Origin of the sequence: Rhodopseudomonas palustris BisB18 (assembly GCF_000013745.1) — a bacterium.
Lineage (GTDB): Bacteria > Pseudomonadota > Alphaproteobacteria > Rhizobiales > Xanthobacteraceae > Rhodopseudomonas_A > Rhodopseudomonas_A palustris_F.
This window is the reverse complement of sequence record NC_007925.1, coordinates 56,979-113,482: the sequence shown is the minus strand read 5'-3', so window position 1 is coordinate 113,482 and position 56,504 is coordinate 56,979. Positions and strand designations below refer to the sequence as shown.

The 56,504-nt window shown below is 66.3% G+C and carries 55 protein-coding genes, 2 tRNA genes and 1 riboswitch (2 of these 58 cut by a window edge); of the genes, 31 read left to right on the top strand and 26 right to left on the bottom strand.

The annotated features are described in order from the left end of the window. Both fghA and RPC_RS00515 read left to right on the top strand, forming a co-directional pair. A protein-coding gene (gene fghA, locus RPC_RS00520; RefSeq protein WP_011470586.1) for an S-formylglutathione hydrolase crosses the window boundary here: on the top strand, positions 1-320 show its final stretch. 526 nt of this gene lie to the left of the window's left edge; 320 of the gene's 846 nt are visible here — the last part of the coding sequence; its start codon lies beyond the left edge, outside the window; the stop codon is at positions 318-320. Positions 321-446: 126 nt separating this feature from the next. Continuing rightward, the gene (locus tag RPC_RS00515; protein ID WP_011470585.1) at positions 447-1,364 is read left to right on the top strand and encodes a helix-turn-helix transcriptional regulator; all 918 of its coding nucleotides are present in this window, start codon (positions 447-449) and stop codon (positions 1,362-1,364) included. Positions 1,365-1,392: 28 nt separating this feature from the next. On the opposite strand, the gene ugpB is transcribed toward RPC_RS00515, so the two are convergent. Next, positions 1,393-2,697 (bottom strand): sn-glycerol-3-phosphate ABC transporter substrate-binding protein UgpB, encoded by a 1,305-nt coding sequence (gene ugpB, locus RPC_RS00510; RefSeq protein ID WP_011470584.1) that lies wholly within the window; start codon positions 2,695-2,697, stop codon positions 1,393-1,395. 282 nt (positions 2,698-2,979) lie between these two features. On the opposite strand from ugpB, the gene RPC_RS00505 reads away from it, so the two are divergent. The 8 genes from RPC_RS00505 (at position 2,980) to RPC_RS25770 (ending at position 11,573) form a co-directional block, all read left to right on the top strand. Then, positions 2,980-4,974 (top strand): sensor histidine kinase, encoded by a 1,995-nt coding sequence (locus tag RPC_RS00505; RefSeq protein WP_415914833.1) that lies wholly within the window; start codon positions 2,980-2,982, stop codon positions 4,972-4,974. Further along, a complete protein-coding gene (locus RPC_RS00500; protein ID WP_011470582.1) occupies positions 4,944-6,692 on the top strand; it encodes an ATP-binding response regulator in 1,749 nt (582 codons plus the stop codon). The genes RPC_RS00505 and RPC_RS00500 overlap by 31 nt, the downstream gene beginning before the upstream one ends. Further along, the gene (locus RPC_RS00495) at positions 6,689-7,429 is read left to right on the top strand and encodes a response regulator (RefSeq protein ID WP_011470581.1); all 741 of its coding nucleotides are present in this window, start codon (positions 6,689-6,691) and stop codon (positions 7,427-7,429) included. Before RPC_RS00500 ends, RPC_RS00495 begins: the two co-directional genes overlap by 4 nt. 196 nt (positions 7,430-7,625) lie before the next feature. Then, positions 7,626-8,237: a sigma-70 family RNA polymerase sigma factor gene (locus tag RPC_RS00490; RefSeq protein WP_011470580.1), complete on the top strand. Its 612-nt coding sequence runs from the start codon at positions 7,626-7,628 to the stop codon at positions 8,235-8,237. A gap of 148 nt (positions 8,238-8,385) precedes the next feature. Further along, positions 8,386-8,586 (top strand): hypothetical protein, encoded by a 201-nt coding sequence (locus RPC_RS00485; protein WP_041801221.1) that lies wholly within the window; start codon positions 8,386-8,388, stop codon positions 8,584-8,586. Positions 8,587-9,016: 430 nt separating this feature from the next. Then, entirely contained in the window at positions 9,017-10,426 is a 1,410-nt protein-coding gene (locus RPC_RS00480; protein ID WP_011470579.1) for a cytochrome ubiquinol oxidase subunit I, read from the top strand. Next, on the top strand, positions 10,426-11,442 hold the full coding sequence (cydB, locus tag RPC_RS00475) for a cytochrome d ubiquinol oxidase subunit II (protein WP_011470578.1): 1,017 nt from the start codon (positions 10,426-10,428) through the stop codon (positions 11,440-11,442). Before RPC_RS00480 ends, cydB begins: the two co-directional genes overlap by 1 nt. After that, on the top strand, positions 11,439-11,573 hold the full coding sequence (locus tag RPC_RS25770; RefSeq protein WP_011470577.1) for a DUF2474 family protein: 135 nt from the start codon (positions 11,439-11,441) through the stop codon (positions 11,571-11,573). The genes cydB and RPC_RS25770 overlap by 4 nt, the downstream gene beginning before the upstream one ends. A gap of 181 nt (positions 11,574-11,754) precedes the next feature. Here RPC_RS25770 and RPC_RS00470 read toward each other — a convergent pair whose 3' ends face one another. From RPC_RS00470 to RPC_RS00450, 5 genes are all read right to left on the bottom strand, one after another. Next, complete coding sequence (locus RPC_RS00470) at positions 11,755-12,975, bottom strand: MFS transporter (RefSeq protein ID WP_011470576.1); 1,221 nt, start codon at positions 12,973-12,975, stop codon at positions 11,755-11,757. A gap of 102 nt (positions 12,976-13,077) precedes the next feature. Beyond that, the gene (locus tag RPC_RS00465; RefSeq protein WP_011470575.1) at positions 13,078-13,749 is read right to left on the bottom strand and encodes a DUF938 domain-containing protein; all 672 of its coding nucleotides are present in this window, start codon (positions 13,747-13,749) and stop codon (positions 13,078-13,080) included. Positions 13,750-14,040: 291 nt separating this feature from the next. After that, positions 14,041-14,859 carry an ABC transporter substrate-binding protein gene (locus RPC_RS00460; protein WP_011470574.1) on the bottom strand — a complete coding sequence of 273 codons (819 nt, stop codon included), beginning with the start codon at positions 14,857-14,859 and terminating at the stop codon, positions 14,041-14,043. 11 nt (positions 14,860-14,870) lie between these two features. After that, positions 14,871-15,653 carry an ABC transporter ATP-binding protein gene (locus tag RPC_RS00455; RefSeq protein WP_011470573.1) on the bottom strand — a complete coding sequence of 261 codons (783 nt, stop codon included), beginning with the start codon at positions 15,651-15,653 and terminating at the stop codon, positions 14,871-14,873. Next, the gene (locus tag RPC_RS00450; RefSeq protein ID WP_041802265.1) at positions 15,650-16,669 is read right to left on the bottom strand and encodes a FecCD family ABC transporter permease; all 1,020 of its coding nucleotides are present in this window, start codon (positions 16,667-16,669) and stop codon (positions 15,650-15,652) included. Before RPC_RS00450 ends, RPC_RS00455 begins: the two co-directional genes overlap by 4 nt. Before the next feature lie 170 nt (positions 16,670-16,839). Continuing rightward, positions 16,840-17,053, top strand: a riboswitch (cobalamin riboswitch). 111 nt (positions 17,054-17,164) lie between these two features. Here RPC_RS00450 and RPC_RS00445 point away from each other — a divergent pair. From RPC_RS00445 to RPC_RS00435, 3 genes are all read left to right on the top strand, one after another. Beyond that, positions 17,165-19,180 carry a TonB-dependent receptor plug domain-containing protein gene (locus RPC_RS00445; RefSeq protein ID WP_011470571.1) on the top strand — a complete coding sequence of 672 codons (2,016 nt, stop codon included), beginning with the start codon at positions 17,165-17,167 and terminating at the stop codon, positions 19,178-19,180. 277 nt (positions 19,181-19,457) lie between these two features. Then, positions 19,458-19,688, top strand: coding sequence for a hypothetical protein (locus RPC_RS00440; RefSeq protein WP_049766035.1), 231 nt, complete (start codon positions 19,458-19,460; stop codon positions 19,686-19,688). A 1-nt stretch (position 19,689) separates the two neighbouring features. Next, entirely contained in the window at positions 19,690-19,992 is a 303-nt protein-coding gene (locus RPC_RS00435; protein ID WP_041801219.1) for a hypothetical protein, read from the top strand. Between the two features lie 270 nt (positions 19,993-20,262). Here the strand turns inward: RPC_RS00435 and RPC_RS00430 are convergent, their stop codons facing one another. Continuing rightward, complete coding sequence (locus tag RPC_RS00430; RefSeq protein ID WP_011470569.1) at positions 20,263-20,505, bottom strand: hypothetical protein; 243 nt, start codon at positions 20,503-20,505, stop codon at positions 20,263-20,265. Positions 20,506-20,695: 190 nt separating this feature from the next. Here RPC_RS00430 and RPC_RS25850 point away from each other — a divergent pair, with 190 nt between their 5' ends. Then, positions 20,696-20,860: a hypothetical protein gene (locus tag RPC_RS25850; RefSeq protein ID WP_157043104.1), complete on the top strand. Its 165-nt coding sequence runs from the start codon at positions 20,696-20,698 to the stop codon at positions 20,858-20,860. Between the two features lie 19 nt (positions 20,861-20,879). On the opposite strand, the gene RPC_RS00425 is transcribed toward RPC_RS25850, so the two are convergent. Then, a complete protein-coding gene (locus tag RPC_RS00425; protein ID WP_011470568.1) occupies positions 20,880-22,136 on the bottom strand; it encodes an ATP-grasp domain-containing protein in 1,257 nt (418 codons plus the stop codon). A 205-nt stretch (positions 22,137-22,341) separates the two neighbouring features. Here RPC_RS00425 and RPC_RS00420 point away from each other — a divergent pair, with 205 nt between their 5' ends. The 6 genes from RPC_RS00420 to RPC_RS00395 all read left to right on the top strand — a co-directional run bounded on the left by RPC_RS00420 (position 22,342) and on the right by RPC_RS00395 (position 29,147). Further along, the gene (locus RPC_RS00420; RefSeq protein WP_011470567.1) at positions 22,342-22,995 is read left to right on the top strand and encodes an ABC transporter ATP-binding protein; all 654 of its coding nucleotides are present in this window, start codon (positions 22,342-22,344) and stop codon (positions 22,993-22,995) included. Continuing rightward, entirely contained in the window at positions 22,992-25,457 is a 2,466-nt protein-coding gene (locus tag RPC_RS00415; protein ID WP_011470566.1) for an ABC transporter permease, read from the top strand. The genes RPC_RS00420 and RPC_RS00415 overlap by 4 nt, the downstream gene beginning before the upstream one ends. Continuing rightward, positions 25,447-26,532 (top strand): lipocalin-like domain-containing protein, encoded by a 1,086-nt coding sequence (locus tag RPC_RS00410; RefSeq protein WP_041801217.1) that lies wholly within the window; start codon positions 25,447-25,449, stop codon positions 26,530-26,532. Before RPC_RS00415 ends, RPC_RS00410 begins: the two co-directional genes overlap by 11 nt. Positions 26,533-26,613: 81 nt before the next feature. Next, positions 26,614-27,006: an MAPEG family protein gene (locus RPC_RS00405; protein WP_011470564.1), complete on the top strand. Its 393-nt coding sequence runs from the start codon at positions 26,614-26,616 to the stop codon at positions 27,004-27,006. A 1,242-nt stretch (positions 27,007-28,248) separates the two neighbouring features. Continuing rightward, positions 28,249-28,731: a flavodoxin FldA gene (gene fldA, locus RPC_RS00400; RefSeq protein WP_011470563.1), complete on the top strand. Its 483-nt coding sequence runs from the start codon at positions 28,249-28,251 to the stop codon at positions 28,729-28,731. Continuing rightward, positions 28,710-29,147 (top strand): DUF2023 family protein, encoded by a 438-nt coding sequence (locus RPC_RS00395; protein WP_011470562.1) that lies wholly within the window; start codon positions 28,710-28,712, stop codon positions 29,145-29,147. The genes fldA and RPC_RS00395 overlap by 22 nt, the downstream gene beginning before the upstream one ends. An 83-nt stretch (positions 29,148-29,230) precedes the next feature. Here RPC_RS00395 and RPC_RS00390 read toward each other — a convergent pair whose 3' ends face one another. Both RPC_RS00390 and RPC_RS00385 read right to left on the bottom strand, forming a co-directional pair. Further along, complete coding sequence (locus tag RPC_RS00390) at positions 29,231-30,430, bottom strand: ABC transporter substrate-binding protein (protein ID WP_011470561.1); 1,200 nt, start codon at positions 30,428-30,430, stop codon at positions 29,231-29,233. A 79-nt stretch (positions 30,431-30,509) separates the two neighbouring features. Continuing rightward, complete coding sequence (locus RPC_RS00385) at positions 30,510-31,499, bottom strand: cation diffusion facilitator family transporter (protein ID WP_011470560.1); 990 nt, start codon at positions 31,497-31,499, stop codon at positions 30,510-30,512. A 17-nt stretch (positions 31,500-31,516) separates the two neighbouring features. Here RPC_RS00385 and RPC_RS00380 point away from each other — a divergent pair, with 17 nt between their 5' ends. From RPC_RS00380 to RPC_RS00340, 9 genes are all read left to right on the top strand, one after another. Then, positions 31,517-31,816, top strand: coding sequence for a hypothetical protein (locus tag RPC_RS00380; RefSeq protein ID WP_041801213.1), 300 nt, complete (start codon positions 31,517-31,519; stop codon positions 31,814-31,816). Positions 31,817-31,875: 59 nt separating this feature from the next. Then, entirely contained in the window at positions 31,876-32,274 is a 399-nt protein-coding gene (gene sdhC / locus RPC_RS00375; protein WP_011470559.1) for a succinate dehydrogenase, cytochrome b556 subunit, read from the top strand. Next, positions 32,271-32,693 carry a succinate dehydrogenase, hydrophobic membrane anchor protein gene (sdhD, locus tag RPC_RS00370; RefSeq protein WP_011470558.1) on the top strand — a complete coding sequence of 141 codons (423 nt, stop codon included), beginning with the start codon at positions 32,271-32,273 and terminating at the stop codon, positions 32,691-32,693. The genes sdhC and sdhD overlap by 4 nt, the downstream gene beginning before the upstream one ends. 3 nt (positions 32,694-32,696) lie before the next feature. Beyond that, positions 32,697-34,520, top strand: coding sequence for a succinate dehydrogenase flavoprotein subunit (gene sdhA / locus RPC_RS00365; RefSeq protein ID WP_011470557.1), 1,824 nt, complete (start codon positions 32,697-32,699; stop codon positions 34,518-34,520). Positions 34,521-34,525: 5 nt separating this feature from the next. Next, on the top strand, positions 34,526-35,065 hold the full coding sequence (locus tag RPC_RS00360; RefSeq protein WP_011470556.1) for a hypothetical protein: 540 nt from the start codon (positions 34,526-34,528) through the stop codon (positions 35,063-35,065). A gap of 3 nt (positions 35,066-35,068) precedes the next feature. After that, a complete protein-coding gene (locus RPC_RS00355; protein ID WP_011470555.1) occupies positions 35,069-35,851 on the top strand; it encodes a succinate dehydrogenase iron-sulfur subunit in 783 nt (260 codons plus the stop codon). A 263-nt stretch (positions 35,852-36,114) separates the two neighbouring features. Then, positions 36,115-36,603 carry a pyridoxamine 5'-phosphate oxidase family protein gene (locus RPC_RS00350; protein WP_041802263.1) on the top strand — a complete coding sequence of 163 codons (489 nt, stop codon included), beginning with the start codon at positions 36,115-36,117 and terminating at the stop codon, positions 36,601-36,603. Next, positions 36,603-36,860, top strand: a complete 258-nt coding sequence (locus RPC_RS00345) for a hypothetical protein (protein ID WP_011470553.1) — start codon at positions 36,603-36,605, stop codon at positions 36,858-36,860. The genes RPC_RS00350 and RPC_RS00345 overlap by 1 nt, the downstream gene beginning before the upstream one ends. Before the next feature lie 206 nt (positions 36,861-37,066). Next, complete coding sequence (locus tag RPC_RS00340; RefSeq protein WP_011470552.1) at positions 37,067-38,920, top strand: OmpA family protein; 1,854 nt, start codon at positions 37,067-37,069, stop codon at positions 38,918-38,920. 82 nt (positions 38,921-39,002) lie between these two features. On the opposite strand, the gene RPC_RS00335 is transcribed toward RPC_RS00340, so the two are convergent. From RPC_RS00335 to RPC_RS00300, 8 genes are all read right to left on the bottom strand, one after another. Then, positions 39,003-40,856, bottom strand: coding sequence for a bifunctional sulfate adenylyltransferase subunit 1/adenylylsulfate kinase (locus RPC_RS00335; RefSeq protein ID WP_011470551.1), 1,854 nt, complete (start codon positions 40,854-40,856; stop codon positions 39,003-39,005). Continuing rightward, a complete protein-coding gene (cysD, locus tag RPC_RS00330; protein ID WP_011470550.1) occupies positions 40,856-41,842 on the bottom strand; it encodes a sulfate adenylyltransferase subunit CysD in 987 nt (328 codons plus the stop codon). The genes RPC_RS00335 and cysD overlap by 1 nt, the downstream gene beginning before the upstream one ends. Continuing rightward, entirely contained in the window at positions 41,839-42,861 is a 1,023-nt protein-coding gene (locus RPC_RS00325) for a hypothetical protein (RefSeq protein ID WP_011470549.1), read from the bottom strand. The genes cysD and RPC_RS00325 overlap by 4 nt, the downstream gene beginning before the upstream one ends. A gap of 79 nt (positions 42,862-42,940) precedes the next feature. Further along, positions 42,941-44,965 carry a methyl-accepting chemotaxis protein gene (locus RPC_RS00320; protein WP_011470548.1) on the bottom strand — a complete coding sequence of 675 codons (2,025 nt, stop codon included), beginning with the start codon at positions 44,963-44,965 and terminating at the stop codon, positions 42,941-42,943. 191 nt (positions 44,966-45,156) lie between these two features. Next, positions 45,157-45,672, bottom strand: coding sequence for a L,D-transpeptidase (locus tag RPC_RS00315; protein ID WP_011470547.1), 516 nt, complete (start codon positions 45,670-45,672; stop codon positions 45,157-45,159). Between the two features lie 582 nt (positions 45,673-46,254). Continuing rightward, complete coding sequence (gene folD, locus RPC_RS00310; RefSeq protein ID WP_011470546.1) at positions 46,255-47,142, bottom strand: bifunctional methylenetetrahydrofolate dehydrogenase/methenyltetrahydrofolate cyclohydrolase FolD; 888 nt, start codon at positions 47,140-47,142, stop codon at positions 46,255-46,257. Between the two features lie 115 nt (positions 47,143-47,257). Then, positions 47,258-47,581: a DUF167 domain-containing protein gene (locus tag RPC_RS00305; protein WP_011470545.1), complete on the bottom strand. Its 324-nt coding sequence runs from the start codon at positions 47,579-47,581 to the stop codon at positions 47,258-47,260. Positions 47,582-47,623: 42 nt separating this feature from the next. Beyond that, on the bottom strand, positions 47,624-47,914 hold the full coding sequence (locus RPC_RS00300) for a YggT family protein (RefSeq protein ID WP_011470544.1): 291 nt from the start codon (positions 47,912-47,914) through the stop codon (positions 47,624-47,626). Between the two features lie 196 nt (positions 47,915-48,110). Here RPC_RS00300 and RPC_RS00295 point away from each other — a divergent pair. Continuing rightward, positions 48,111-48,186: transfer RNA gene (locus RPC_RS00295), tRNA-Ala, on the top strand. A gap of 200 nt (positions 48,187-48,386) precedes the next feature. Here RPC_RS00295 and RPC_RS00290 read toward each other — a convergent pair. From RPC_RS00290 to RPC_RS00280, 3 genes are all read right to left on the bottom strand, one after another. Beyond that, complete coding sequence (locus RPC_RS00290) at positions 48,387-49,208, bottom strand: glutamine amidotransferase (RefSeq protein ID WP_041801210.1); 822 nt, start codon at positions 49,206-49,208, stop codon at positions 48,387-48,389. A gap of 119 nt (positions 49,209-49,327) precedes the next feature. Continuing rightward, positions 49,328-50,107 (bottom strand): SDR family NAD(P)-dependent oxidoreductase, encoded by a 780-nt coding sequence (locus tag RPC_RS00285; RefSeq protein WP_011470542.1) that lies wholly within the window; start codon positions 50,105-50,107, stop codon positions 49,328-49,330. A 278-nt stretch (positions 50,108-50,385) separates the two neighbouring features. Then, complete coding sequence (locus tag RPC_RS00280; protein WP_011470541.1) at positions 50,386-50,898, bottom strand: TerB family tellurite resistance protein; 513 nt, start codon at positions 50,896-50,898, stop codon at positions 50,386-50,388. Between the two features lie 365 nt (positions 50,899-51,263). On the opposite strand from RPC_RS00280, the gene RPC_RS00275 reads away from it, so the two are divergent. Further along, on the top strand, positions 51,264-51,569 hold the full coding sequence (locus RPC_RS00275; protein WP_011470540.1) for a hypothetical protein: 306 nt from the start codon (positions 51,264-51,266) through the stop codon (positions 51,567-51,569). A gap of 55 nt (positions 51,570-51,624) precedes the next feature. Here the strand turns inward: RPC_RS00275 and RPC_RS00270 are convergent, their stop codons facing one another. The 5 genes from RPC_RS00270 to RPC_RS00250 form a co-directional block, all read right to left on the bottom strand. Further along, positions 51,625-53,070, bottom strand: a complete 1,446-nt coding sequence (locus RPC_RS00270; protein WP_011470539.1) for an adenylate/guanylate cyclase domain-containing protein — start codon at positions 53,068-53,070, stop codon at positions 51,625-51,627. 7 nt (positions 53,071-53,077) lie between these two features. Beyond that, complete coding sequence (locus RPC_RS00265) at positions 53,078-54,466, bottom strand: cytochrome P450 (protein WP_011470538.1); 1,389 nt, start codon at positions 54,464-54,466, stop codon at positions 53,078-53,080. Positions 54,467-54,689: 223 nt separating this feature from the next. Beyond that, complete coding sequence (locus RPC_RS00260; protein WP_011470537.1) at positions 54,690-54,914, bottom strand: hypothetical protein; 225 nt, start codon at positions 54,912-54,914, stop codon at positions 54,690-54,692. A gap of 186 nt (positions 54,915-55,100) precedes the next feature. Beyond that, positions 55,101-55,176: transfer RNA gene (locus RPC_RS00255), tRNA-Thr, on the bottom strand. A 189-nt stretch (positions 55,177-55,365) separates the two neighbouring features. Next, positions 55,366-56,504, bottom strand: the 3' portion of a protein-coding gene (locus RPC_RS00250; RefSeq protein WP_011470536.1) for a heme biosynthesis protein HemY. It continues 547 nt past the right edge of the window; only the last 1,139 of its 1,686 coding nucleotides appear in the window; its start codon lies off the right edge, out of view; the stop codon is at positions 55,366-55,368.

The window sequence follows — 56,504 nt, the reverse complement described above, 5'->3', positions numbered from 1 at the left end:
TCGTCGCTCCCTCGCAGGTGCCGTGGGGCATCAAGGCGCTCGGCGGTTATCTCGGCGAGGACCGCGGCGCTTGGCGTGCGCACGACGCGGTGGCGCTGATCGAGGACGGCGCGCGGTTTCCCGATCTGTTGGTCGACGTCGGCGATGCCGATCCATTCCTCGCGTTGCAGCTGCGTCCGGAGTTGCTGGAACAGGCCTGCGCCAGCGCCGGAATCGCGCTGACGCTGCGCCGACAGCCGGGTTACGACCACAGCTACTATTTCATCTCGACCTTCATGGACGATCACCTGCGTTGGCACGCGGCACGGCTGCGGACGTAGCGCCAGGCCCCGCTATCGGCCGGACGTTGAACTATAGTTCCTATATCGCCGTTAGGCTGGCTTGCTGTCCCCAGAGGCCGGCATTATGTTGCTTGCCGCTGTCGGCCAGCATCGGAACCTGCGGACATGGATCAGCACCCGGAGTCGGAAACGAGTTTTCTCGAACAGCTCGGCCACCGCGTCCGCACCACGCGGGCGCTGCGCGGCATGTCGCGCAAGGTGTTGGCGAAAGTCTCCGGGGTCTCCGAGCGCTACATCGCGCAATTGGAAAGCGGCAAGGGCAACGTCTCGATCGTGCTGTTGCGCCGGGTGGCGCAGGCGATGGGCAGTCATCCCGAGGATCTGATCCCCGCGGCTGATCCGGCGCCGGACTGGCCGTTGCTGCGCGAATTGTTGCGACGGGCGACGCCGGTGCAGCTCGCCCATGCGCGGGATGTGCTGTCGGGGCAGGGCCGGCTCGGTGCCGGGGCGCGGCGGTTGCCGGAGTTCTGCGGCATCGCGCTGATCGGCTTGCGCGGCGCCGGCAAGTCGACGCTGGGGCGGCGATTGGCCGATCACATCGGCTGGCGCTTCGTCGAACTCAACAAGGAAATCGAACGGCAGAACGGCCTGTCGGTGCCGGAGATCATCGCGTTGTACGGCCAGGAGGGCTATCGCCGGATGGAGCACGCCGCGCTGACCGAGCTTCTCGCGCGCAAGGAGTTGACGGTGCTGGCAACCGGCGGCGGCATCGTCTCCGAGCCGTTGAGCTTCGATCTGGTGCTGTCATCGTTCTATGCGGTCTGGCTGAAGGCGGAGCCGGAAGAACACATGGCGCGGGTGCGCCGCCAAGGCGATCTGCGGCCGATGGCGGACGACCACGCCGCGATGGACGAATTGCGCACCATCCTGAAAAGCCGCGAGCCGCTCTATGCGCGCGCCGCCGCCGTGCTCGACACCGCGGGGTTGAGCGTCGACGACGCCGCCGAACGGCTGATCGCGATGGTGTCGCCGGTGTTGTGCCGCGACGCCTGTGCGTTCGGAACGAATCGCGCCGCGGTGTGACGCAACCCGGCTGGGCCCGCCATGTCGGTCAAGGATTGGCGCGTTCGAATTGCCGTAACAGCCGGTTGCCGCGCTCGACCGCGGACCCGAGCGCCGCCTTGGCGGATTTCTTGCCGCTGAACGCCTGCTCCAGTTCATCCTCGATGACATCGCGGATCAGCACGAAGGAGCCGAGCCGCAAACCTCGCGAATTCTCCGTCGGCATCTTCAGCGTGATCTGTTCGATCGAGATCGCGGTGCCGGGATTGCGGTCATAGAAGCCTTGCGCCCGGGTCAGCTCGTAGGCGGCGCGGGTGATCGGCAGGTAGCCGGTGTTTTGATGCCAAGCCGCCTGGATCTCGGGCTGCGACAGATAGCCGAAGAACTTCGCCACCCCGCGATATTCCTCGCTGGGCCGGCCGCGCAGCACCCACAGCGTGGCGCCGCCGATCATGGTGTTCTGCGGCGCGCCGGCGACGTCCGGCCAATACGGCAACATGCCGAAGCCGACCTCGAATTTGGCATTAGCCAGGATGTCGGCGCGGGTCGCCGAGGAGCCGAGGAAGATCGCGCAGTCGCCCCTCTGGAACCGCGGCTCGGCCGTGGTGGCGCGGCCGCTGTAGTCGAACGCCTTGCTGGTTTGCCATTCCGCCAATTGAGCGATGTGGCGCGCCACCGTCGGATTGTCGAAGGTCAACACCGCATCCAAGCCGCCGAGCCCGTTCGACTGCGTCGCCAGCGGCAGGTTGTGGTAGGCGGAGAAATTCTCGATATTGATCCAGGACGGCCACGAGGTGGTGAAGCCGCAGGCGGCGCCCGCCGCCAATAGCCGCTTCGCCGCGGCGCCGACCTCCGGCCAGGTCTTCGGCGGCTGCTCGGGGTCGAGCCCGGCCTTCCGAAACAGCGACTTGTTATAGTACAGGATCGGCGTCGAGGCGTTGAACGGGAACGACAGCATGTTGCCGTCGATGTCGGTGTAATAGCCGGTGACCGCCGGCAGATAGGCCGCGGGCGAGAACGCCTCCTGCTCGTCCCGCATCAGCTCGAACACCGGATAGACCGCGCCCTTCGCCGCCATCATGGTGGCGGTGCCGATCTCGTTGACCTGCACGATCGCCGGCTGGCTGTGCGAGCGGAACGCGAAGATCGCGGCGGTCACGGTCTCGGTGTAGTTGCCCTTGTAGCTCGGCGCGATGCGGAATTCGGTCTGGCTGGCGTTGAAGTCGGCGGCGAGCTGCTCCAGCCGCAGCTTCAGCTGGCCCGACATGGCGTGCCACCACGCCACTTCGATCACCGCATGGGCCGGCGAGCTGCCGGCCAAGCCGAGCAGCCCCAGCGCCAGGGCCGCCCGCAAGACCTTGGATCGGATGCTCAGCGCCGCCTCCCATTGGCCATTTCCGGCAGTCTGCTAGATTGGCAAACCTTATTATCCGCTCGATCGACGTAAACCATATGAAACTGTGCTCGCCCGTGTCCAGCGTACCCTGCGTCCAGCCGCGATCGCGTTGGGCCGCGGCGTGGGATCGCGGACCGCGACGCAAGGTGACATGAATTGGATCCGGTGACGCAGCAAACGGAGCAAGCCTCCGCCCCACAGCCGAAGCCGCTAAGCGGCGTCGTCAGGCTGGTGCGGGCGGTGCCGATCCGTTGGCGGATTCTGTCGATCGCGGCGCTGAATTCGGCGGTGGCGCTGGTGCTGGCCGGGCTGATCTGGAGCGGCTTCCAGGGGCTCGGTTCGGCCTGGGACGACGTCCGCCAGGTGCGGGAATCCGACAAGATCCTGGCGCTGTTGGAAAGCGAGACCGGCCGGCTGCAGAACCTGATCCATCGCTACATCAACCAGCCGAGCCCGGAACTGTTCGCCGAAATTCTGTTGCTGCGGGAGGCGGTGCTCGGCACGCTGACCAGCCGGGCCTCGACCGATCCGATGCTGTCCGGCTCGGTCGACGAACTGGAGCGGGTCACCGAGCGCTTCCTCAACGGTTTCGGCGACCTGCGGGCGCTGCAGACCACCATCACCAAGACCTATCAGGAGCAGGTGATGGCGCCGGCCAAGGACATGGCCGGGCTGTATTCGATCATCGAGGGCGCCACCGGGCGCCGCGAGGCGGCGATCTGGCCGCCGCTCGGACGATCGCGCGAGGCCTTCACCTCGCTGCTGGTCGCCGCCAATTCCTATTATCTGTCGCTGTCCACCGCGTCCGCCGAACAGGCCCGCGCCAACACCGAGACCATCGAACGCACCATTCCGGTGATGATCGAATTCGCCGACAACGACCTGCAGCGGATGGCGCTGGAGCGCTTGAAGATCCGCACCGAGGCGCTGCGCGACGGGCTCGGCCAGCTCTCGGCGCAATTGGTCAGCCGCACCGACCTGTTGCGCAATTCGATCGACGCCAGCCAGGCCGCGACCATCGGGGCGATCGACGGGCTGTCGGTGAAGATGCGGCAGCGCGAGCAGAAGGCGCAGGAGACCTTCGACCGCACCTTGCGCGACATTTCCCGCGAGGTGCTGTGGATCGCGGTGATCTTTCTCGGCATCATCATCGTCGCCGGTGTGGTGATCGCGCTCAGCATCCGGCGGCCGCTGCAGCAGCTGATGAGGGCGATGCAGGCGATCGCTTCCGGCGACTACGATCGCCGCGTCGCCGGCACCTCGGCCCGCGACGAGGTCGGCGCGATGGCGCGGGCGGTGGAAGTGTTCCGCGAAAACGCCATCGACAAGCGCAAGGCCGAGGACGAGCTGCGCGCCTCCAAGGAAAAGGCCGAAGGCGCGCTGCTCGAGCTCAACGCCGCGCAGCGCAACCTGATCGACGCCGAACGGCTGGCGGCGCTCGGCGGGCTGGTCGCCGGCGTCGCCCATGAGGTCAACAATCCGATCGGCATCAGCCTCACGGTGGCGTCGTCCTTCGTCCGCAAGGCCGGGCAGTTCGAGGCCGAGCTGCACTCCGCCACGCCGCTGCGCCGCTCGCAGCTCGACGAATTCGTCCGCACCTCGAAAGACGCCGCCCAGCAGCTGATGGCCAATCTGCAGCGCGCCGCCGAACTGATCCAGTCTTTCAAGCAGGTGGCGGTCGACCGCTCGCACGCCGAGCGGCGGCAGTTCAACCTCAACGAAGCCACCAACCAGATCGTCGCCAGCCTGCGGCCGGTCTTGAAGCGGGCGCCGATCACGCTGTCGCTGGACGTCCCGGAGGGGCTGCTGATCGACGGCTACCCGGGCTCCTACGGCCAGATCCTCACCAACCTGTTCCTCAATGCCGTCAACCACGCCTTCCCCGCCGGCTGCGCCGGCGGCATTTCGATTTCGGCGCGACCGCGCGGCGTCGACGACATCGAGATCATCTTTGCCGACACCGGGATCGGGATGACGCCGGAGGTGCAGCGCCAGGCGTTCGATCCGTTCTTCACCACGCGGCGCAACGAAGGCGGCACCGGGCTCGGGCTGCACATCGTCTACAATCTCGTCACCCAGCAGCTCGGCGGCCGCATGATGCTGGAATCCAGGCCGGGACAAGGCACCATTTTTCGCATTATCATGCCGCGCGCCGCGACCGGCGGCGCCGTTCACGCCGAGACTGACAGCGACGGGACCCCGCCATGGCCGAGCAGGACGATGTCCTCCAACTGATCGACGATTCCGGCTTCGCGCCGGAGCCATCGAGCGCCAAGAAATGGAAAGTCGCGGTGATCGACGACGATCACGCGGTGCATGACGGCACCCGCTTCGCGCTCAGCGACTATTGCCTGAACGGCCAGACCCTGGAGATCCTGTCGGCCTATTCGGCGGCGGAGGGCCGGGTGCTGATGCGCGAGCACCCCGACATCGCCGCGGTGCTGCTCGACGTCATCATGGAAACCGACGCCGCCGGGCTCGATCTCGTCGAATACATCCGCAACGACATCAAGAACGAGACCGTGCGCATCATCCTGCGCACCGGTCAGCCCGGCCAGGCGCCGGAGCGCCGGGTGATCGTCGATTACGACATCAACGACTACAAGGCCAAGACCGAACTGACCGCCGACAAGCTGTTCACCTCGCTGACCGCGGCGCTGCGCAGCTACCAGCAGCTCGAGCGCATGGTGCAGACCAGGCGGGGGCTGGAGATCATCATCGACGCCGCCTCGACGCTGTACGATTTCAAATCCATGCAGCGGCTGGCCGAAGGCGTGCTGACCCAGATCGCCTCATTGCTCAACGTCGATTGCGCCGGCATCCTGGTACTGCGCGACGGCGGTCAGGTCTGCGACGATTTCGCGGTGCTGGCCGGGTCCGGCTGCTACCGCCGCTTCATCGGCAGCTGCGGCCCCGGCGCGTTGGATAACGACGTCCGGCAGATGGTCGAGGCCGCGTTCCGGCGCCGCAAGCACGAATTCGACGACCAGCGCACCGTGCTCTACGTCCGCACCGGCTCAGGCCGCGAGGTGGTGGTGCTGTTGCAGGCCGAGCGCGAATTGTCCGACACCGACCGCTCGCTGGTGGAGATCTTCGGCAGCCGGCTGTCGATCGCGTTCGACAACGTCATCCTCTACCAGCAGCTCAACCAGGCCAACGCCCAGCTCGAGGACCGCGTGGCGCAGCGGACCCGGGCGCTGTCGCAGGCCAACCGCCGGCTGTCGTCGCAATGGATGCGGCTGCAGCGCGCCAACGGCTTCAAGAACGAAATCCTCGGCACCGTGGCGCACGACCTGAAGAACCCGCTCGGCGTGATCCTCGGCCGCACCGAAATGCTGACCGAACTGATCGGCGCCGACGCCGCGAAGGAGAGTGTCTGCGCGCAGGTCGACCATATCCGCGACGCCACCCGCCGGCTGACCGCGATGGTCGATCACCTGATTTCCGACGCGATGGCCGATGCCTTCGACATCACCATCCGGCGCGAACCGGTCGACATCTCGGCGCTGGTCACCGAGGTCGCCGAGGCCAATCGGCCGTTGGCGCTGAACAAGCAACAGGAGATCACGGTCTCAGCGCCGCAGGACCAGGTCACGGTGTGCGATTCCGACCGCATCAGGGAGGCGATCGACAACCTGGTCAGCAACGCCATTAAATACAGCCCGGTCGGCGGCAAGATCGCGCTGATCGTCGATCGCAGCGGCGACAACACCGTGATTCGGGTCACCGACCAGGGCGCCGGGCTGTCGCCGGAGGATCTCGGCCGGCTGTTCGGCCGCTTCCAACGGCTGTCCGCCAAGCCCACCGCCGGCGAAAGTTCGACCGGGCTCGGGCTGTCGATCGTCAAGAAGATCATCGACATGCACGGCGGTAACGTCAGCGCCGAGAGCGCGGGGCCAGGCGAGGGTGCGAGCTTCACCATTACGCTTCCGGCGGCGGCGGCCAGCGCATGAGCCAGAACCCCAACATCATCGTCGTCGACGACGAGGCGCCGGCCCGCGAAATGGTCGGCGATTATCTGAAGATGCACGGCTTCACCGTGACGCTGTGCGACGGCGGCGCCAGCCTGCGGGCGGCGATCGAAATCGCGGTGCCCGACCTCGTGGTGCTCGACCTCAACATGCCCGAAGAGGACGGGCTGTCGATCATCCGCGATCTGAAGGCCCGCACCAACGTTCCGGTGATCATGCTGACCGCCACCGCGAGCCCGATCGATCGCGTGGTCGGGCTCGAACTCGGCGCCGACGACTACGTCGCCAAGCCGTGTGAGTTGCGCGAATTGATGGCGCGGATCCGCTCGGTGCTGCGGCGGAGCGCCCCGGCGAAGCCGGCGCCGGCGCCGGTGGCGGCGGCGGTCATGCCGGCCAAGGAGCATCTGGTGCGGTTCGGCACCAAATGGCTCGACCTCGAGGCGCAGGCGCTGCGCGACGACGACGGTAACGAGCACCCGTTGACGGCGTCGGAATTCGGCCTGCTGAAAGTGTTCGCCGCCAATCCCAAGCGGGTGCTGTCGCGGGAACGGTTGCTGGAATTGGCCAATGCCCGCGATGCCGAAGCCTTCGACCGCGCCGTCGACCTGCGGATCATGCGGATCCGCCGCAAGATCGAGGCGGACCCCACCAAACCGGCGGTGATTCGCACCATCCGCGGCGGCGGCTACCTGTTTTCGCCCTCAGGCGAGCGCGCCTGACCGCTGCGCGATCAGGATGATCCGACTGATATTGTTGGATTTCTTGGCCGCAATGTTTCGTGCCGGCTCGGCGCGCGAAACAATTCTGATCGGCCACGAAACCATTTTGGGTTTTTGGCGCAGACGTCCTGAAACGCGTGCTGACTAGTAATTTTCCCAACGAAGCCGCCGCGGCGGTGATCAACGGGAGCCAGTCATGCAGAACGTCATCGCCCTCAACGAAGCCGGCCGCCAAGGCATCGTCGCCGCGCGGGCGACCACCGACGAGATGTTGCTCGAGGCGATCGCGTCCGGCAATCGCTGCGCAATGCACACGCTGTATGCCCGTCATCATCTGCGGGTCTACCGTTTCATTCTGCGGATGGTGCGCGACGCCTCGGTGGCCGAGGACCTGGTCAGCCAGGTGTTTCTCGACGTTTGGCGCACCGCCGGCCAGTTCGAAGGCCGCGCCCTGGTCTCCACCTGGCTGTTGTCGATCGCCCGCTTCAAGGCGCTGACCGCGCTGCGCCAGCGCCAGCACGAAGAGCTCGATCAGGACGACGTGCTGGAGATCGCCGATGGCGCCGAGACGCCCGAGGCGGCGCTGGATCGCAGCCGCACCAACGCCATCCTGCGCGCCTGCGTCGCCAAGCTGTCGCCGGCGCATCGCGAGATCATCACCCTCGTTTACTATCATGAGAAGTCGGTGGAGCAGGCCGGCCTGATCGTCGGCATTCCGCCCAGCACCGTCAAGACACGGATGTTCTATGCCCGCAAGCAGTTGGCCGAATTGTTGAAAAGCCAAGGGATCGAAAATCTCGCGGCGTGAGCCCGGCGCGGCGCGCGCCGTGCCGGGCTGCCCGAGCAATCGTCGCGAGAACTAACCCCGACCAAACAATTGCAACGATCGGCGACATCCCCGGGAAACGCCTCGCTGCTACACCGATCGCCACCACCGCCAAGCAGAGGAGCCGACCATGTTGAAGCCGAATCTCCGCTTTCTCATCATTCCGCTCGGCGCGATCTGCACGCTGGCCTCGCTGTCCAGCCAGAACGCCCCGCAACGCGCGCCGCGCGACGGCGGCGCCATGACGGTGCGCCAAGTGGTGGATTGCTCCGCCACCAGTCCCGCCGAGGTCTGCGTGATCTCCCATGACGGCGTCACCGCCGCCCGCTGATTGTGTTTTTTGACGCGGCAGATCATTTTCTAACGAGCAAGATTTAAGCACCATCGCCATTTCAATCATCGACCTCCAACGACCCGGACGGATGCCCCCCGTCCGGGTCGGCTTGCGTTGGGAGAGCTGCGATGTTGAACGACCCGTTAACCTGATCCGCTCCCGGTGCTGACCCACCCGGCCCCCCAGGGCTGGGTGTCGAAGGCCGGAGCCCTCGATTTTGGCAGCCGGGCGTCGCTTGTAGCCATTTCGACCGCAATTCACGACTCGCCGTCGTCGTGCGCCCGTCAGATACCGAATGCCGATACCCGCGCAGCGCATGGAACCTCCCAAGTTCCCGGCAATTGTGCATTGCACGCGCGACACCACGACCGATGGATCGCCGCATCGGGCGTGATAGAACGCCAGTTGGGAATGACAGGTGCGCTGAATGTTTGAGAATTTCGACGCCGTGGTGCTGGCCAGGGCGCAGTTTGCCTTCACGATGTCCTTCCACATCATCTTCCCGGCGTTCTCGATCGGGCTCGCCAGCTACCTCGCGGTGCTGGAAGCGCTGTGGCTTGCCACCAAGCGCGAGGTCTACATCAACCTGTTCAACTATTGGCTGAAGATCTTCGCCATCGCCTTCGGCATGGGCGTGGTCTCCGGCATCGTGATGTCGTACCAGTTCGGTACCAACTGGTCGGTTTTCTCCGACAAGACCGGCCCGGTGCTGGGGCCGTTGATGGCCTATGAGGTGTTGACCGCGTTCTTCCTCGAGGCGGGCTTCCTGGGTGTGATGCTGTTCGGGCTGGAGCGGGTCGGCCACAAGCTGCATTTCATCGCCACGCTGATGGTGGCGATCGGCACGCTGATCTCGGCGTTCTGGATTCTGTCGGCAAATTCCTGGATGCAGACCCCGGCCGGCTACGCCATCAACGCCGACGGCCAGTTCGTCGCCACCGACTGGTTGAAGCTGATCTTCAATCCGTCGTTTCCCTATCGCCTCGTGCATATGGTGCTGGCGGCCTACCTCACCACCGCATTGGTGGTCGGCGCGGTCGGCGCGTTTCATCTGATGCGGGATTCCCACAAGTCCGGCCCCCGCGTGATGTTCTCGATGGCGATGTGGATGGCGACCATCGTGGCGCCGCTGCAGATCGTTGCCGGCGACCAGCACGGCATCAATACCCTGGAGCACCAACCGGCCAAGGTGATGGCGATGGAAGGCCATTACCAGAGCCATCCCGACGGCGCGCCGCTGATCCTGTTCGGGCTGCCGGACCAGGATGCGGCGGTGGTGCGCTACGCGCTGCAGATCCCGAAGCTGTCGTCGCTGATCCTGAAGCACGCGCTCGATGCGCCGTTGGCCGGGCTCGACACCGTGCCGCGGCAGGACTGGCCGCCGGTGCCGGTGACGTTCTGGTCGTTCCGGATCATGGTCGGGATCGGCTTCCTGATGCTGGGGCTCGGCTTGTTCAGCCTGTGGAGCCGCTTCCGCGGCACGCTGTTCAGCTCGCCGCTGCTGCACGGCTATGCGCTGGTGATGGGGCCGGCCGGGTTCATCGCGGTGCTGGCGGGCTGGGTCACCACCGAGACCGGGCGGCAGCCGTTCACCGTGTTCGGGGTGCTGCGTACCACCGAGTCGGTGTCGCCACTGGCGGCGCCGGCGGTCGGCTCGTCGCTGATCGCCTTCATCCTGGTGTATTTCGCGGTGTTCATCGCCGGCACCGTCTACATCCTGCGGCTGATGAAACAACCGCCGCATCACGGCGAACAGGGGCCGCGCGGCGACACCCCGGAGCGCGCCGCCGGCATTACGCCGGCGCCGGCGGCGATCGCCAGCCGGAGGTTCAACTGATGGGTCTCGGGGTCGACGTCGATCTGGCCACGGTGTGGGCCTTCATCATCGCCTTCGCGGTGTTCGTCTATGTGGTGATGGACGGCTTCGATCTCGGGCTCGGCATGCTGTTTCCGCTGTTTCCGAAAAAGGCCGACCGCGACGTGATGATGAACTCCGTGGCGCCGGTCTGGGACGGCAACGAGACCTGGCTGGTGCTCGGCGGCGGCGGGCTGTTCGCGGCGTTTCCGTTGGCCTATGCGGTGCTGATGCCGGCGCTCTACACGCCGATGATCATCATGCTGCTCGGGCTGGTGTTTCGCGGCGTGGCGTTCGAATTCCGCTGGCGCACCCAGCGCGAACGCAACCGCTGGGACATCGCCTTTGCGGGCGGCTCGCTGTTGGCGACGATGGCGCAGGGCGTGGCGCTCGGCGCCATCCTGCAGGGCGTCCAGGTCGAAGGCCGCGCCTATGCGGGCGGCTGGTGGGACTGGCTGACGCCGTTTTCGATCCTGACCGGGCTGGCGCTGGTCACCGGCTACAGCCTGCTCGGCGCCACCTGGCTGGTGATGAAGACTGAGGGCGAACTGCGCGACGAGGCCTATCGGCTGAGCTGGTGGCTGTTGATGGCGATGCTGATCGCGATCGGCGCGGTCTCGATCGCCACCCCGTTCCTGAATTTCGAATATGCCCAGCGCTGGTTCGCCTGGCCGAACGTGCTAGTCACCGCGCCGGTGCCGATCGCGGTCGCCGGCGTCACCGTGCTGCTGCTGCGCGCGCTGGCGAAGCGGCAGGACTACCGGCCGTTCTTCCTGTCGCTGACGCTGTTCGCGCTGGCCTATGCCGGGCTCGGCATTTCGATGTGGCCCTATATCGTACCGCGCAGCATCACCATCTGGCAGGCCGCGGCGCCGGAGAACAGCCAGATCTTCATGCTGGTCGGGGTCGCCATATTGGTGCCGATCATCCTGATCTACACCGCCTGGGCCTATTGGGTGTTTCGCGGCAAGGTCAATTCCGAAAGCGGCTATCATTGAGCGCGCCGCCGCCCGAGACACCACGGCCGCTGACCAAGCGGCTGTTATGGTTCGTGGCGCTGTGGGCCGCCGGCGTCGGCGCGGTGGGGCTGGTGTCGTTCATCCTGCGGCTGTGGATCGCGCCGCATTAAAGCCGATGAACCCCGTGCCCCGGACGTCCAACGCCGCGTCAGCGGCGTGGACGAGCCGGGGCCGTTACGGAACGCGGCACCTGCAACGGTCCCGGCTCTGCGGCGCGCTGGCGCGCGCCTTGTCCGGGACACGCGGCAACGAATGCCGCCGGCGGCGAGGCCGACGACCCGCGCAAAATCCTCACGAACCGCGCGGCACCGCTCGCCGTTGGCCCCAGGTCGCGAACGCCAGCACCGCCAGCGCCAGCAGCACCGGCGGAAACACCACCCAGTTGATGGTCGACCAGCCGTACAGCGCCAGCACGCCGCCGGAGGCGAACGAGCCCAGCGCCATCACCCCGAACACCAGGAAATCGTTCAACGCCTGCACCTTGTTGCGCTCCGCCGGCAGGTGGGTTTCCAGCACCAGCGCCGAGGCGCCGACGAAGCCGAAATTCCAGCCGATGCCGAGCGCGATCAGCCCGGCCCAGAAATGCAGCGCGGTGACGCCGGACAGGTCGATGCAGGCGGCGAGCGCTTCCAGCACGAGCCCGAGCGCCGCGGTGCGCGCGGCGCCGAACCGGGCGATCATCGGCCCGGCCAGCAGACTCGCGCCATACATCGCCACCATGTGCCACTGAATCCCGGTGTTGGAATCGCTGATCGACAAGCCGCACATCTGCATCGCCAGCGGCGCCGAAGTCATCACCAGGTTCATCATCGCGTAGGACACCACGCCGCACACCACCGCGATGACGAAGCGCGGCTGCCGGGCGATCTGCCACAGCGGCCGGCCGCCGGCGAGTTCGGCGGGCTTTGGCCGCGGCGCGTCGACCCCGGCCAACACCGCCATCGCGATCAGCGCCACCACGGCCTGGGTGGCGAAGCTGAAGGCGAACAGATAGGGTGGCCAGATATCCATGGTCCATTGCACCAGCTGCGGACCGATCACGCCGGCAAAGATGCCGCCGGTCATCACCCAGCCAATCGCGCGCGACCGAAACGCCACGCTGGCGCCGTCGGCGGCGGCGAAGCGATAGGATTGCGCCACCGCGCCGTAGAGCCCGCCGAGGAAGGTGGCGACGCAAAACAGCGCGAACGAGCCGTGCAGGATGGCGAGGCAGGCCAGCGCTCCGCACAGCGCGCCGCAGCCGCCGCCGAGCAGGAAGGCGACACGGCGGCCGAACGCCCGCGAGATCGCCCCGGTCGGCAGCGTGCCGGCCGCCATGCCGACCACATAGACCGACACCGGCAGTGTGGCGAAGGTGGCGTCGGGCGCCAGCGTGGCGCCGACGATCGCGCCGGTGGCGAAGATCACCGCGGCGTTGGCGCCGGTCAGCGCCTGGGCGATGCCGAGCCGCAACAGGTTCGACCGCGCCCGCGCATCGCCGGCGGCTTCGTCGATCATGATTGCGTCCACCATCGCTGATTCGCCCTGTCGCCCGGTTCTCCCTCCGGCCGCATCGATTGCCGCGCACTATAGGCCCGGTCGTTCTGCAATCAACCGACGCCGGCGTGGGCCGGCTCAGCCACGCGACCACACCAGCAGCAGATTATTCGCCGGCATTTCGATGATGTTGCTCAAGATCAAGCCGTGGGCGCTTCCGAGCGCTTCGAGCTCGGCGAGATCGCGCACGCCCCAGTCGGGGTTGGTGGCGCGCAGGCTGTGGTCGAACGCGGCGTTGCTCGGCGCGGTGTGAGCGCCGTCGCGCTTGAACGGGCCGTATAGGATTAGCCGGCCGTCGGGGCGCAGGTAGCGCGCCGCGCCGGCGAACAGTCCTTCGGCGACGCGCCACGGCGCGATGTGCACCACATTGGCGGAAAACACCGCGAGCAGCGGTCCGGGGCCGCTGCCGTCCTGCAACTGCGGGCACCAGGCGGGATCGGACAGGTCGATCGACAGCGGCTCACGGACATTGGCGAGCCCGGCCTGCGTACGCCAGGCGGCGATGCTGGCGAGATGCGCCGGATTGAAATCGCTCGGCCACCAAATGAGGTTCGGGCTCTGCCGCGCGAAGGCGATGACATGCTGGCCGGTGCCGCTGCCGGCCTCCAGCACCTCGCCGGACTGTTCGCCGAGCAAGGGCGCCAGCGCCTCCCAGATCGGCGCATGGTTGCGGTGAAACGCGGCGGCGTCGAGCCGGCCGTCGCTGTCGCCGCGTGCTTGTTTACCGAATTCGACGGGGATCTCAGGCATCGGACCTTGCTAGCGCAATTCCTTCGGAATGCTGCGTCAAACAACGGTGAAGAGTCATTCCGGGGCGCGAGAGCGCAAGCTCGAGCGAACCCGGAATCTCGCTCTCATGATCAGCCGAGACGCGTCCGCGTCATGGCCGCGCTTGTCGCGGCCATCCACGCCCACAGGGGACGCCTTGGTTGTTCCGTGGATGGCCGGGACAAGCCCGGCCATGACGCTGAGAGGACAACGCGGATCGCAGGCGCCGAGGCCGTAGCAAGCCGCAGCGCAGAGCCGCTTAGTCTCGCTGTCTCAGCGCTCGATGCGGGCCAATTCCGCTACCAACAGATCCAAGGCGTCGGCCAGCATCACCCCGCCGCACACCGTCAGCCGTTCGGGCAGCACGATCCGTTTCGACGGCGGGTAGAACTGCTCCAGCGCCGGATGCAGCAACAGCGCGGTGCCTTCGTCCTCGGCGAAATCGCCGCCGTCGGAAACCAAGAGAATATCCGGCCGGGCGGCGATGATCGCCTCCAGCGAGGCGAAGCCGCCTGAGGCGATGCCGAGATCGGCGGCGGCGTTGATAAGGCCGGTCTCGGCGAACAACAGGCTGATCAGGCTGCCTGCGCCCGACACCCAGCCGCGGCGCCACAGCGGCAGCACCCGGATCGGCCGCTGCGCCGCGGCGCGCGCCCGACCGATCGCGGCGTCGAGCCGTGCGATGGCGGCCGCTGCGCGATCGGGATGGCCGACCAGCTCCGCCATGGCGCGGATCTGTTGCTTGATGGCGCCCAGCGATTGCGGCAGCACGTCGAACTCGACCACGCGCACGCCCTGCTGCCGCAACAGCTCGCGGGTGGCGCGCTTGTCGTATTGCCCGGACACCACCGCGTCGGGCTTCAGCATCAGAATGTCTTCGGCGCCGCCGGACAACAGCCGATAGCGCTGCGCCTCGGCTGCGGCGTAGGACTGCGCCGGATCTCGGGAATACGGGCTCAGTCCGATGATCTGGTTCGGGTCAGCCAGCGTTATCAACAGCTGATCGGTGCAGACATTGGTCGAGGCGATTCGCGGCAAAGGCTGCGCCACGGCCGTCCCGATCGCGCCGAGCAGCGCCAGCGCGGCCAGCATGGCGCGGCGGGTCACGCGGCGTCCCACGGCACGATCACCGCTTCGCTTTGGTGCTGCGCGCGATAGGCGCTGACCCGGAACACCTCGGTCATCACCTGATCGGTGAGCGCCTCCGCCGGGGCGCCCTGCGCCGCCAACCGGCCATCGGCCAGCACCAGCACGCTGTCGGCGAAACGCGCGGCGAGCCCGAGGTCGTGGGTCACCACGATCACCAGCGTGCCGCTGTCGGCGGCGTCGCGCAGATACTGCATGACGTCGAGCTGATAGCGCGGATCGAGCGAGGCGGTCGGCTCGTCGGCGAGCAGCACCGGGGCTTCTACCGCCAGCACCCGCGCCAGCGCCACCCGGCTGCGTTCGCCGCCGGACAATTCGGTGACGCGGCGCTCGGCCAGCGCAATCGTGTCGGTCGCCAGCATCGCGCGGCGCACCGCGGCGTCGTCGGTCGGCGCCAGCCGCGACGGATCGGTGGCGCCGTGCGGATAGCGCCCGAGCGCCACGATGTCGCGCGCCGGCAGCGGCCAGTGCACCACATGGCCCTGCGGCAGATAGGCAAAACGCAAAGCCCGCTCGCGCAGCGACAGCGCCGACAACCGTTCACCGCCGACCGCAATCTCGCCGGTCGACGGCAGCAAGCCTGCCAGCGCGCGGAGCAGCGTGGTCTTGCCGGCGCCGTTCGGCCCGACCAGCGCCACCAGGTGTTTTGGCGCCAACGCCAGCGAGACGTCGCGCAGCACGGCGCGGCCGCCGAGGTCGACGCCGAGCCCGCGGGCTTGCAAGAACGCGGTCTCGTTCATCCGATGCCTCCGCCGAGCGAGCGGCGTTCGCGCACGATCAGATAGAGGAAGAACGGTACACCGATCAGCGAGGTCAGCACCCCGACCTTGATGTCGCTCGAGGACGGAATGATCCGCACCGCGATATCGGCGGCAAGCAGCAAGGCTGCGCCGGTCAGCGCGCTCGGCAGCATCAGCCGCGCCGGATCATGGCCGACCAACGGCCGCATCAGATGCGGCGCCACCAGGCCGATGAAGCCGATGGTGCCGGCGACCGCGACGCCGGCGCCGACGCCGAGCGCCACGCCGACGATCACCAACAGCCGCAACCGGCCGACGTCGACGCCGAGGCTTTGCGCGGTCTCCTCGCCGAGGCTGAGCGCGCGGAAGGCGTGGCGCTGGCTGAGCAGGATCAGCGCGGCGGCGATGATGAACGGCAGCGCCAGCATGACGTGGCGGAAGCTGCGGTCTTCCAGCGAGCCCAGCATCCAGAACGCGATCTCCAGCGCCACATAGGGATTGCTGGCGAGATTCATCACCAGCACGGTGGCGGCACCCGCCAGACTCGAAATCGCCAGCCCGGCGAGAATCAGCAACAGCATGCCGGCGTTGCGGCCGGCCACCGCCAACAGCGCGAATACCGAGATGAAGGAAGCGAGGATCGCCGCCGCCGGCAGCGCGTAGGAGCGCACGTCGGCAAGCCCCAGCGCGATCATCAGCACCGCGCCGAACGCCGCGGCCTGCGGCGCGCCGAACAACGACGGCGAAGCCAACGGATTGCGCAGCAGGCCTTGCAGCGCCGCGCCGGACAGTCCGAGAATGCCGCCGATGGCGAGGCCGAGGATCGCGCGGGGCAGCCGGATCTGCTGCACGATCACCTGCTCGATTTCGCCGCCGCCGCCGAACAGCGCGCCCAACACGGTCAGCGGCGACAGCCGCACCGGCCCGATCCCCAGCGAGGCCAGCATCAGCAAGCCGACGATCAGCAAGAGCGCCAGCGTGACCAAGCCGCGCGGACGCGCCGCCGCGGTCTCCATCGTCGCTGTGTGTTGCGCGCCTTCGGTCACGTCGGGTCCTCGCATTGCGCCGTCGACGATGCTCTTACAGGCCCTGCGATCAGGAACAAGCCGCGCCCGCACATTTCTGCAACGCCGCGGCAGGAACCGCGACGTCGCCGCAATGTCGGATTGACTTGGCAACAAGCCCGCTCCTAGATGATCGCGACGGTTCCCCTCTGGGGGATCAAAAGGGAATGCGGTGCGGGACGGCTCTCGGTTGGAGCAAGCCCAATGCCGCGGCTGCCCCCGCAACTGTAAGCGGTTAGTCTTTCGTCTGATGCCACTGGGAAACTCGGTCCTGGGAAGGCGACGAAAGGTTCCGACCCGCGAGCCAGGAGACCTGCCGTCAATCGTGGTCACACGCGACGATGTCGGCCGGGGGGTGCAGACATTGGCTTCATCGATCCGCGCTGCGGAGGGTGAGGCTTTGGGTCGCTGTGACGTGCCACAGAGTCTGATCCGAGGTTTCCACCCATGTCTTCCCGTTTCCACGCCGCATCGCGGCCGCACCGGCGTTTTCACGCCATGCTGGCGAGTAGCTGTCTGATGCCGATGCTGTCGCTCGCCACGGGAGTTGCCCAGGCGCAACAGCAGTCCACCACGCTGCCGACCATCGTGGTCAGTCCCACCGGCCTCGCGACCCCGGTCGACCAGATCGCCAGCTCGGTGACCGTGATTTCCGCAGCCGACATCGAACGCGACCAGCGGCGCACGGTCGGCGACGCGCTGACCATGGTTCCGGGGTTGAACGTGGTGCGCACCGGCGGCTCGGGCGGTTTGACGTCGGTCTTCATGCGCGGCACCAACTCCAACCACGTCAAGGTGCTGATCGACGGCATCGATGCCGGCGATCCCAGCAAGCCGAGCGGCGCTTATGATTTTGCCAATCTTTTGACGGCGGACATCGAACGCATCGAAGTGCTGCGCGGACCGCAAAGCGGCCTCTACGGCTCCGACGCGATCGGCGGCGTGATTTCGATCACCACCAAGCGCGGGCAGGGGCCGGCCAAGCTGACCGGCATGGTGGAGGGCGGGTCGTTCGGCACGTTCAATCAGACGGCCCGCGCCGCCGGCTCCGACGGCAATTTCGATTACGCCTTCAACGTCGCGCATTATCGCTCGACCGAGGTGGCGGTGACGCCGCTCGATCTGCTCGCGCCGGGCCAGAAGCGAAACAACGACATCTACGACAACCTGAGCTACTCGACCAAGCTCGGCCTCCAGGCCAGCGACGATCTCGCCTTCAACTTCGTCGGCCGCTACACCGATGCGCATAAGGGTTTCACGGGGGACGATTCGTCCCACTGGCCGAACTCGTTTCCCGAAGTGCTGCAGAGCACCACGGCCAGCCGCGATCTGCTGACCCGTAGCGAAGCCGTCTGGTCGCCGCTGGATGGCCGGTTCAAGAGCACGCTCGGCGTCAGCTATTCCAACCTGTGGAATCGCACCAACAATCCCAATCCGGATTATCCGATCAGCTACACGAGCTATGGGGTCGGTCCGGCGACGTTCTACCGCGGCGAGCGGACCAAGGTCGATTGGAACGGCGTGGTCGATGCGGGCTATGGACAAAAGATCGTGCTCGGGGCCGAACGCCAGGACGACAAAATTCACACCGATTCGGTCGGCGGATACGATCTGCTCGGCAATTACCAGCAGAGCATGACGACGGCCAGCACCGGCGACAGCGCCGGCTTCGTCGAATTGCAATCGGCCTTCACCAACAACTTCTTCCTGGTCTCCAACGTCCGCTACGACGACAACGACAGTTTCGGCGGGCACACCACTTGGCGGGTGGCGCCGACGTTCATTCTGCCGCTGACCGAGACCAAGCTGAAGGCGACTTACGGCACCGGCTTCAAGGCGCCGACGCTGATGCAGCTTTACGTCAACACGCCCTATACGATTGCCAATCCGGCGTTGCGGCCGGAGACCAGCAAGGGTTTCGACGTCGGATTCGAGCAGCCGCTGTTCCACAACCGCGTCAGTTTCGGCGCCACCTACTTCAATAACGAGATCGAGAATCTGATTGAGAACTCCGTCGTGTCCGGCCAATGGACCTATGACAACGTCGGCCTCGCCAAGACTTACGGGGTGGAATCCTTCGTCGCGCTGCAGGCGACCGAAACCCTGCGGTTTCGCGCCGATTACACCTACACGCAGACCCGCGACGAAAAAACCGGGCAGCGGCTGCGGCGTCGCCCCGACAATAAGGTGACACTCGCGGCGATCTGGAACCCGATCGAGCGCGCGATGGTCTCGGCCTCGATCGTTCATACCAGTTCGTGGCTCGACTACGACCGGTTCGGCACCGCGCTGCTCGACGCCCCGGCCTTCACCACCGTCAACCTCGCCGCCAATTACACGATCGACCAGCACGTCACGGTGTTCGGTCGCATCGACAATCTGTTCGACAAAACCTACGAGGTGCCGGTGGGCTTCCTGCAGCCCGGCATCGGCGTTTTTGCCGGCGTTCGTTTGACCAATTAGCGTCGGTTGTCGGCGGCCGAGCGGCTTGAACCGCGCGGCGGTCCCACAGCGCGAACATCTCTGGAACCCCGGCCGCCCGACGACGGCCGGGGTTTCGTTGTGGCGAGGCCCGCGACGCTGCGAGTTACCCGCGGGGCGAATCGGCCTCGCAGCGGCCGTTCACGCCGATTTCTGCCGATTCCGGCCCGGTTCCCTGATCGCATCGCGCGCCGCTTCATGTTAGGACACGCGAGCGACGGCTTTGCCGCGCTCCATTCCCCCGGATTTGAGGATATCGATGAACGACGAACCCAAATCTGCCATCGAGTTGAAAGAGATTCGCCAGACCAGGAAGCGCAACCAGGATGCCGAAGGCGTCAAGGCGATGGCCGAGATTGCCGCCGCCGACATCGCCATTCGCAAGCGGACCGCCAATTTACGGGCGATCCGGCTGGCGAAGGAGGCCGCCGACCTTGCCAATCCGCCGGAGGCGAAACCAACCAAAGCGAAGAAGAAGAAATCGACCTGATATGACAAAAGACGATCGCGACCGCGCGGAAGCGCGTTTCAACAAGGCCGCCAAGGTGGCCGACGAGGGCAAGTCGGGCAAGACCGACCGCGATGCCGCGACCAAGGCGGTGATCGACAATATGGCCCGGCTGAAGGCGCTGCGGCTGGCCCGCGAGGCCGCCGAACCGGCGCGCACGGTGGTGGCGAAGAAGACCCGCAGCGCGGCAAAGCCCGGCGCGAAATCCGGCAAGACCTCGTCGGCGAAGACCCCGGCGCTCGGCGAATGGCTGGCCAGTCAGGTCAACGGCGGCCGCCGCACCTGACCGCAGACGGGCAGCGATGAGGTCTTTTGTGCTGGTGGCGTTCCAGATTTCGTCCTGGATTGAAGCAACCAACCCAAATGCCGCCGTCATTCCGGATTGCGAGTTCGAACAACGAGCAAGTCCGGGATCTCGTATCCCAGGGCGGTGAATACTGGATCCCGGGTTCACTCGCAGCTTACGCTGCTCGCGCCCCGGGATGACAGGCTGGACGCTTGAAGCGCGTTGCTCCGGCCCTGCGGCCAGGCATAGCGCGCCAGACTGGCCCGCGGCTCAGACCGGCGCCGGCCACTCGATCATCGAGCGGGTCTTGGTGGCCGCGTCGTAGACTTGGATCTGCAGCATCTGATAGCGGTTCTTCAGCGCCATGCCGGCCTCTTCGGCGGCTTCGACGGTATCGTGATGCGATTTGAAATGGCCGTCGACCACCAGCGAATAGCCCTCGGTCGGCGCCTTGTCGGCACGAATGATTTTCTTGGGCTGCGGCTCGTCGAGTTCAAGTTTCGGCTTCTTCATTGTGACTCCAGTAGATCTTGCGAATCTGTCGCAGGAGGGGCCTTGCTTATCAGCTATCCGGCGGAAAATGCAGGTAAGATCTGCCCAATCCGGGGTGGGATGCACGGCAAGAGAGGTTACATTTGAGGTTCACGGAACGTTGACCAGGCAAAGCCGGTTGTCGCTCCGGGTGAGACAGGACCATTTAATCATGTTTGGACTGATGGCAATCAGGCCGAAGACGGAAAAACCCAAACCGCCGAAGCCTGACACCAAGAAAGTGCCGCCGCGCCCGACCGAGGACGACGATATCTACGGCGCCGGCGACATTTGCGCGCCGGAACCCGACCGCGACGACGAACAGCGCGACCTCTAGACCCTCTTCATCGGCGGCGCTAGCCGATCTCCTCGCCGTCGATCCGGCGCACCGCGCCGGCATCGAGCAGGTGATCGCCCCATCCCTTGGCGGCGAGCGGCCCGGCAAGCGACGGCGCCAGCAGCAGCAACGCCGCGGTCAACGTCAGCGGCACCGCGCTCAGCCAATCCGACCGCACCGGTGTCAGCTCCTCGCGGCTCTCGGCATAGCGACCGCGTCGCCGCAGCAGGTCGCCGCATTCCCGAAATAGATCGCCGCGGCTGCCGCCATCCCGCGCGCAACCGAGCAACGCCTGCATCGCCAGGTGCGTCCGCATCCCGGCCTGGCTTTCGGCGGCCGCGGGCGGATGCTGTCCCAGCGACACCTTGAGCAACAGCTCGAGCAGATCGAGCCCGGCGAGCTTGGCACCCATCGGCTCGACCAGCCGCGGGTTGCAGTCGATATAGCGCGGGGAAGCGTCATCGGACGGCAGGATGTAATCCACCGACAGCGCGCCGTGCCACTCCAACGCCCGCCCGATTCGGGCGAGATCGGCCCAGACGCCGTCGCGACGCACGCTCTGTTTGATCGCGGCGCCGCCGCCGGCGCCCTCGGCGATCCGCCGAGCGGCATGCATCGCCAGCAATTCGCCATGCGCAAACACCGCCTGGGCGTGTTCGATCGCGCCTTCGATGAACTCCTGCAGCAGCACCTCGTCGGCGAAGCCGTCGATCGCGGCGAGCTCGCGCAGCGCGTCCTCGAGCTGATCCGCGTCGCGGACCAGCCAGACGCCGCGGCTGGCGGTGCCGATCGCGGTCTTGATCACGCATGGCGCGCGGGCTTCGGCGCGCACTTGTTCCGCTGAAGTCACCAGGCGTGTCGAGGGTTGCGGCAGCTGCAATTCGTCGAGCAACCGGCTGAAGCCGGCCTTGCTGATCGCGGTGCGATAGGCCTCGAAGCTTGGCAGCGCCAGCGCGGTCAGGCCCTGCAGCCGCGGCGCCACCTTGGCGAACAACAGGCCCTGCTCGTGGATCGGCAGCAGCACGTCGAATTCTTCCTGCGCCAGCAGCCCCTCGATGAAGCGGAGATAACCGGCCGGATCGCGGCCGAGACCGGGACAGCGGTGGTATTTGGCGACGAACCGCGAGAACCGCCCGAGGCAGCGCGGCGACGGATCGCAGATCTCGACGTGATGCCCGGCGAGACCAAGGACGGTGATTGCCTCACGCGCCGAGGTGCTGCCGCCTTCCGACAGCAGTACCCGCAATGGCGGCATCGGAGCACGCGGATCGGCCATGTTGCGATGAGTGCGCGAAACCGCCGCCGCGTTCAAGGCGGCAAAGCGGCGCTGGGCATCGGGAGCGGCGATCTTGCGGAACTGTGCGAGTTGCGATGCCGCGCGCCGAACCCAATATGAAACGGACCATTATTGCAGGAAAGCTCCCGATGACTGCTCGCCCGTCGCGGCCGTGATGCACGGCAAGCCCCCCATCGTCTCGCTGATGCTGAGCGTGCGCGCGCTGGCGAAATCCTATCGCTCCGGGCAAGACCGCGTCAGCGTGCTGCGCGGCGTCGATCTTGATGTCGCGGCCGGCGAGAGCGTGGCGCTGACCGGGGAATCCGGCAGCGGCAAGAGCACGCTGCTGCATCTGATCGCGGGCCTCGACGCCGCCGACGCCGGCGCGGTGCGGTTCGGCGACACGCTGATCTCGCAACTCTCCGACACCGGCCGCGCCGCGTTCCGCCGCGACCGGCTGGGCCTGGTGTTCCAGCAATTCAACCTGATCCCGAGCCTCAGCGTCGCCGACAATCTGGCATTTCAATCGCGCATCGCCGGCCGCCATGACGCGGTGTGGCAGGCCGAACTGGTCGAGCGGCTCGGGCTGGGTAGCCTGCTGAAGCGCTATCCGGAGCAACTCTCCGGCGGCCAGCAGCAGCGCGTCGCGATCGGCCGGGCGTTGGCGGTGAAGCCGCTCTTGCTGCTCGCGGATGAACCGACCGGCAATCTCGACGAGGCCACCGCCGACGAGGTGATGTCGCTTGCGCGCGACCTGGTCAGCCGCACCGGCTGCGGCTTCCTGATGGTGACGCATAGTGCGCGACTCGCCGCCATGCTCGATCGCCAGGTGCATCTGCATGCCGGGCTGATCGCGTGAAACGCGCGCTGTGGGTTCTGGCGGTGCTGCTCAGCCATTGGCGAAGGCATCCGCTGCAGCTCGCCACCCTGCTGGTCGGGCTGATTTCCGCGACCGCGTTGTGGAGCGGTGTGCAGGCGCTGAACCAGCAGGCCCGGGTCAGCTATGATCGCGCCGCCTCCGCGCTCGGCGGCGCCCGCACCGCCACGCTGGTCGGCCGCGACGGCGAGACCCTGGCGCAGCACATCTTCGTCGATCTGCGCCGCGCCGGCTGGCCGGTGTCGCCGCTCGTGGAAGGCCGTATCCAGATCGGCGGCCGATCATTGCGGCTGCTCGGCGTCGAGCCGCTGTCGCTGCCGATCGAGGCCAGCGCCGCGCCGGCGATCGGCACCTCGGGCCTGCAAGGATTCCTATCGCCGCCGGGGCAGGCGCTGATCGCGCCGGACACTTTGGCCGAACTCAAGGCCGCGGCCGGCGACACCCCGCAGACCAATAGCGGCGCGACGCTGCCGCCGTTGACGCCGCAGAATGAACTGGTGCCGGGCCTGCTGGTGGTCGACATCGGCGTGGCGCAGCGTCTCCTCAACATGCCGGACAAGATCTCGCGGCTGCTGCTCGGCCAACGCGATCTCGGCCCGCGCGCGCCGCTGGCGAGCGTCGCCGGCGATACGCTGCGGCTGGTCGAGCCCGATGCCGAGACCGATCTGGAGCGGCTGACCGACAGTTTCCACCTCAACCTCACCGCGTTCGGGCTATTGTCGTTCCTGGTCGGGCTGTTCATCGTCAATTCGGCCATTGGCCTCGCCTTCGAGCAGCGCCGGCCGATGCTGCGCACGCTGCGCGCCTGCGGCGTCTCGGCCTTTCAGCTCAATAGCGTGCTGATCGTCGAATTGGTGGCGCTGGCGCTGCTCGCCGGATTGATCGGTCTGGTGTGCGGTTACTTCATCGCCGCGACGCTGCTGCCCGACGTCGCCGCCAGCCTGCGCGGGCTGTACGGCGCGCAGATTCCCGGCCAATTGAGTTTGCGCCCGCAATGGTGGGCGGCCGGCATTGCGATCAGCGTGATCGGCGCGCTGGGTGCCGCATCCGCCAGCCTGTTGAAAGCGATCCGGCTGCCGGTGTTGGCGGCGGCGCAGCCTTACGCCTGGCAGCAGGCGCAGCAGACCGCGCTCGTCGTGCAGGGCGCGCTGGCGCTCTTGGTATTCGCTGGCGGCCTCGGCTGTTTGCTGCTCGGCGATTCGCTAGTGGCGGGCTTTGCGGTGCTGGCGGCGATCCTGCTCGGCGCGGCCTTGGCGCTGCCGGCGGTGCTGGGATTGGTGCTGCTGATCAGCGAGCGCGCCGCGCGAAAACCGCTGAGTAAATGGTTCTGGGCCGACAGCCGGCTGCAACTCTCCGGGCTGTCGCTGGCGCTGATGGCGCTGCTGCTGGCGCTCGCGGTCAATGTCGGCGTCGGCACCATGGTGCAGAGCTTCAGCAAGACCTTCACCGGCTGGCTCGACGGCAGGCTCGCCGCCGAGGTCTATCTCAACGCCGCGAGCGACGCCCAGGCGGGCGAGATCAAGGCTTGGCTACGGGATCGCCCCGAGGTGCAGGCACTGCTGCCCGGCAGCCGCGCCGAGGCGCAGCTCGGCGGCTGGCCGATCGAACTGATCGGCTTTGCCGACCACGCCACCTATCGCGAGCAATGGCCGCTGCTGGAATCGACCGCCAATGCCTGGGACCTTGTTGCGCGCGGCGAGGCGGCGCTGGTCAGCGAACAGCTCGCGCGGCGGCTCAAGCTCAAGCTCGGCGATCGCGTGCAGGTGCCGACGCCGCAAGGCCCTTGGCCGCTCGACGTGGCGGCGATCTATGCCGACTATGGCAATCCGCGCGGCCAGCTCGGCGTCGCCATCGCGCCTTTGGTGGCGCATTTCCCCGGCATCGCGCAGACGAGATTCGGCCTGCGCGTGACGCCCGCCGCGGTGCCGGCGCTGGTCACGGCATTGCGGGAAAAATTCGCGCTGGATAATCGCAGCCTCGCCGACCAGACCGCGCTGAAGGCGGAATCGCGAAAAATCTTCAACCGCACCTTCGCGGTGACCAACGCGCTGAACGCCTTCACGCTCGGCATCGCAGGCGTGGCGCTGTTGACTAGCCTCCTGACGCTGAGCCAGTCGCGGCTGCCGCAGCTGGCACCGTTATGGGCGATCGGCATTACGCGTCGGAAACTCGCGCTGATCGAACTGATGAAGACGCTGTCGGTGGCGCTGATCACCGCGCTGCTGGCGCTGCCGCTCGGGTTGGTGGTCGCCTGGTGCCTGATCGCGGTGGTGAACGTCAAGGCGTTCGGCTGGCGGCTGCCGTTCCAGGTGTTTCCCGAACAGCTCGTGCAATTGCTCGGTATCGCGATGCTGGCGGCGTTGCTCGCAGCACTGCTGCCGATCCTGAAACTGCTGCGGATGCAGCCGGCAGAACTCGTGAAGGTGTTTGCCGATGAGCGATAGCGTCGGCCTTTCGCGCCGCGGGTTCACAGCCGGCATGGCGCTGCTGGCGCTCGGCGGCAATGCACGCGCGCAAGGCTTTGCCGGGCTCGGCCGCGACGCCGGCGAATTTGCGCCTGTGCTGCCGGGACGCCAACTGAGCTTTCCGCTCGATCATGGCGCGCATGCGGAGTTTCGCATCGAGTGGTGGTACCTCACCGCGAATTTGCAGGACGCAGCAGGCCAAGCCTATGGCGTGCAGTGGACCTTGTTCCGGCAGGCGATGCGGCCGGGCGCGCAGCAGGAGGGCTGGGCCAATCAGCAGATCTGGATGGCGCATGCCGCCCTGACCCGCGCTGATACGCACCGCAGCGCCGAGCGCTTTGCCCGCGGCGGCATCGGCCAGGCCGGCGTCACCGCCACGCCGTTCCGCGCCTGGATCGACAATTGGCAGATGCAAGGCGGGGAGGCGATGGCGCCGGCGACACTGTCGCCGCTCGACCTCACCGCATCGGGCGCGGATTTCAGCTACGCGCTGCGGCTCGCCGCGCCACAGCCCTTGGTGCTGCAGGGCGACAACGGCTACAGCAAGAAATCCGAGCGCGGCCAGGCGTCGTATTACTACAGCCAACCGTATTTTGCAGCGACCGGCAGCATCACGCTCGACGGCAACGCGGTCGAAGTCAACGGCCAAGCGTGGATGGACCGCGAATGGTCGAGCCAGCCGCTGGCCTCCGACCAGACCGGCTGGGACTGGTTCTCGCTGCATCTCGACAGCGGCGACAAGGTGATGCTGTTCCGGCTGCGGCAGAGCGACGGCGCGAATTATTTCGCCGGCAACTGGATCGGCACCGACGGCCAATCGGTGCAGCTTGCGCCCGACGCGATCGCCATTACCCCGACCGGCTTGACGCAGATCGGCAAGCGCCAACTGCCGACCTCGTGGCGGATCGCGATCGCGCCGCGCGGGCTTGCGATCGACACCACGCCGCTGAACGCGCAGAGCTGGATGGGCACCAGCTTTCCCTATTGGGAGGGGCCGATCGCGCTCCGCGGCAGTCACGCCGGCGTCGGTTATCTTGAGATGACGGGCTATTGAGGTCAAACTGTCGGCGGCGTACGCGGCCGCGGAACAATCAGTCGAAACGGCGTCACGAACAAACGTCAGGGAGTACTTGCCATGTTTCACTTCACCGCGATCGTCACCTGTCTGGCCGTGATGTTCTACTTCTACACCTCGGTTCAAGTCAGCCGGGCGCGCGTCACCTATGACGTCAAGGCGCCGGCGACCACCGGGCACCCGGATTTCGAGCGGGTGTTCCGGGTGCAGATGAACACCCTGGAATGGATGCCGATCTTGCTGCCCTCGCTGTGGCTGTTCGCGATCTATCTCAGCGACGGCTTCGCCGCGGCGCTCGGCGTGGTATGGATCGTCGGCCGCATCATCTACATGGTCGGCTACGCCGAGGCGGCCAACAAGCGCGGCGCCGGCTTCGCGGTGCAGACCGTCGCCGCGTTGCTGCTGTGGGCCGGCGCGGTGGTCGGCATCATCTGGCGGGTGTTCGGCTGGTGAGGGCGTCGCGGCGAACTCATCGCCTCGCCGCCGCAGCAAGGATGCGGCCCCGAGTCATGGACTCCTCCGGCCGGCAACCATCCTTCGAGACGCCGGCTTCGCTGCGCTCCGCCGGGTTGCTCAGGATGACGATGCGTGTGTAGCAGCCCTGTGCCGATGCCGGCGAGGTCAGCCGCTCGCAAAAAAAATCCGCGGATAGCAATCCCCGCTTCTGCGCCGTCGCTTAGTATCACCCCGTCCTCGCTCACGAGGGGCGCTTCTCGAGGGCGCTCATGAGGCGGAGCAAGGATGCGGTGTCCTGCGCGCGCGGTTCGCACCCGCAAGCCCGGGACGCCCCGGGTCGCCGTCCGGGCCTACTACGGGGCTCTGCCACTTGCTGGTTGGCTGGACGCGGGACAGGTGAAGGCGGGGGAAAGCCCGCCGGATCGGCGGTGCGGAGTGCATCGCGCCTGTCCCCGGAAGCACGGTCCTGGGGTCGACAAATCCCGCGATGGAGCGCCGCAAGGCGTGCGCGGCTCAGCGCTGCTTGCGAGCAGCGCCGGGCAGCGCCACTCAATCACGGTTGCGCCTTGCGGCGCTCCGTCCCCCTCACCTGGCGAGGGGGAAACTAACAGCTCCCCTCGCGCAAGGCGTTGCGCGAGAACGATGGCGCGTGGGCTGATCGTTATCGGACGTGGCTGTTTGACAATTTGCATGGCGATGGATGGCGCGCGAGGCGCGTCGCCTGAAGCGCTTGACGCAAGCCGCGCGCCGTCATCCTGAAGGCCTGACCGAAAAAGCCATCAATGAATGACGCGCTAACCCCGTCATTGCGAGGAGCAGTTGCGACGAAGCAATCCAGGGCCACGCAGGGGGCCGTTGGATTGCTTCGCTTCTCAGTCGGCGCTGCGCGCCGCCCTCAACTCCCAATGACGACGTTGGGTGGGGCGGGCCCCCTCAAGCAGCCCTTAGAAGGTGCAGTCTCTCAGAATGTCGGACCCGCGAACTAACCAGTTGGTCGTTGCCGGACGCGGCGCCTGCAAAGCGGTGCTACGATGCCGCTTGAGGCGCGATCGCGAGTGATTACTTTGGAATTATTATTATGAAAAAGTAGTCCTGAGTAAAAATTACTCAAAAAGACTTATTTTTGAAATTGAGACGCGCTCGCAACGACCGTACGGTCGGGTGACTTCGATCTCGCCGGGATCCTGCGGGCCGCGTGCCCGCAGGTTTCTCATCCGCCCTCATGCGACAAGAAATCCAATGAGCGTCAACGTCATCTTCGGCTCCGACGGTGGTAACACCAAGGCGGTCGCCTCCCGCATCGCCAAACACATCCAGGGTCGCGCGATCGACATCAAGGCGGCGAACGTCGCCGACTTCGAAAGCCCCAGCCTGCTGATACTCGGATCGCCGACCTACGGCGCCGGCGATCTGCAGACCGATTGGGAGGCGCATCTCGACAAGCTGACCCAGGCCAAGCTCGCCGGCAAGAAGGTGGCGCTGTTCGGCACCGGCGACCAGGTCAGCTACCCGGACTGCTTCGTCGACGCCATGGGCGTGCTCTATGATTTGGTCGTCGAGCAGGGCGCTACCGTGGTCGGCTTCACCGAGACCGCGGGCTACGACTTCACCGGCTCCAAGGCGGAGCGCGACGGCCAGTTCGTCGGCCTGGCGCTCGATCAGGACAGTCAGTCCTCCAAGACCGAGAAGAGGATTACCGAATGGGTCAGTCGATTGATTTGAACGGCGCGGCGCTGAAAATCTTCAACCATCATCTGTACGAGCTGTCGAAAGGGCTGCGGCCGCTGGCGATGATGACGCTGAGCGCCGCCGCCGCGGCGCAGGTGATCGCGCGGCTCGAAGGCATCGGCATCGCCCACCACGTCCACGAGGCCTGTCCTGAGCGGGTCAATGTGGTGTTCGGCAGCCGCCCGGCGGTGAAAGCGGTGCGCCAGTTCATGGTGCGGCCGTTGTGCGAGTTGTCGGCCGAGCACGATTTTATGCTCGGCGTGCTGCTCGGCTACGATCGCGAAATGCAATGCGCGCGCTATCTGTCGCGCGCGGCGGCCGCCGACGCGGAGATCTCGGGCGTGGCGCCGCTCGGGTTTGTTGCGGATCAGTTCGTCGCGCTGCCGGATCAGACCGAGCTTGCGATGTAGCCTCCGCGAAGGATGCCGCCTTCCGCGAAGGCCGATCGGTGTCGTCCCAAGTGCCCCCGGGACGGCACCGATCGGATAGCGCCCTATTTGGTCAGCGGGCAGCCGCTCTCGGCCGCGGTGGGGAACGCCTTGTCGCCGGGCACGGTGGCGAGCAGCTTGTAGTAGTCCCAGGCCCGCTTGGACTCCGACGGCTTCTTGACCTCGAACAGATAGAGGTCGTGGACGAAGCGGCCGTTGGCCAGCACCTTGCCCTTGGCGAAGGCGTCGTCGACCGGCAATTCCTTCAGCTTCTTCGCCACCGCCTCGGTGTCCTTGGAGCCTGCGGCCTTCACCGCCTTCAGATACGACAGCGTCGCCGAATAGGTGCCGGCCTGGATCATGTTCGGCATCCGTCCGGTGCGCTTGAAGAACTTTTCGGCGAACGCCCGCGAGGTGTCGTCGCGGTCCCAATAAAACGCTTCGGTCAACACCAGGCCCTGCGCCGCCTGCAGCCCGAGGCCGTGCACTTCGGCGAGCGTCATCAACAGCCCGGCGAGTTTCTGGCCGCCGGCGACGATGCCGAATTCCGACGCCTGCTTGATCGAATTGGCGGTGTCGAGCCCGGCATTGGCGAGCCCGACGATCTTCGCCTTCGAGCTCTGCGCCTGCAGCAGGAACGAGGAGAAGTCCGACGAGTTCAACGGATGGCGCACCGCGCCCAGCACCTTGCCGCCCTTGGCGAGCACGATCTCGCTGGTGTCTTTTTCCAGCGCGTAGCCGAAGGCGTAGTCCGCGGTGAGGAAGAACCAGGTGTTGCCGCCCGCTTCCACCAGCGCGCCGCCGGTGCCGACCGCGAGCGCGTGGGTATCGAACGCCCAGTGGAAACCGTAAGGCTGGCAGGCATCGCCGGTGATCCGCGAGGTGGCCGCGCCGACCACGATATCGATCTTCTTCTTTTCTCTCGACAGGTCCTGCACCGCCAGCGCCACCGAGGAGGTGGTGAGTTCGGTGATCATGTCGACGCCGTCGACGTCGTACCATTTTCGCGCGATGGAAATGGCGGTGTCCGGCTTGTTCTGGTGATCGGCGGTGACGATCTCGATCTTCTGCCCGAGCACCTCGCCGCCGAAGTCTTCGACCGCCATCCTGGCGGCTTCCAGCGACCATTTGCCGCCGTAATCGGCGTAGACGCCGGACTGATCGTTGAGAATGCCGATCTTGACGGCTTGCGCCGCCGCGCCTTGGGCCGACGTTGCCAGCATCACCACAGATGCCGCGACAATCGACCAATTTCCGAATTTCATTAAAGCCTCCCGATATTTTTGATTATCGGCAGGCTATTTTAGAAATTCGTGGCTGCCCAGCGGATTTTTGCCGCCGCGCTTACACCACATGATCCGGCGCCAGCGCGCAGGCCGAGGCGGGGTCGGTCTCGACCTGCAGGGTGGCGTGGTGAATGGCAAATTCCTGCTTCAGGCGATGCGCGATCTCCATCAGATAGCGATCGCCCGGCGGGCCCGACGGGATCACCAGATGACAGGTCAGCGCCACCTCGGTGGTGCTCATCGGCCAGATGTGCAGGTCGTGCACCTGGGTGACGCCGTCGCAGCGCTCAAGATAAGCGCGGACTGCGGCCGGATCGATGCCGCGCGGCACCGCGGCGAGCGACATCGCCACGCTGTCGCGCAACAATCCCCAAGTGCCCCAGAAGATCGCCGCGCTGATCAACAGGCTGGTGACGGCATCGAGCCAGTTCCAGCCGGTGAGCAGGATCAACAGGCCGGCGATCACCACGCCGGCCGAGACCGCGGCATCCGCCATCATGTGCAGATAGGCGCCGCGGATGTTGAGATCGCCCTTGCGTCCGGAGGCGAACAACCAGGCGGTGACGCCGTTGATCACGATGCCGACGCCGGCCACCACCATGACGGTGATTTCGGCGACCGGTTGCGGATCGAGCAGCCGCAGGATCGCCTCCCAGCCGATCGCGCCGACCGCCACCAACAGGAACGCGGCGTTGAACAGCGCGGCCAGGATCGAGGAGCCGCGCAGCCCATAAGTGTAGCGCTGCGACGGCGGCCGTTTCGAGAGGATCGCGGCGGACCACGCCACCAATAGCCCGAGCACATCGGACAAATTGTGCCCGGCGTCGGCGACCAGCGCCATCGAATTGCTGGCATAGCCAAATGCGGCTTCGCCGATCACGAAGCCGGTGTTGAGGAGAATACCGATGGCAAATGCAGTGCCGAAATCTTTCGGCGCATGGCTGTGGCCGGCGTGATCATGGCCGCCCGCGCCGTGCGCATGGCGGTGATGATCATCATGATCGTGAGCGTGAGCGGGGAGAGTGTGATCGGGGTGAGAATGGCTCATCGGTCCTGCCGTGCGTCATGTCGCAGCGTTGCGACCAAGCCGAGATAAAGACATTCGCGGCGGAATACTATCACGGGCCGCATGTGCGCTGGGACGGCGCCGGGCGCGCCGCCTCGCTGCATTTCACCTCGCGGCAAAACGCTGCTGGTTATGAATCGCGCTTCACAAATCCGGCTGGCATTGGGGGGCGGCGCGCGATAATCCATGCTGCGGCGCAACGTGGCCGGCCGAATCCGCATCGCGCCGACGAAAAGCTGAATCGCCGTTCGCAGATTGTGATTTCGCCGTTGCGCGGATTGTATCCTGTTCGTAAATAGACGCCTGTTTAAAGCGCCCCGGCCGGGGCTATCCGCTTCCCGCAAACCGTAAGCAGCCGATGACCGCCAGGATCGAACGTCCGCTTTCGCCGCACATGCAAGCCTATCGCTGGAGCCTGACGATGGCGTTGTCCATCGTGCACCGGCTCACCGGCATTACGCTTTATTTCGGAACGCTGCTGCTGGCCTGGTGGCTGATCGCCGTGGCGGCGGGGCCCAGCGCCTACGCCAATGTGCAGGCCTTCACCGGTAGTTGGATCGGCCGGCTGATGCTGTTCGGCTATACTTGGTCGTTGATGCATCACATGCTCAGCGGTGTGCGGCATTTCATCTGGGATCTCGGCTACGGCTTCACCGCCGCGGAACGCGAATCGATGACCTGGGCGGCGCTGATCGGCGGCGTGGTGCTCACCGTGCTGCTGTGGATCGTCGCTTTCACGCTCGGAGGCGCACGATGAGCGTCGAGGAATCGCACGGTCCGACGCCGCGCCGCGCCAAGAGCCTGCGGACGCCGCTCGGCAAAGTCCGCAAATTCGGACCCGCCGGATCCGGCACGTCCGATTTCTGGCAGCAACGCATCACCGGGGTGGCGATGACGCTGTTGATCCTGCCGGTGGTGGTGGTGATCATGATGCTGCTCGGCCGCAACCAGGCCGGCGCCGCGCAGATCATCGGCTCGCCCTTGATCGCGCTGACGCTGATCCTGTTCATCATCTCCAGCGCCGTGCACATGAAGATCGGCATGCAGGTGGTGATCGAGGACTATGTGCAGAACGAAAAGCTGAAGCTGGTCACCATCATGGCCAACAATTTCTTCTCGATCGCCGTGGCGCTGGCCGCGATCTTTGCGATTTTCAAACTATCATCCGGAGTGTAACGCATGGCCGCGAACGGCAACGGCGCGCCGGCCATCAACGGCCACGCCTATCCCATTGAAGACCACAGCTACGACGTCGTCGTGGTGGGCGCCGGCGGCGCCGGTCTGCGCGCCGTGGTCGGCTGCAGCGAGGCCGGCTTGCGCACCGCCTGCATCACCAAGGTGTTTCCGACCCGCTCCCACACCGTGGCGGCGCAGGGCGGCATCTCGGCCGCGCTCGGCAATATGCACAAGGACGACTGGCGCTGGCACATGTACGATACCGTCAAGGGATCGGACTGGCTCGGCGACCAGGATTCCATCGAATACATGGTGCGCAACGCGCCGCAGGCGGTCTACGAGCTGGAACATTGGGGCGTGCCGTTCTCGCGCACCGACGACGGCAAGATCTATCAGCGCCCGTTCGGCGGCATGACGCTGGACTACGGCAAGGGCCAGGCGCAGCGCACCTGCGCCGCCGCCGATCGCACCGGCCACGCCATGCTGCACACCATGTACGGCCAGGCGCTGCGGCATTCCGCCGAATTCTACATCGAGTTCTTCGCCATCGATCTGATCATGGACGATCAGGGCGTCTGCCGCGGCGTCATCGCGCTGAAGCTCGACGACGGCACGCTGCATCGCTTCAAGGCGCAGACCACGATTCTCGCCACCGGCGGCTACGGCCGCGCTTACGCGTCCTGCACGTCGGCGCATACTTGCACCGGCGACGGTGGCGCGATGGCGTTGCGCGCCGGGGTGCCGCTGCAGGACATGGAGTTCGTCCAGTTCCACCCGACCGGGATCTACGGCTCGGGCTGCCTGGTCACCGAAGGCGCCCGCGGTGAGGGCGGTTATCTGGTGAATTCCGAAGGCGAGCGCTTCATGGAACGCTACGCGCCCTCCGCCAAGGATCTGGCGTCGCGCGACGTGGTGTCCCGCGCGATGACCATCGAGATCCGCGAAGGCCGCGGCGTCGGCAAGAAGAAAGACCACATCTTCCTGCACCTCGATCATCTCGATCCCAAGGTGCTGCACGAGCGGCTGCCGGGCATTTCGGAATCGGCGCGGATCTTCGCCGGCGTCGACGTCACCCGCGAGCCGATCCCGATGATTCCGACCGTGCACTACAATATGGGCGGCATCCCGACCAATTATCACGGCGAAGTGGTCACCAAGAAGGACGGCGACGACAACGCCGTGGTGCATGGCCTGATGGCGCTCGGCGAGGCGGCTTGCGTCTCGGTGCACGGCGCCAACCGGCTCGGCTCCAATTCGCTGATCGACCTCGTGGTGTTCGGCCGCGCCGCGGCGCTGCGCTGCGCCGAGAAGCTGACCCCGAACGGCAAGCAGCCGGAACTGCCGGCGGACTCCGCCGAGCAGTCGCTGACCCGGCTCGACCGCTATCGCTACGCCTCGGGCGGCACGCCCACGGCACGCTTGCGCGAAAACATGCAGCACGTGATGCAGAACAATTGCGCGGTGTTCCGCACCGGCGAAGTGCTGCAGGAAGGCAAGGGCCTGATCCACAACGTGCACAGCGGCATCTCCGACATCCACGTCACCGACCGCTCGCTGATCTGGAATTCCGATCTGATCGAGACTTTGGAATTCGACAATCTGATCGTGCAGGCGGTGGTGACGATGGACTCCGCCGCCAACCGCACCGAGAGCCGCGGCGCCCATGCCCGCGAGGATTTCTCGGCGCGCGACGACAAGAACTGGATGAAGCACACGTTGGCGTGGATGGATCACAGTGGCGAGACCACGATCGATTACCGCCCGGTGCACGACTACACCATGACCAACGACGTGCAGTACATCCCGCCGAAGGCGCGGGTGTACTGAGGGCAATGATTGACTACTTCGCACTCGATTTTGCGAAGGCGTTCGCGCTCATACGCGAACTAACGAAGGTTGTTGGGCTTGCTATAGGCATTGGGAAGAAACAAGAGGTGCGTAGGGTGTTGCGCGACCTTCGTAGCATTTACTTCTTTCCGGATCGCACCTTCGCTCTATTAGATCGAATGGCTAAGGGCGAAACCATCAGTCTGACGGATCTTGAACGAGCAGAGATAGGGTTTGCCAACTCCGAAAAGAACGTATTTGAGGCGATGGAAAGCCTAGAAGAGTTCGCTCACAAGAATTCAACGGAAGTCAGCATCGAAGCTTTATCAGGAATGAGGGCAATAATAGGAGGCAAGGGCGGCGCCCGCCTCGGTATTATTGAGTTCTTCATGGAAATTGAAGATCAGATCAGGACCGGAAAGTACGATGCAAATATGGGTGAAATTAGTGTGAGGGCAGAGACCCTCAAAGCATTCATCGTAGAGCTAAATGCTCGGATCGATGATGTGGACCAACACTTACTGAAGCTCGATCAGAAAGATTAACTCATGGTTGAATTCTCGCTTCCGAAAAATTCCAAGGTCACCAGCGGCAAGACCTGGCCGAAGCCCGAGGGCGCGACCGAAACCCGCGAATTCAAGGTGTATCGTTGGAATCCCGAGGACACCAAGAATCCCAGCGTCGACACCTACCACGTCAACACCCACGACTGCGGGCCGATGGTGCTCGACGGCCTGATCTGGATCAAGAACAACATCGATCCGACGCTGACCTTCCGCCGCTCCTGCCGCGAAGGCGTCTGCGGCTCCTGCGCGATGAACATCGACGGCGAGAACACGCTGGCCTGCACCAAGGCGATGGACGACGTGAAGGACAGTGCGGTCAAGATCAATCCGTTGCCGCACCAGCCGGTGGTCAAGGACCTGGTGCCAGATCTGACCAATTTCTACGCGCAATACGCTTCCATCGAGCCGTGGCTGCAGACCATCACGCCGACGCCGCAGAAGGAATGGCGACAGACCCACGAGGATCGCGCCAAGCTCGACGGGCTGTACGAGTGCATCCTGTGCGCCTGCTGCTCGACCTCGTGCCCGAGCTATTGGTGGAATTCCGATCGCTTCCTCGGCCCGGCGGCGCTGTTGCAGGCCACCCGCTGGGTCAAGGACAGCCGCGACGAGGCCACCGGCGAGCGGCTCGACAATCTCGAGGATCCGTTCCGGATCTATCGCTGCCACACCATCATGAATTGCGCCAAGGCCTGCCCGAAGGGATTGAACCCGTCGGAAGCGATCGCCAATCTGAAGTTGAAGCTGGTCGAACGCCAGATCTAAAGGCCGCGGTCGTCGGCCGCGCAATCCGGCGTTTCAGATCGTTCCTTGCGATCCAGGGCTCCGCAAGAAGCCCTGGCTTCGCTGTTCGGCCGGCGCTACGTGCCCTGCTCGACTCGCAGTGACGAAATAACTGCTGGTTGCCCCGGAAAATCTTGTCCTCGAGTTGGTCAAGCGCGGGGAGCGCAACGCGCTCGTTCGCCGCATCGTGGAACATCGCCGCCTCGGCCCCGTTATCGATCGAACCTTTCAAGGGAGATCGCATGATGGCGGCTGAGTCCAATTCCGGTGATGTCAACCACGCCTGGGAGCTGATGGAGAAGATCACCTTTGCGATGCTGGCGACCAAGGACGGCGACAAGATTCGCTCGCGGCCGATGGGCGCCTATGTCGAGCCGCAGAACAATGCGGTCTATTTTCTCACCGACGCACGGCGCCACAAGGACGAGGAGATCGACCGCGATCGTCACGTCAATCTCGCATTCGCCGATACCGGTGGCCAAAAGTATGTGTCGGTGTGCGGCACCGCCGTGGTGTCCAACGATCGCGCCAAGATCCGCGAGCTGTTCACCACCGCCGCCAAGGTGTGGTGGGACAGCGCGGAAGATCCGAATATTCGCGTGCTGAAGGTAACGCCGGAGGAGGCCGAGTATTGGGATTCGCCGGGCACCATCGTCAGCACCGTGAAGATGGCGGTGGCGGCGGTCAGCGGTGGGCGACCCGACCTCGGCGAACATCGAAAGGTTGCGATCTGATGGCCGGCGAACCGCAGGAAGTCCCGGACACGCCTCCGATCGACGTGCCGCCGCCGGAAATTCCGCCGAGCACGCCCGGCACCCCGACCGAGCCGCCGTTCGAATCGCCGCCCGGCAATCCGATGCCGGACGTGCCGCCGCCGATGCGCGATCCCGGCGAACCGGCGCCACCCGAGGAGTTGCCGGGCTACGAGCCGGAGGAATTTCCGACCCGAGGACCGGACGGCCCGACCACGCCGAATCCGGCCACCATGTAGTTGACGCCCGTTCAAACCATGCGCGCCCCGCGTCTGGTCTGAACGCGTGATGAATAGCGCCGCGGAGGGCGTTAGCGCAGCCGAATATATTATGTGGCCGATTGTTGCTGATCGCCACATTGCGGCCCCACCGTTATCAATTGATCCGTCCGTGCTCGGCCGACAGATTCTGTCGCCGCCCAAGTACCTTTGAGGACCTCTCCATCATGATCACACTTCGCGTCGCGTTGCTTGCCACCACCGCCCTGACGCTGGGCCAAATCGCAGCGATGCCGTCGCATGCGCAAACCTCGCCGCAGCAGATGGCGCAGGCGCCCGCCGGCGAGACCGGGCCCGACGGCAAGCCGGTCGTGAAACAGCCACCGAAGGGTCCGCCGCCCGGCGCGCCGCAGCGCCCGGCCGGTCCCGGCGGCGGAGCTGCGCCGCCCCAGGCACCGCCGCCGGCCGCGGCTCCGCCCCGCGCCGAACCGCCGGCGCGAACCGCGCCGCCGCCAGCTGCAACAGCTCCGGCTGCCCCGCCGCCCGCTGCGGCACCGCGTCCGACGCCGCCGGCCGCCGCGCCTCCCGAAGCTCCGCGCCGTCCGACGCCGCCGCCCGCGGCCGCGCCGCAGCGCCCGACTGCTCCGCCCGCTGCGACCGCGCCGCAGCGACCAGCTGCCCCGACCCAACCGGCGCAACCCTCGGCACCGACCGCTGCACCGCCGGCGGCCGTGACGCCGCCGCCGGGTGCTGCTCCGGCGCAACGCTCCGCGCCGGGTGCCGGACCCGCCGAACGACAGGGCTTGGAACGACGCGCCCCCGGCGCAACCGCTCCCGGGGCTCCGGCTCCCGGCGCCGCCGCGCCTGGCGCGCCGGCTGCTGCGCCCACCCCGAGTACGGCACCGTCGCCTGCGCCAACCCCCGCGCCAGGCCCCGGCGGCGGCGCTGCGAGTCCGCCCGCGGCAGCTCCGGCACCGGCTGCCGGCGGCACACCGCCCAATAGCCCCGGCGCGTCGCAGCGTGGCGCCGCATCGCCGGGCGGCGCGGCGGCGGCGCCTCCGCCGCCTCCGACCGTCACCGCGCCGATCCCGCCGGCGCCGCCGCCGCCGCAAGCTTTGGCGCCGATCGCGCCCGGCGCGGCAGCTCCCGGCCCGCGCAACCTGGCCGACTTCCGCAACCAGCGCCGCGAAGTCCAGGAAGGCGGCCGTACGGTGATCACCGAGCCCGGCCGCGTCATCATCCGCGATCCCGGCGGGCAGGCATTCATCCGGCACAACGAGGTCGATCGCTTCCGCTATGGTGCGCGCGATATTCGGGTGCAGCAGGTCGGCGATGAAAGCCGCACCATCGTGGTCCGTCCCGATGGTTCGGAGATCATCACCGTCAACGGCCGCGACGGTCAGTTGCTGCGCCGGATCCGCCGCGACCGCGAGGGCCGCGAGATCATCATCATCGACAACTCGTATCGCGAGCCGCGCGACCGCGGCAGCTTCTACGTCGATCTGCCGCCGCCGGTGCTGCGGATTCCGCGGAACCGCTACATCGTCGATTATGAAGACGCTTCGCCGGAGCTGATCTACGAGACGCTGGAAGCGCCGCCGGTGGAGCGGATCGAGCGACGCTATTCGCTCGACGAAATCCGCTACAGCGCCGGCGTCCGGCAGCGGATGCCGAGCATCGATCTCGACACCATCACCTTCGAACTGGGCTCGTGGGAGATTCCGCCCGACCAGGCCGCGAAGCTGCAGGCGATCGCCGACGGCTTGAACAAGTCGATCGCACGCAACCCGCGCGAGGTGTTCCTGATCGAGGGCCATACCGACGCCGTCGGCAACGACACCGACAATCTGTCGCTGTCGGATCGCCGCGCCGAGGCCGCCGCGCAACTGCTCACTCAGCAGTTCGGGGTGCCGGCGGAAAACCTGACGTCGCAGGGCTATGGCGAGCAGTATCTGAAGGTGCCGACGCAGGCGCCGGAACGTCAGAACCGCCGGGTCACCGTGCGCCGCATCACGCCGCTGCTCAACGGCGGCACCGCGTCGCTGCCGCCGCCGCCGCCCGGCGTCGCCCCGCCGCGCTGATCGCGCCACCCACAACGACAAAGCCCCGGATCGCTTCCGGGGCTTTTTCTTGCGCGCGCTTCGTCGACGCAAGGCTGCTTTGCTAAACGCAGCCGCGCTCGCGCAGAGAGGCGATGATGCGGTCGCAGCCGGCTTCGGCGAGGGTGGCGGCGTCGATCACGAGGTCGGCGCGCTTCGGCAGCTCGGCCGCCCGGGTCCGGCGCGCCAGCGGCTTCGGATCGCGCCGCGCGGTTTCCTGCACCGGCGCGGCGACGTCGATCTCGATGAATTCGCCGGCCGAGAACAGCGCCCGCGCCAGCGCCGTTCCGGATGGCGGCGGCGCGATTGGCTTGACCAGCGCGATCAGTCCGGCATCGACGAACAGTTTGGCGATCTCGGCGAGGCGGCGGCTGCCCTCGATCCGCGCCGCGTCGCCGACGCCGAGATCGCGGTTGAGGCCGTGGCGCAGCGCGTCGCCGTCGAGCAGGATGCAGTGCCGACCGAATTCGTTCAGTCGCTTGTCAAGCAGATGAGCAAGGATGGATGTGGTGCCGCCGCTGCGCCCGGTCAGCCACAGCACGCAGGGCCGCGGCTTGCTTTGCGCCCGCACGGCGGTGCCGGCATCTTGCGCCGGCCAGTTGTTGTTGGCGGCACGGCGCGACGCGCCGTCGATGATGCCGGCCGCCGCGGTCTTGTGACTGAGCGGATCGATCAGGATGAAGCTGCCGAGTTCGCGGTCGTCGCGATAGGTCTCGCAGACCAGCGGCCGCTCCAGGCAGAGCTCGACCGCGCCGATCTCGTTGGCGTTCAGCGTGGTCGCGGCCTGCTGCGCCATGCTGTCGATCGCGACGCGATGCTTCAGCGCGGAGATCACCGCGCCGACGCAGGACCTCGCGCTCTTCAACAGATAGCGGCGGCCGGGCACCAGCGCGGCGTCGTCGAACCACACCAGGCGCGCGGCGAGCTGGTCGCAGACCATCGCCGCAGCGCCCGAACTCACCACGTCGCCACGGCTGATGTCGATCTCGTCGGCGAGCAGCAGCGTCACCGATTGCCCGGCCACCGCGACGTCGCGCTCGCCGGCCGGCGTCACAATCCGCGCGATATGGCTGCTGCGGTCCGAGGGCTGCACCATGATCGCGTCGCCGCGCGCAACGCGGCCCGAGGCGATGCGGCCGCTGAAGCCGCGGAACTCGGCGTTCGGCCGGTTGACCCATTGCACCGGCATGCGGAACGGACGTTCGCGGATCTCGCCGCCGACCTCCACCGCTTCGAGATGCTCCATGATGGTCGGGCCGCTGTACCAGGGCATCCGCGCGCTCGGCGTGAAGATGTTGTCGCCGTCCGGCGCCACCACCGGCACGTAGCAGACGTTGGTGATGCCGAGTTCGGCGGCGAGCGCGCGATAGGCGTGGGTGATGGCGATGAAGCGCGCGGCGTCGAAGCCGACCAGGTCCATCTTGTTGATCGCCAGCACGACGTGGCGGATGCCGAACAGTCCGACGATGTGGCTGTGCCGGCGGGTCTGATCGATCACGCCCTTGCGGGCGTCGATCAGCACCACGGCGAGGTCGGCGGTGGAGGCGCCGGTCGCCATATTGCGGGTGTATTGCACGTGCCCCGGGGTGTCGGCGACCACGAAGCGGCGCTGCGGCGTGGCGAAGAAGCGATAAGCGACGTCGATGGTGATGCCTTGCTCGCGCTCGGCCTGCAGGCCGTCTACCAGCAGCGCGAAATCGAGATCCTGGCCGGCGGTGCCGGCGCTCTTGCTCTCGGCGTGCAGCGCGCTGAGCTGGTCGTCGAGCAGCAGCTTGGAATCATACAGCAGCCGGCCGACCAGCGTGCTCTTGCCGTCGTCGACGCTGCCGCAGGTGATGAAGCGCAGCGTCGGCCGATCGACGGGATGTTTTAGCGGCGCGGCGAGCTCGGTGTCGTGGGCGTGGTCGAGGCACAGCATCAGAAGTAACCCTCCGCCTTCTTGCGCTCCATCGAGCCGGTGCTGTCGCGGTCGATCACGCGGCCCTGCCGCTCCGAGCTGCGCGACGCCAGCATCTCGTCGACGATCTGTTCCAGCGTGGTGGCGGTGGACGGCATCGCGCCGGTCAACGGGTAGCAGCCCAGCGTGCGAAACCGCACCGAGCGCAGCTGCGGCACTTCGCCGGGGCGCAACGGCATCCGCGCGTCGTCGACCATGATCAGCGCGCCGTCGCGTTCCACCACCGGGCGCAGCGCCGCGAAGTACAACGGCACGATCGGGATCTGCTCGACCAGGATGTAGTCCCAGACATCGCGCTCGGTCCAGTTCGACAGCGGAAACACCCGCATGCTTTCGCCGGGCGCAAGCAGCGTGTTGTACAGGCTCCACAGCTCGGGGCGCTGGTTCTTCGGATCCCAGCGATGCGCGGCGCTGCGATGCGAGAAGATCCGCTCCTTGGCGCGGGATTTTTCCTCGTCGCGCCGGGCGCCGCCGATCGCGGCGTCGAAGCCGTGCGCCTCCAGTGCCTGGCGCAGACCTTGGGTCTTCATGACGTCGGTGTGCAGCGCCGAGCCGTGGCTGAACGGGCCGATGCCCTGCGCGACGCCGTCCGGATTGATGTGCACGATCAGATCGAGCCCGAGTTCGCGCATCCTTTGATCGCGGAATTCGATCATCTCGCGAAACTTCCAGGTGGTGTCGACATGCAGCAAGGGAAACGGCGGCTTGCCCGGCGCGAACGCCTTCATCGCCAGATGCAGCAGCACCGAAGAATCCTTGCCGATCGAATACAGCATCACCGGCTTGGCGAATTCCGCCGCCACTTCGCGCAGGATGTGGATGCTCTCGGATTCCAGCCGCTGCAGATGCGCCGAAGGCTCCGCGCGCGCCCAATCGCCGCGCAGATCGGCGAGCGTGGGCGCCAGCGGCGCCCGGCCGGCGTCCAACTCATCGAGGATGTCGGTCATGCGGGTTCGTGGGTCACGGTGTGGCTGAACAGCCGCGCCGCGGTCGCGGCGTCGAGGCCGAGGTCGCGGATGCAGGCTTCCACCGAGCCGCGGTAGACCTCGTTGACGCCACAGCGCTCCAGCATGTCGCGCTGGTAGGCGCTCAGTGTCTCGGTGTCGCGCGGATGATAGCGATAGGCGGTGTCGGCGCCGTGCAGGCCGGCGACGTCGTAGATCGACGGCTCGTCGCCGAAGGTGATGCGCGAGGAGTCGGAGCGCAATTTCCCGGTGTTGCGCCAGTCGGTGACGGCGGTTTCGCTGAAACGGCCGGCGAGGCCGAGCCGATCGAACAGCGTGCGGACCGATCGTACGGCCTCCTTGCTGGCCTCATAGACGTAGTGGATCACCGGCACGCCCTGCTGCCTGGCGTAGCTTTCGATCCTGGTCGCGTTCAGCGCGGCGACGACGTAGTTCTGCAGCAGCATGGCGTCCGGCACGCAGCCCGCCAGCTTGTCGAGCGACGACGCTAGCGAACTTTTCGGCTCGCGGTCGAGCATGATCAGCTGCAGCCGGTGCGGCGGATAGCCGGCTTCGATCAGCAGCCGCAGCGGGTTGAACAGGCTTTCGGCGACCACATAGGGCCCGGCGGTCTCCTTGCTGAAGATCTGCGGCTGGTCGGCGGCGCGCGGAATGATCCACGGCGCCGGCTGCTGGCCGACGAACAGGTGGCGCAGCATCATCTTCAGCGGTTGGTAATAGGACGGCATGCCGGTGACGCCGAACAGATTGGTCAGCGCGGTCGATCCGACCCGGCACTTGCCCCAGGCCAGATAGTGCATCGGAAAGTCGGTGGCCGCGCGGCCGGCAAAGCCTGCGGCGAGGCAGTCCGTCATCTCGCGCATCAGCACGTCGAGCGTGACGCGGCGGGTCTGGTATTTGCCGTCGGGCTCCAGCAACAGGGTCTCGAGCGACGGATCTTGACGGCGTACACGATCGGCAAGCAGCTGCAGCCGATCGTGCGGCGTGACGGGAGGGGCCATGGGGATGCTCTTTTCCGCAAAGTGTGACGGATGCGAGTTGCGAGGCGCCGGCCGCTGCAAGTCGACGGCCGGCGCAGGATCAGGCTGCGCGCACCGTGCGCAGGAAGTTGGTCACCTCGGTCTGCAGGCTGCTGCTCTGCCGCGACAGCGACTGCGCCGAGGCCAGCACTTGCGCCGAGGCGGTGCCGGTGGCGCTGGCGCCATGGTTGACCTGGACGATCTTGTCGGCGACTTCGGCGGTGCCCTTGGCGGCTTCGCTGACGTTGCGGGCGATTTCCGCGGTGGCGGCGCCCTGTTCCTCGACGGTGGCGGCGATGGTCGAGGAAATGTCGGCGATCCTCGTGATGGTGGCGCCGATCTCCTTGATGGCGCCGACCGAGTCCTGGGTGGCCGACTGCATCCCGGCGATCTGCGTGCTGATTTCGTCGGTGGCCTTGGCGGTCTGCTCGGCGAGCGCCTTGACCTCGCTCGCCACCACCGCGAAGCCGCGGCCGGATTCCCCGGCGCGTGCGGCTTCGATCGTGGCGTTGAGCGCCAGCAGATTGGTCTGCTCGGCGATCGCGGTGATCAGCTTGACGACGTCGCCGATCCGACCTGCTGCTTTCAGCAATTCGTTGATCCGCAGGTCGGTCTGCTGCGCCTGTTTCACCGCTTCGCCGGCGATGCGGCTGGAGTCGTGCACCTGCCGGCTGATCTCGATGACCGAGGTGCTCATCTCCTCGGTGGCGGAGGCCACCGATTCGACGTTGGCGGAAGCTTCCTCGGAGGCCGAGGCCACCATGCCGGACAATTGCTGGGTCTGTTCGGCGGTGCTGGACAATTTGCCGGCGGCCGCCTCCAATTCACCGGAGGCGGTCGACACCGTGGCGACGATGCCGCCGACCGCGGCCTGGAACTGATCGGCCAGTTGGTTCATGTCGGCCTTGCGCTGCGCGGCGGTCGCCAGTTCGAGGCTCTTCTGCTCGCTCTCCATGCGTTCGATCTGGATCAGATTGTCCTTGAAGGTGCTGGCGGCGCGGGCGTTGTCGCCGACCTCGTCGCCGCGTTCGGTGTAGGGGATCGCCACGGCCTTGTTGCCGCCGGCCAATTCCAACAGCACCTCGCCGATCCGGCGGATCGGGCGGGCGATATTCATCACCGAGAACAGCGCCGAGCCGATCAGCACCAGAACCACCATCACCCCGACAATGCTGCCGACGTTACGGACTTGCTCCAGCAACGCCAGCAATTCTCCCTGGCGCTTGGCGGTGAATTCGTTGGCGACGCCGACCAGCTTGTCGATGCGAACGTCGATCTCGCCGATCACCGGCGCGATCTTGTCCCTGCGCGTGGCGATCGCCTGAACCTCCGCCTTTATCACCGCGTCGGTGGCCGTCTGGTAGCCTTTGGCGTCCGCGATCAGCGCATCGATCGCCGCGACGCTGGCGCGGTTGTCGGTCAAGCTGCGCGCGCGATTCAGCGCCTCGAGCGATTTGGCCTCGTCGCCGGTAACGGTTGCAACCAGCTTGAGGTCGGATAGCGCCACGAATTGCCAGGATGCGGCGCGGGACGATTGCAACAGCGCGTCGGCTTGGCGCAGTGCACCCTCGATGTCGCCCCGATTGTCGAGCGCGGCGAAAGCCCTGGAGGCGATCAGCGTTTCGAGCGACTGGGTCCAAGCGGCGGTGACGGCGGCGCGCCCGGCCATCGCCGCGATCGCCGATTTGCGCGCGGCCGTCAGTTCGCCGATCAGCGCGTCGCTGCGCTCCAGCAGCGGTCTGATCTCCCGGTAGGCGGTCTTGGTCACCTCGCGGGTGGCGCGCTGTTCGGCGGCCTCGATCTCGCGTTTGGCTTCCGTGATGGCATCGCGACCCTTGCGGGCGCTGCCGTCGAGCTGTTCCCCGGTCTGCACGTCGGAGAGATCGCGGATCGCGAGCTGCGCGCGTAGCATCGCAGCGTCGGCCGCCTGGGCGTTCGCCTTGTTGCTGGTGTTGACCAGCACCAGACGGCTGGACGTGGCGATCGAATCATTGCCCAGCCATTCGTTGGTGAGCATCCCGCCGACCAGCAACACGCCGATGCCGGTGGTCAATCCCAGTTTCGTGCCAATACGGAATTTTGCCATCGAGCGCCCCAAAAAGAGTGAGGCTGTACAGGACGGCTTAACGATAAAGAGAAGGTGAAAATTTCACCTGGTACAACTACAGGGAGAGTGTAATTCGTATCGTCTGCAACCCGAGCGCGGATTCGGTTCGCCAGGCGCAAGAAAGAGCCGCGCAAGAAGCGCGGCTCTGACGGTTGCCGAAATGATAGATCTCAGCGCTCGGTCACCACGACCTGGGTGCCGACCGGGACCCGCTGATACAGGTCGCTGATGTCTTCGTTATACATCCGCACGCAACCATACGAGACGAAGCCGCCGATCGAGGCCGGGCGGTTGGTGCCGTGGATGGCGTATTCGCCGCCGGCCAGCGTCATCGCCGCCACGCCCATCGGGTTGGCCGGCGAACCGCCGGGAATCACGTCGGGGATATTGGGATTGTCGCGCTTGACGTCGGCGGGCGGCGCCCAGGCCGGCTCGCGATATTTGCCGTCGATCTTGGTGGCGCCGGCCCATTGCTTGCCGACCTTGCCGACGCCGACCGGGTAACGCACCGCGGTGCGGTCATCGAGAATGAGATAGAGCCGGCGCTCGTGGGTCTTCACCACGATGGTGCCCGGCGAATAGTCGCCGCTATAGGCCACCACATCCGGGCGGGCCTCGGCGCGCGACGAGGCCAACAGGCCAGCACCGACCACGGCCGCAATGGCCAAGCTCGTCCGCAAATTCATCGGTCTCTCCAATCCAATGTCGCCGCAACGCAGCGGGTTGAATGCAATTCCACCCGGCCTCTCGTGGGCCGGCTTCGCCTATCCTGCATTCGGTAGTAACGTCCGGGTTGCGTAACCAAATGATGCGCGCCAGGCGGGCGCGGGTGATTTCCGCAGTCCAAACAAGAAAATCCCGCCGACAAAGTAAATGCCTGGAAAACAACACCCGCCGGGAATCCGACCGGCGGCCCGCGTTGCGCTCACAAATTTTCTTGATGGTGGAGTGACATCGGCCAGGCGCGCGCGCGGTTCGCCCCTGACGCCGATCTGCCTTACGGCTCGCACGCGCGATGCCTTTCAGGCTTTGCCTCGCGGGTATCCACCACCGCGATTGAGAATGTGCCGAGCGGCGCCTCGCCCGTGTCACCCCACCCCAGCCCCCCCAAGCGGAGAGAGGGCAGGCAGCGGCTGTTGCGCGCTATCTTTCCAGTCGCCGATGTTGAACGGAAGCCGTGCCCCCGCCGGCAGCAGAACCCCCTCTCCCGCTTGCGGGGGAAGGGCGCTGCCGATGTTGCAGGGGCATCAAACCATAGAGGCGCCGCCCTACACCGCGGGCTTCGGCAGTCCGTGGATCGCGCAAGCGGCGCGCAGCGTGTTGACCAACAGGCACGCCACCGTCATCAGCCCGACGCCGCCCGGCACCGGCGTGATGGCGCCGGCGACTTCCTTGGCCTCGGCGAAGGCGACGTCGCCGACCAGTTTGTCCTTGCCGCCGTCCGGCGACGGCGTCCGATTGATGCCGACGTCGATCACGGTGGCGCCCGGCTTGATCCAATTGCCGCGCACCATCTCCGGCTTGCCGACCGCGGCGAACACCAGGTCGGCCTGCCGGCACAGCGCCGGCAGATCGCGCGAGCGCGAATGCGCGATCGTCACCGTGGCGTTTTCGTTGAGCAGCAATTGCACCAGCGGCTTGCCGACCAGATTGGAGCGGCCGATCACGATGGCATTCATGCCCTCGAGCGACGCATGCACCTGCTTGGCCATGACGATGCAGCCGAGCGGCGTGCACGGCGTCAGCGCGAACAGCCCGGAGGCGAGCCGGCCGGCATTGACCGGGTTGAGGCCGTCGACATCCTTGGCCGGATCGACCGCCGCGATCACCGCATTGCTGTCCAGCCCCTTCGGCAACGGCAGCTGCACCAGAATGCCGTGCACCGCCGGATCGGCGTTGAGCTGGCCGATCAGCGCCAACAGCTCGGCCTGCGGCACGTCGGCGGGCAGCTTGTGCTCGAACGACGCCATGCCGGCTTCCTTGGTCTGCTTGTGCTTACTGCGGACATAGACCTCGCTCGCCGGGTCGCTGCCGACCAGCACCACCGCAAGCCCCGGGGTTACGCCATGATCGCGCACCACCCGTGCCACCTCGTCGGCGAGTTTGCCGCGCAACTCGGCCGAGATGGTTTTTCCGTCGATGATTCGCGCGGTCATGTCGTCCCCTTCGGTCTCGTCTTCGAATCGCCGCGCTCCGGCAGCGGAAACGCGCGGCCTCTCCGATCGGGAGAGCTGAAAACTCCCCGTGCTATTGCCCAACTCTGAAGCTGAATCAATCCGGCTTTGGCGCGGTCAGCTTGCGCAAGGCCTCGCCGAGTTCGTTCGGATCGCCGTCGACCGCGACCTGTTTCAGCCGCGAGGTGGTCCCCGACAGCACCCGAACGGCGCGTTTCGGCACGCCCAGCGCCTTCGCCAGCAATTCGGTCACCGCACGATTGGCCTCGCCTCCCTCGGCGATGGCGCGGACCCGGACCTTGACCACGGTGCGGCCATTGGCCAGCGTTTCCAGCCCGTCGATGTCGTCGCGGCCGCCGCGCGGCGTCACCCGCAGCGCGACGCTGATGCCCTGGGCGGAATAGCGCCAGGCTTCGGTCACGGCCGCAGCCAAGCTCCGCGATGCGGCGTGAGCGTCACCGGCTCAGAACACGCTGGGATAGATGTAATAGGTGATCACCCGCTGCAGGAACATGATCAGCAGGATGACGATGATCGGCGAGATATCGAGGCCGCCGAGATTGGGCATGATGCCGCGGATCGGCGCCAGCACCGGTTCGGTGATTCGGTAGAGGAATTCCGAGATCGACGACACGAACTGGTTGCGCGTGTTCACCACATTGAACGCGATCAGCCATGACAGGATCGCCGATGCGATCAAAAGCCAGATGTAGAGGTCGAGGACGATCAGGATGATGTCGAGAATGGCGCGCATGGCGGGGGGTGGCTCGCGGGGGTTGGTCGCGGATTCGACTGTTCCGTAAATATCGATTCGGTCCACCGCAAACAAGGGAAGTTCCGAGTTAAAATGCCGGGCGAAACATCGGGTTCAGTCGTTCTTGACTTGGCCCGGGAGGGGACTGTAAATGGCGCCGTCTGCTGACTGCTTCGCTTGTCGAAGCGGTCGCGACGGGGCCATAGCTCAGCTGGGAGAGCGCGTCGTTCGCAATGACGAGGTCGGCGGTTCGATCCCGCCTGGCTCCACCAGCCTTCGCTTGCTTCGCAAGCTTCGGCTCGGCAAGCCACGCGATCTCTCGTGCGAAGCAAGGGAAGGCTGCCGCGGCGTAGCCCGCAGGGCGAAGCCGGGCCGCTCAAGATCTTCAGAAATCCAGCTCAGTCACACCATCCTGCCGCTTCGATAGCTTTGATTCGGCATCGCGCGATGCTCAGGCGCAGCTCGTGAGGCGCTATTCCGCCGCTTGCGCCATCCCGGCGTCGGGCACGATCAGCGGCATCTGCGCCAGCCAGACATTGAGAAATTCGCGCAGCCAGGCGCGTTCGGCGACGTCGTGGACGGCGCGGTCGCTGAAGTGATCGTGGCGCGGGCGGGCACCGGGCAGATCCATGCGGGCGTGGCCGCGCGTGGTCCAGCGATGCATCATCGCGTAGGTGACGTCGGGATGAAACTGGAAGCCGAAGGCATGGCCGGCGCGGAACGCCTCGACCGGGAAATCGCTGCCTTCGGCCAGCAATTCGGCGTCGACCGGCAAATCGAAGCCTTCGCGATGCCAATGATAGACTTGCTCCGGCCAGTCGGCGCAGATCGCGCGGCCGGCTGCGGTGGGGCGGATCGGGTAATAGCCGATCTGCGCGCGGCCTTCGGCGTGCGGCGCCACCCTCGCCCCGAGTTGCACCGCCAGCATCTGGGCGCCGAGGCAGATGCCCAGAAACGGCCGATCTTCCTTCAGCGGCACCGCGATCCAGTCGATCTCGCGGCGGACGAAGTCGTCGGGGTCGTTGGCGCTCATCGGACCGCCGAAAATCACCGCCCCGGCGTGATGCTCCAGCGTCGCCGGCAACGGATCGCCGAATCGCGGACGGCGGACGTCGAGCGGATGGCCGAGCAGCCGCAGCGCGTTGCCGACCCGCCCGGGCGTCGACATTTCCTGATGCAGAATGATCAGCACCGGCCGCAGATCGGCAACGTGCGGCGCAATCGACGCCGGCAAGACCGCGGTCGGGAGCCGCACCAGTTCCCCCGCACCAATGTTAGTCCGTTGAAACGACATCCGTTTTTCTATTCGGCCGGCGACGGGTCATCATACCGCCGTTTGCGAAAATCCGGAGAGAAATTTGTGAGCAGGCCGCCGACCAAAATTGAGGCAAGCAATCCGGCCGCTCCGGCCGCTTAGCGTCGCCGCAGTTGAAATTTCCCGACGCCCGCCAGCACGAAGCCGCGGGGAAACAACCGCAGCAGCAGCGGCACGATCTTGATGCCGAGCCCCGGCAGCACCGCGCGCTTGTTGGCCATCAGCCCCTCGAAGCCCTGGCGGGCGACATCCGCCGCCGAGACATTGAGGATCGCGCTGTCGAAGCCCGGCTCGAATCCGGCATGCTGTTGGAATTCGGTCAGCACCGGACCCGGACACAGCGCGGTGACGCGCACGCCGTGACGGCCGAGTTCGGCGCGCAATGCCTCGGTAAACGACAGCACGAACGCCTTGGAGGCGTAGTACACCGCCATGCCGGGTCCGGGCAGGAATCCGGCGATCGAGGCGACGTTGAGAATGCCGCCGTGATGCTTGATCACGCTGGCGGAAAACCGCAGCGACAAGTCGGTCAGCGCCCGGACATTGAGGTCGATCATGCCGAGCTGGGCGCCGCGATCGAGCTCGGTGGCCTGGCCGAACAATCCATAGCCGGCATTGTTGACCAGGTATTCGACCTCGACGCCGGCCTCAGTGAGCGCCGCCGCGATGGCGTCGCCGGCATCGGGCTGGCGCAAATCACAAGCGATCACCAGCGGCTTGGCGCCGCCGGCCGCGACGATCTCCTCCGCCAGCGTATTCAGCCGCTCCTCCCGGCGCGCGACCAGAGCCACCCGATGATGATGAGACGCAAAGACACGCGCCAGTTCGGTGCCGATACCAGCCGAGGCACCGGTTATCAACGTCACGCGTTCAGTCACGGCAGAACTCTTCGATCGATGAAGTTTTTCGGCGATGCGCTGTGGAGATGACCACAGCCCTCATGCGGGAAGCAAGAGCCGTGCAAGCCGATCGGATGCTCCGAACGGACGAGCCGCGACGTATTAACAATTCTTAATGTCCCGGACCGTAGCCCGCTCGCGTCGCAACGACCGAGTCCCGGCCGCGGGCCGAATTTCGTCGGTCTCCGTCTGCGTCATGAATCGCCCGGCTTGAGATCGTCCCTACGGGCGCGACGTCTGCAGCCGACGTCTGCAGCCTAAGTCTCGGCGACTTGGCCGGCCCCGGAGGCATAAGCGACCGGGCCTTCGGCCACCTGGTTTTTTGCCACCTGGCGCTTCAGGTTGATGCGGTCACGGGCCGAGACCGCCAGCAGATCGGCGGCGCGCCAGACGACGTTCTCCTCGAACTCGGTGACGTTGGCGTCGGCATAGACCAACTCCCACATCATCTCGATGATGCGCAGCCGCCCCTCTTCGTTGACCGTGCGCATGATGACGCTGGTGAAACGGTACAAATCGACCGCGTCGCCCTCCGCCAGGGTGGCCGACTTGATCAGTCGCGCCGTCGTGCCGGGATCGAGCCCGAACCGGGTTTCCAGCAACTCGTGAAGCTTGCGGCGTTCCACGTCGGACGGTTCGCCATCGAGCGAGATCACGTGAATCAACAACGCGGTCGCTGCCAGCCGATAACCCGTATCGTCGAAAGCGAGGTCGTCCTCGGTCTCCGGCGCCACGACGTCGGCGATGAATTGGCGCAGTCGGCTCAGCATGAATTTGACCGGGGTTGGACAACGGATGCGGCAAGGACCGTCGTCTGTGAAAGAAATTCTATGACTGAAACTGCAACGCTGGCAATCCCGCGGTGTTCCGGGCGCCTTCATTACGGTTAAGAAATCTTTGGCGGGCGGGCCAACGCCTGCAATTCCGCCGCCCGCCCGCCCGCGGCGATGACCGCACTCCCGACAGATCAGTCAGTCCGTCGACCGACCGTCAAAAAACCGACAAGCCCAGCTGCTATCACTACGCGAAAAGCGCTCAGTTAGCAGAGCGCTTCGGCAATTTCAAAAAGCTGTTTTCGTCGCCAAGGATCATGATATAAGTAATTGCTTCTTCTCGATGGAATGAGGGGGGCATCTTGGGTGAACTCTACGATTGGCTGATCGATCAGCATCACGGTCTTCGGACCTACAAAGCCCTTTACCAAAAAGCACATCAGCTGGCGCAGAGCGCCCCGCGTCATCGGGCACTCTACAGGATGCTCGCGCTCGTCGTCAGCGACCACATCGACGCATTCGACGAACAACCGGTGCCGACCGCGCTGGCGGAAGCAGCCTTCCATCGGTTGCTCGGCGTCGTCGCAGCGGCCGAGAACTCGCTTCATGCACCGGATTCGGAGCAGATCGTCACGCTGAACCGGATCGCAGAAGAACGCTTATTCTGATCCGCAAATCGTGAACCGAACCGATCGATTGGCGGTTCGGTTGTTGCGAGCCGCGCTATGGGATCTCGTACACCACCACCTGGTCGGCGATGCCGCGCAGCGCCGCCTGCTTCTGGATCGGGGTGATCGCCGCCCGGCGCAGCAACGCCGCCACCGCCGGCGCCGCGATCACCGTGCCGGTGATGTGGATCGCCTGCGAGGTCGCCAGCCCCTGCACCCGCGAAGCGATGTTGACGGTCTGGCCGAAATAGTCTTGCCGCTCGTTCAGCATCACCGCCAGGCACGGCCCTTCATGGATGCCGATCTTGACCACCAGGTCGTTGCTGCCGCGCTCGGCATTGAGCGCGTCCATCGCCGCGCGCATCCGCAGGCCGGCGGCCAGCGCCTGCTCGGGCGCCACGAAGGTCGCCATCACCGCGTCGCCGATGGTCTTCACCACGGCGCCCTTCTCCGACGAAATGATCTCCAACAGCGCGCGGAAATGCGCCCGCACCAAGTCGAAGGCGGCGAGATCGCCGACCCGTTCGTACAGCGCGGTGGAGCCCTTCAGGTCGGTGAACAGGAAGCTCAGCGAGGTGATCTTCAGCCGCTGGTCGATGGTCAAGTTGTCGGCCTTGAACACGTCGCGAAAGGTCTGGTTGCTGAGGATCCGTTTGGCGGTCAGAAACGGTTTGCGTTGCCCGAGCAGGTGATGCAGCGCGTCGGCCGCAATGAACACCGAGGGCAGCACGCGGGTGTCGGTGCGGTTGTCGAGCGACAATTGCAGCGGGCCCGGCCGCAGCGTGACGGTCTTGGTCGGCGCCGGCAGCTTGTGATAGACCAGCGACAGCTGCTGCGCCTCGTCGGTCGGCTCGCCCTGCACGTCGATGAATTGCGCCGCGTGGGTCACCGGTTCGAACACGATGATGAACTCAGGCGGCAGTTGCAGCGTGCGCGTCACGCTGCGGCCGATCGGCAGTTCGACCGCATCCAGCGTCACCTCGCCGGTCAACGAGGCAAATCCCTGCTCATTGAAATCGACGCCGGAGCTCCAAAACATCTGCCGGAAATACTCCCAGATCGGCATCGTGCCGGGATCGTGCGCGGCGATCCGCCTCACCCGCGGCGCCACGGTGAATGCCACCTCGACCTGCTTGTCGACCGAGGCTTCGTAGTCCGAGGCGCACAGCCCGCAATGATACTCGTCCGGCCGTAGCGATTTCAGCGTGTTGTGGGCATCGAGCACGCCGCCGCAGCCCGGACACAGCACGTTCCAGCTCAGATCGAACAAGCCGAGCCGCGAGGCCTGCAGGAATCCGGAGATCACCCGCTCCTCGTCGAGTTCGCGACGCGCGGAAAAATCCAACACGTTGATGCGATTGAGATCGCGGTCGCAGCCTTCGGCCACCAGCCGCTCGATCGCCGCGGCGACCGCGGGATCGGCGGCCTGTTTCAGCGCGGCGAACTGCGCGGAGCTGTCGCTGTGCACCACAGGCTGGTTCGGTGTCGTGCGAATATCCAAGCAAACCTCAGCGGGGCGTCAGGCGAAACATCGGGGAATAATCGGGTTGCGTGGTGACCACGCCGATCGGCATCACCGGCGCGGCGTTGAGGAGTTCGACCCGGAACCGGCCGACGATGCCGGACAGCGCCAGCGTGGCTTCGACCAGCGCGAAATGCGCGCCGATGCAGACCCGCGCGCCGACCCCGAACGGAAGATAAGCGAAACGATCGGGCGGCGGACTGCCCGGCATGAAGCGCGCCGGGATGAACGCACCGGGATCGTGCCACAGCTTCTCGTGGCGATGCAGCAGCCATGGCGCGATCAGCATAACGTCGCCTTTCCTCACCGCACTGCCGGCGACGACGTCCGGCCCTGCGGCGGCCCGCGCGATCAGGAATGCCGGCGGATACAGCCGCATGGTCTCGTCGATCACCGCGCGGGTGAAGGTGAGATGCTCGACCTCGCGCGCATGGTTTTCCGGTTGGCCGCGAACTTCGGCCGCCAGTTGATCCTGGCTGTGCTGATCGAGCGCCAACAGATACAGCGCCCAAAACAGCGCTGTGGCGGTGGTTTCGTGGCCGGCCAGGATCATGGTGGCGACTTGGTCGCCGAGCTGCGGTTCGGAAAACGCCTCGCCGGTTTCCGGATCGCGCGCCGCCCCCATCAGGTCGAACAGATCGCGCGGCGGCGCGCCTTCGGCCTTGCCGGCGGCGCGGCGCTCCGCCATCAGCTGCGCGATGAACGCCGTCCAGCGCCGGCGAAATCCGGCGCGGGCGAAATCCTGCGGTGTCGGAAAGGCCAGCGGCAACAGCAGATCGAGGAAATTCGGCCGCGCCAGCCGGGTGCCGTACTCGATCACGAAGTCGCGCAGCGTGCGGCCGTGCCGCCCCATCGCGAAGGAAAACATCGTGCGGCCGGCGATCTCCAGCGCCATCCGCTGCATCGCCTCGCGCAGATCGATCGGCCGTCCGCGGGCGGCGTCGAACTCGGCGAGCATCTCGTCGATCGCGGAGCGCATATGCGGCACCAGCGTCGCCACCGCGCGCGGCGTGAAGGCCGGCGCCAGGGTGCGGCGCTGATGCTTCCAGGCGCGGCCCTCGGCGAGCAGCAGGCCGTCGCCGAGCATCGGCCGCAACACCCGAATGCCCGCCGCGGTGCGGATGTAGTTCTCGTAATTGTCGACCAGCACTTGGCGGATCGCGTCGGGCGTATTCAGGATGAAACTCGAGCTGCCGAAGAACCGGCCGCGGACCACGTCGTCCTGATAGGCACGATCACCCCAACTGGCGATCACGTTGTTGCGGATCGCCGCAAGCCGGCCGAACGCCGTCATGGTCTCAGGCGCGCGCGGCGGCGCCGGCGGCAGCAGCGGCCGGCGGGTCAACGGCATCTGAGAGGCTTCGGCTATGCTCACAAGGACCTCGCTGGGCAGGAAGCGATCCGGTCGCGCTCGCCATAGCTAGGAACGCCGGGCCGCAGCCGCAACGAAACGCCGCACAGGCGATCCCTCACTGATCAGTGAGGTCGGCGGTCCGGCCGGCCGGGAACCCGGCGCGCCGGCGCTGGGCCGCACAATCTTGACCATCCCGACTTTGCCGGGCGGGGGAACGCTCGCCAAGATCCGGCGCGGGCGCGGCCTACCGACCGTTGTCGGCCAAGGCCTTGGCGCAGGTCTTGCTGAGCTTGGCGCGGTGTTGCTGCAGGCAGGCCAGGATCACCATGTCGCCATCGTTCATCTGGGCGCGGCAGAACCGCTGCACGTCGCGCGCGCAGCCGGGATCCTGACGCTGCCCCTGCCCCTGCTGCGCCTGCGCGCTGCTGGCCAGCAGCAGAGCCGCAATGATGCAAAGAAATCGTGCCATCAATCGACCCATCGGAAATTGAAAAATAAAACTGCCGCGCGAGCCGGCATCGCCGACAATTTTACTGCGCCTCGCTCCGCGCCGCAACGCATTCCGCGCCACCGGATCGGCGATCGCCGGGATCAATCCGGAATGTGGCGAAGACTGGCGGTTGCGGCGCAGGACTGGGGAGGGCCGAGGAAGAGCTGGTGCCGCAAGAGGGATTCGAACCCCCGACCCCGTCATTACGAATGACGTGCTCTACCAGCTGAGCTATTGCGGCACATCAGGCGGTTGGCCTGATCTCAAATCGTCGGACGGCGGCCGGGGACCAAGGATCGACGGCAGCCGAGCGGCGCGAGCCGCCGCTACATAGCCGGAAAGCTCGCCGTGGTCAAAACCATGCGGGCCTGTCCGACGGAATATCAAGGACTAAGATCGGAGCCCCGAAGCGGAGCCGATCAGGCGCCCCTCAATTGTCGCGGCGCGGCCGATAGCCCCGCCAATTGCCGGCCTGGCTGGCAGCCGGATTGGCCTTGTCGTCGAAATCGCCGGTCGCGGCCTCGTCTTCATCGATCCCCGGGTCGTCGGGGGCGCGGACGATCGGGATCACTGGCGCTGCGGCGGAGCGCTGCGGCCGATGGAACAGCGGCGGCGATGATTCGGTGGGGCCGACCACCGGCGCTTCGGCCGCGGGCTTGCTCTCCATCACCACTTCGACCGGGGTGCCGGAGGTCTCCGGCTTGCTCGGTTCGGCTTTGCTGACCTCCGGCGTGGCCGGCTCGGACGTCACGCCCTCGGTGACCTCCTCGGTCGGCGATTCGATCAGCGTCTCGTCGAACAGATCGGATTCCAGCACCACCGCCTTGTTGGTCGGCAGTTCGGCGAGCGGCGTCGTCCATTGGAAGGCGTCGAGCCGGCCGGTCACCGGCGACACCGGCCGCCAGCGGTCGGAGACGCAGCCGTCGGCGGTCCACACCGGGTCGCGCAACGCCCGCACCGCCCGCAGCGTCCAGGCCCGCGCGCTGCGCGAATCCTTGCGCTCGGTGTGCTCGATCTCGGCCATCAGCATGGCGACCCGCTGGGTCGGCGCGTCGACGAACGGCATCAGCGCGCCGCGGGCGCGATTGAAGTCGCCGGCGTCGATCGCCGCGCGGGCCACCGCGACCGCGCCTTCGGTATCGCCGGACGCCTTGGCGGCCAGCGCTTCCACCCGTTGCAGCCGCACCTGCGCGCTATCGCCCGGCTTGATGTGGGCATAGGCCTCGGCCAGATCCGGATGCGGATGCGCCAACCACGCGGTCTCGATGGTCTTCATGGCGCGGCGGATCTGATGCGCCTCGCTGAGATATTTGCTGGCCAGCACCGCGGCCGGCACCAGTGTCGGCGCCAGCTTGACCGCTTCCAGCGCGCTGTCGCGCGACAGGCTGACGTCGGTCTCCTCGCATTCGATCGCCCGCGCGGTCAGCAGCACGCCGCGCAAACGCCGATAGGTCTTCTTGTCGATCAGCCCGGAGGTCAGGTTGGTTTCCAGGATTTCCAGCGCCCCGGACCAGTCGCCGCGGGCGCAACGGAAGCCCAACACCGCCTGCGAGGCCCAACTGGACGCCG

Coding starts and splice junctions, on each gene's coding strand:
- RPC_RS00515 (WP_011470585.1), top strand. CDS start 447: ATGGATCAGCACCCGGAGTCGGAAACGAGTTTTCTCGAACAGCTCGGC.
- RPC_RS00500 (WP_011470582.1), top strand. CDS start 4,944: ATGGCCGAGCAGGACGATGTCCTCCAACTGATCGACGATTCCGGCTTC.
- RPC_RS00495 (WP_011470581.1), top strand. CDS start 6,689: ATGAGCCAGAACCCCAACATCATCGTCGTCGACGACGAGGCGCCGGCC.
- RPC_RS00490 (WP_011470580.1), top strand. CDS start 7,626: ATGCAGAACGTCATCGCCCTCAACGAAGCCGGCCGCCAAGGCATCGTC.
- RPC_RS00485 (WP_041801221.1), top strand. CDS start 8,386: ATGTTGAAGCCGAATCTCCGCTTTCTCATCATTCCGCTCGGCGCGATC.
- RPC_RS00480 (WP_011470579.1), top strand. CDS start 9,017: ATGTTTGAGAATTTCGACGCCGTGGTGCTGGCCAGGGCGCAGTTTGCC.
- cydB (WP_011470578.1), top strand. CDS start 10,426: ATGGGTCTCGGGGTCGACGTCGATCTGGCCACGGTGTGGGCCTTCATC.
- RPC_RS00470 (WP_011470576.1), bottom strand. CDS start 12,975: ATGGTGGACGCAATCATGATCGACGAAGCCGCCGGCGATGCGCGGGCG.
- RPC_RS00465 (WP_011470575.1), bottom strand. CDS start 13,749: ATGCCTGAGATCCCCGTCGAATTCGGTAAACAAGCACGCGGCGACAGC.
- RPC_RS00460 (WP_011470574.1), bottom strand. CDS start 14,859: ATGCTGGCCGCGCTGGCGCTGCTCGGCGCGATCGGGACGGCCGTGGCG.
- RPC_RS00455 (WP_011470573.1), bottom strand. CDS start 15,653: ATGAACGAGACCGCGTTCTTGCAAGCCCGCGGGCTCGGCGTCGACCTC.
- RPC_RS00450 (WP_041802265.1), bottom strand. CDS start 16,669: ATGGAGACCGCGGCGGCGCGTCCGCGCGGCTTGGTCACGCTGGCGCTC.
- RPC_RS00445 (WP_011470571.1), top strand. CDS start 17,165: ATGTCTTCCCGTTTCCACGCCGCATCGCGGCCGCACCGGCGTTTTCAC.
- RPC_RS00440 (WP_049766035.1), top strand. CDS start 19,458: ATGAACGACGAACCCAAATCTGCCATCGAGTTGAAAGAGATTCGCCAG.
- RPC_RS00435 (WP_041801219.1), top strand. CDS start 19,690: ATGACAAAAGACGATCGCGACCGCGCGGAAGCGCGTTTCAACAAGGCC.
- RPC_RS00430 (WP_011470569.1), bottom strand. CDS start 20,505: ATGAAGAAGCCGAAACTTGAACTCGACGAGCCGCAGCCCAAGAAAATC.
- RPC_RS25850 (WP_157043104.1), top strand. CDS start 20,696: ATGTTTGGACTGATGGCAATCAGGCCGAAGACGGAAAAACCCAAACCG.
- RPC_RS00425 (WP_011470568.1), bottom strand. CDS start 22,136: ATGGCCGATCCGCGTGCTCCGATGCCGCCATTGCGGGTACTGCTGTCG.
- RPC_RS00420 (WP_011470567.1), top strand. CDS start 22,342: ATGCTGAGCGTGCGCGCGCTGGCGAAATCCTATCGCTCCGGGCAAGAC.
- RPC_RS00410 (WP_041801217.1), top strand. CDS start 25,447: ATGAGCGATAGCGTCGGCCTTTCGCGCCGCGGGTTCACAGCCGGCATG.
- RPC_RS00405 (WP_011470564.1), top strand. CDS start 26,614: ATGTTTCACTTCACCGCGATCGTCACCTGTCTGGCCGTGATGTTCTAC.
- fldA (WP_011470563.1), top strand. CDS start 28,249: ATGAGCGTCAACGTCATCTTCGGCTCCGACGGTGGTAACACCAAGGCG.
- RPC_RS00395 (WP_011470562.1), top strand. CDS start 28,710: ATGGGTCAGTCGATTGATTTGAACGGCGCGGCGCTGAAAATCTTCAAC.
- RPC_RS00390 (WP_011470561.1), bottom strand. CDS start 30,430: ATGAAATTCGGAAATTGGTCGATTGTCGCGGCATCTGTGGTGATGCTG.
- RPC_RS00385 (WP_011470560.1), bottom strand. CDS start 31,499: ATGAGCCATTCTCACCCCGATCACACTCTCCCCGCTCACGCTCACGAT.
- RPC_RS00380 (WP_041801213.1), top strand. CDS start 31,517: ATGTCGCAGCGTTGCGACCAAGCCGAGATAAAGACATTCGCGGCGGAA.
- sdhC (WP_011470559.1), top strand. CDS start 31,876: ATGACCGCCAGGATCGAACGTCCGCTTTCGCCGCACATGCAAGCCTAT.
- sdhD (WP_011470558.1), top strand. CDS start 32,271: ATGAGCGTCGAGGAATCGCACGGTCCGACGCCGCGCCGCGCCAAGAGC.
- sdhA (WP_011470557.1), top strand. CDS start 32,697: ATGGCCGCGAACGGCAACGGCGCGCCGGCCATCAACGGCCACGCCTAT.
- RPC_RS00360 (WP_011470556.1), top strand. CDS start 34,526: ATGATTGACTACTTCGCACTCGATTTTGCGAAGGCGTTCGCGCTCATA.
- RPC_RS00355 (WP_011470555.1), top strand. CDS start 35,069: ATGGTTGAATTCTCGCTTCCGAAAAATTCCAAGGTCACCAGCGGCAAG.
- RPC_RS00350 (WP_041802263.1), top strand. CDS start 36,115: ATGGCGGCTGAGTCCAATTCCGGTGATGTCAACCACGCCTGGGAGCTG.
- RPC_RS00345 (WP_011470553.1), top strand. CDS start 36,603: ATGGCCGGCGAACCGCAGGAAGTCCCGGACACGCCTCCGATCGACGTG.
- RPC_RS00340 (WP_011470552.1), top strand. CDS start 37,067: ATGATCACACTTCGCGTCGCGTTGCTTGCCACCACCGCCCTGACGCTG.
- RPC_RS00335 (WP_011470551.1), bottom strand. CDS start 40,856: ATGCTGTGCCTCGACCACGCCCACGACACCGAGCTCGCCGCGCCGCTA.
- cysD (WP_011470550.1), bottom strand. CDS start 41,842: ATGACCGACATCCTCGATGAGTTGGACGCCGGCCGGGCGCCGCTGGCG.
- RPC_RS00325 (WP_011470549.1), bottom strand. CDS start 42,861: ATGGCCCCTCCCGTCACGCCGCACGATCGGCTGCAGCTGCTTGCCGAT.
- RPC_RS00320 (WP_011470548.1), bottom strand. CDS start 44,965: ATGGCAAAATTCCGTATTGGCACGAAACTGGGATTGACCACCGGCATC.
- RPC_RS00315 (WP_011470547.1), bottom strand. CDS start 45,672: ATGAATTTGCGGACGAGCTTGGCCATTGCGGCCGTGGTCGGTGCTGGC.
- folD (WP_011470546.1), bottom strand. CDS start 47,142: ATGACCGCGCGAATCATCGACGGAAAAACCATCTCGGCCGAGTTGCGC.
- RPC_RS00300 (WP_011470544.1), bottom strand. CDS start 47,914: ATGCGCGCCATTCTCGACATCATCCTGATCGTCCTCGACCTCTACATC.
- RPC_RS00290 (WP_041801210.1), bottom strand. CDS start 49,208: ATGTCGTTTCAACGGACTAACATTGGTGCGGGGGAACTGGTGCGGCTC.
- RPC_RS00280 (WP_011470541.1), bottom strand. CDS start 50,898: ATGCTGAGCCGACTGCGCCAATTCATCGCCGACGTCGTGGCGCCGGAG.
- RPC_RS00260 (WP_011470537.1), bottom strand. CDS start 54,914: ATGGCACGATTTCTTTGCATCATTGCGGCTCTGCTGCTGGCCAGCAGC.